Source organism: Phormidesmis priestleyi ULC007, from assembly GCF_003003695.1.
In the GTDB taxonomy this organism is placed as follows: Bacteria; Cyanobacteriota; Cyanobacteriia; order Leptolyngbyales; family Leptolyngbyaceae; genus Phormidesmis_A; species Phormidesmis_A priestleyi_A.
Genome location: NZ_PVWG01000009.1, coordinates 1 through 57,428, shown reverse-complemented (window position 1 = coordinate 57,428; position 57,428 = coordinate 1). Strand labels below are relative to the sequence as shown.

The window sequence follows — 57,428 nt, the reverse complement described above, 5'->3', positions numbered from 1 at the left end:
CGTGGGCGCATTCTCGTGCGGGCCTCTGGCACAGAACCCGTGATTCGGGTGATGGTCGAAGCCGAAACCGACGAGCTAGTTAACCATTGGACAGAGCATTTAGTCGCGATCGTGCAAAAGCATCTGGCATAAAATCGCTGAAAAGTAGCTATTTTTTTCACTTGCTGATTTTGTGGACTTTCGCGATCGCTCAACCTCCTCTAAAATAAGGAGTCTGCTGCAACGATTAAAGGAAGCAATGGCTGAAACCTTATTCTTCAACGCCCTTCGAGAAGCCATTGACGAAGAAATGGCGCGTGACTCCACGGTGATGGTAATGGGCGAGGATGTGGGGCACTATGGCGGCTCCTACAAAGTCACCAAAGATCTCTATAAAAAGTATGGGGATCTGCGGTTGCTAGACACTCCGATCGCCGAAAATAGCTTTACGGGTATGGCAGTCGGAGCCGCGATGACTGGTTTGCGCCCCATTATTGAGGGCATGAATATGGGCTTTCTGCTACTCGCGTTTAACCAGATTGCCAACAACGCAGGTATGTTGCGCTATACCTCTGGTGGCAACTTCAAAATTCCGATGGTGATTCGCGGCCCCGGTGGAGTCGGTCGGCAACTGGGTGCAGAACACTCGCAGCGTCTAGAGGCTTACTTTCAAGCCGTCCCTGGACTGAAGATTGTCGCCTGTTCCACTCCCTACAACGCGAAGGGACTGCTCAAAGCCGCCATTCGTGACGACAATCCGGTGCTGTTTTTTGAACACGTTCTGCTCTATAACCTCAAAGAAAATTTGCCAGAAGGCGAATATATATTGCCGCTCGACAAAGCAGAAGTGGTTCGCAAAGGCGAAGACGTGACGATTTTGACCTACTCTCGAATGCGTCACCACGTCATGCAAGCGGTCAAGACGCTAGAAAAAGAAGGCTACGATCCAGAAGTGATCGATCTGCTATCCCTCAAGCCCTTGGACTTTGAGACGATCGGGGCCTCAATCCGCAAAACCCATCGCGTCATGGTCGTCGAAGAATGTATGAGAACAGGCGGAATCGGTGCCGAAATCGTCGCCTCGATCAACGATCGGCTGTTTGATGAATTAGACGCGCCAGTGATGCGTTTATCGTCTCAAGATATTCCGACCCCTTATAACGGGGCGCTAGAAAATCTGACGATCGTCCAACCTCAGCAGATCATCGAAGCGGTCAGAAAAATGGCAGCCCTCAAAGTTTAGCCATAACACAAATCGGCGTAGGGGCATGGCACTGCCGTGCCCATTAGCATCTTAAGGTTTTTGACCTGCCTTATCGATGCGAAATAACCAAATCATCAAAGCAATCACCCCAATCTGAATCGCCAAGTTTGGGAGAGCCGCCTCGACCTCACGACCTGCTAAAATCTGCGCCAAGAAAACAACCGCCCCGATCGCCCCTGATGCGCCAAAGGCTCCATAGACAAATTTCCTCAACCCTCGATAGGGCGCTCTTGCTTCGGCTCTCAGGTGAGCATATTTTTCGGGATCGGTTTGTTTGAGGCTAAGACGCTTTGGTTTTGAGTCGGTCATTGATTTAGGTGCATTGAGTCTAAAATTATCGTGACATGAGTTTGCAGCGATCGGGTTAGACAGAAAAATTTAGCAGTCCACGACAAAAATCAGCCCACGACAATCATAAACCCTGTTATACTTGCTAATCGTACATCTGCCGATGTGGCTCAGTGGTAGAGCACTCGATTCGTAATCGAGCGGTCGCGAGTTCAAATCTCGCCATCGGCTTTTAGTAAATCGCTGGTTTCCAAGATTGGATGGGGTCATGACTCCGCAGGCATTGTTTGAAACCAAATCTTGTCCCAAACTGTTGGATGATCCTCGTACCTGACAAACTTTTGTCAGGTTAAGTCATTAGACTTACAAAAAATCTGCTTTTCAGTCCTCACCTGCAATCTGAAGCCCAGTTACTCGATCGGAGCGCAGCAATTTACAAACGGATGTCCCGATGCAACACAAGAAGCATGCGTTAGTCATTGGCGGTAGTTTGGCAGGACTGTTAGTGGGTCGATCCCTGGCAAACCATTTCGAGCGCGTCACCATTGTGGAACGTGACATTTATCCCGATCAGCCTGCACCTCGCAAAGGTGTGCCTCACTCTCGCTTTCCGCATAGCCTCATGCTGCGGGGACAACAAATTTTAGAACAGTTCTTCCCAGGACTCCGAGCAGAACTCGTTGCAGAGGGTGCGATCGAGGTAGACAGTATGAAAGACATGGCATTTTTGACCTCCGCAGGATGGACGACTCGGTGTTCCTCAGATTTGCGGCTGTTTACCTGTAGCCGAGACTTATTGGATTGGCGGATTCGTCATCGATTAGCGACATTTCCCAACGTGCAATTTCTGCAAGGAGCCAGCGTTACCGGATTGCTAACGGATGCAGAACACACGAAAATTGTTGGGGTATCGCTGCACCGACGTGCGAGTTCTACTCCCCAATCAACCGAGGAACTCTACGCCGACCTGATTGTGGATGCGAGTGGAAAAGCGTCCCACGCGCCGCAGTGGTTGAGCGCATTGGGATATGATCCACCCCCCGAAACAGAAGTCAATGCGTTTGTGGGCTATGTTGCCCGCATCTACCAACCTCCAGCAGACCTATCGGTAGATTGGAAACTGTTGTTTGTGCCAACCGCTCCACCCCAGCGACAACGCGGTGGGGCAATTTTGCCGATCGAGGGCGATTTCTCCGAAGGGGAAACTGCTTCGCAATGCTCCGATCCCCGTAACACTCGTTGGATTGTGAGTTTAGTTGGGGGCAATCGCGATTATCCTCCCACCGACGAGGCTGGCTTTTTAGCTTTTGCTCGCAGTCTACCTACCCCAATCTTGGCAGAGGTGATTGAACAAGCTACCCCGCTCACGCCGATTTATGCTTATTACGGCAACGAAAATCGCTTGCGCCATTATGACCAACTCTCGGATTCACCCGCCCATTTTATTGCGGTTGGTCATGCGGCTTGCTTGCTGAATCCCACCTATGGACAAGCTATGACGGTTGCTGCACTTGAAGCCATGACTTTAGATCAATTTTTCCAGCACCATGCGATCGACGATCTCAACCACCATACCCGCCACCTTCGACAACAATTGGCGAAAGCACATCGAGAAGCTTGGTTAGTTGCAACGGGTGTAGATTACCGTTACCGCAACACGCCGGGCAAACCGATTAGCGCGGCTACTCGATTTGTGAGTTGGTATTGGGACCAACTGATGGAATTAATGGTCGATCAAGCCAGGGTCTATCGTACTTTTATGGAAGTGCTGCACCTGCTTAAGCCCTCGATCGCGTTGTTTCAACCCTACATTTTGAGTCAGGTAGTGTGGCATCGATTCAACAAGCGTTTGAGAAGGTTAAGGATTGGATTAGACTAACTCAATCCGCGAGTCCAGTCATCTTCAGTTTTCATCCTTGGGCATCATAATGGGATACTCACACCTCATAAAAACATTAGCGCACCTATACTCCGTTTAAAATCTATCTTAAAGCATAATCCTTAATCTAGCTTTCCCCTTACAACAGAGTGAGGTTAAATAGATTAGGTGTGAGTGATGTCAGACAAACTGGATCAGGAGCGTGTTGAGGAAGATGTCTTTATCTTTCCAGCCTCGTTTGCTCAACAGCGCTTGTGGTTTATCGAACAACTGCTTCCTGGAGACTCTCTATACGTTATTCCACTTGTATTTCAGCTCACAGGTTCGCTACAGCGATCGAAATTTCATCAGAGTCTTCAAGCGATCGTTCATCGCCACGAAAGCCTCCGAACCACGTTTGATGTGGTAGATGGGCAATTAGTTCAGGTGGTTGCTCATGAGTTCCCAGTGCCGCTAAGGTTGACTGATTTACGGGCATTACCCACTAGCACTCGCGAAGACGCTGCACTGAGTCAGATCTGGCAGAAAATCCAGCAGCCTTTTCACCTAGTCAAAGAACCCTTGTTGCGAGTACAGCTATGGCGATTGCATGACACCGAACATCTGCTGCTGCTCGCATTGCATCACATTATTTTTGATGAGTGGTCAAGCGGTGTTTTGATCCGAGAGTTGGGCGAACTGTATGCGGCGTTAGTTGAAGATAAACCTGCTGCATTGCCGGAATTGCCCATTCAATATGCCGATTTTGCCCACTGGCAGCGAGAGTGGTTGCAGGGAGAGATGCTGAACACTCAGTTACGCTACTGGAGGCAGCAGTTAAAGAATGTCCCTCTTCTAGATTTGCCCGGTGCTGCTGCTCGTTCGTTGAGGCAAAGCCATCGGGGTGCCAGTCAATTACTGGAACTGCCGCAGTGGTTACTGAATGCCCTAGAAGAATTAAGTCAGCAGGCGGGCGTGACGCTGTTTATGACGCTTCTGGCGGCGTTTCAAACGTTACTGCATCGCTACACGGGACAGGAGGATATTGCGATCGGTTCTCCCATTGCCAATCGTCATCGCAGCGAACTAGAAGGGTTAATTGGATTCTTGGTGAACAGCCTGGTGTTGCGAACTAGTCTGGCGGGTGATCCCACCTTTCGCGAGTTGTTAGAGCGGGTGCGGGAGGTCACACTAGCCGCGTATGCTCATCAAGATTTGCCGTTTGAAAAGCTGGTGGAGGAGTTGCAGCCTGTGCGGAGCCTCGGTCAAAATCCGCTATTTCAGGTGGTTTTTGCGTTGCAAAATACGCCGATGGAGCAACTGGTGTTACCGGGATTAGTGCTGAGTCCGGTGCAGTTTGAAACTAAGACTGCGCGCTTTGACCTGGAGCTATATGTCTGGAAATGCACAGATAACTTCAGGAACTTGTGGGGTAAGGGTTGGCAGCAATCTGATGGGTTACGCGGTGTGATAGTCTACAACACCGATTTGTTTGATTCAGCAACAATCGCATCTCTGCGACATCATTTTCAGACGCTGTTAGAGGGTATTGTTGCGAATCCAGATACTCATCTCTCTGCACTACCCTTATTAACCAGTGAAGAACAACGAGAGTTGTTACAGCATTGGCATAGAAGCCCATCCAGCTATCCTATAAATACTTGTATTCATCAACAATTTGAATCGCAGGTCAGTCAAAGACCTACGGCGATCGCGGTCAAATTTGGTAGTCAACAATTCACCTATCAGGCGTTAAATCAGGGCAGCAATCAACTGGCGCGGTATTTGCAGAGGCTAGGGATTAGGGCTGAAATGCCTGTTGGAATTTGTCTAGAGCGCGGAGTTGAGGCGATCGCGGCAATGCTGGCGGTGCTAAAAGCGGGTGGCGCTTACGTTCCTCTTGATCCTAGTTATCCAATGGAGCGACTACACTTTGTGTTGAAGGATGCCGAAATCGCGGTGGTATTGACCCAGAAAGACTGGGCAGATTCACTTCAAACCAACAAAACGACGGTCATTTGTCTGGAACAGGAATGGGACAAGATCGCCCAGGAGTCGGATGAGAATCTGTCTACGCCTTGTACAGCAGAGCAGCTTGCCTATGTGATTTATACCTCTGGTTCAACCGGAACACCCAAAGGAGTCTCGGTGCCGCATCGGGCTGTGAATCGCTTAGTATGCGAGACTAACTATGTTCACATAGAACCGGGCGATCGTGTTGCACAGGTGGCAAACCTCGCCTTTGATGCAGCAACCTTTGAAGTGTGGGGCGCATTACTAAATGGTGCTCAACTCATTGGAGTTGAGCGGGAAATAACGCTTTCGCCCCTTGGTTTTGTTACTGAATTGCAGCAGCAGCAAATTAGTATCTTGTTCTTGACAACGGCATTATTCAACCAAACAGTTAGTCAAATTCCCGATGCCTTTCGATCGCTCAAATATCTGCTGTTTGGCGGTGAGAGGGTGAGTGTCGATCGGGTACGCTCTGTGCTGCAACAGGGCAAACCCCAGCATCTAATTCATGTATATGGGCCCACCGAAAATACGACATTTTCCACCTGGCATGAAGTACAGGACGTTCCAGAGAACGCTACGACGATTCCCATTGGTCAGGCGATCGCCAATACTCAGGTTTACTTGTTGGATGCAAATATGAATCCGGTTCCACCGGGCGTTAATGGTGAAATTTATTTGGGCGGCGCTGGACTAGCACGGGGGTATTTGAATTGTCCAAAATTGACAGCGGAAAAGTTTATTAGTGCTGAGTTCGCAGTACTTTATAAAACAGGCGATCGCGCCCTTTACCGTTCCGATGGTAATCTTGAGTTTTTGGGACGAACAGATTTTCAAATCAAGATTCGAGGGTTTCGGGTAGAATTAGGCGAGATTGAAGCGATTTTTGCTCAACATCCGATGGTACAAACGGCAGTAGTCGTTGTGCGTGAGATGGAAAGCGACTCTCCTGCGGAGACGCTACGCGAGCGTCAGTTGGTTGCCTATATTGTCCCTAAATCAGCGATACCAACTGAGCGTGAACTGCGATCGTTTCTCAAAACAAAATTACCTACCTACATGCTGCCTGCTGCATTCGTGGTGTTGGACACGCTTCCCCTCACTGTCAATGGCAAGGTAGATCAGAAGGCACTGCCACCTCCTAACCTCACCGTTGCGAGGGAGATAAGTCCGACCATTGCACCCACAACCTCTCTGGAAGCGTCTCTGGAAGAACTTTGGACTCAGCTATTAGGACGGAAACAGGTGAGCATTCACGACAATTTCTTTGAACTGGGCGGACATTCCCTGCTGGCAACTCAGCTTGTCTCGCGCATTCGCGATCGGTTTCAGATAGAATTGCCACTCCGAAGCGTATTTGAAACTCCTACGATCGCAGAACTAGCACAAAAGATTGAAGCGTTGAGATGGGCAACTCAGACAGATAGCATTACAGTTAATAACGGCAAAGCATCAGGATTGCAACGACGTGAGGAAGTAGAACTATGACGAACAGTACAATCGTTGAATTCGTTTCCTATCTAAAAAGCCTGGATGTGCAAGTATTTGTTGAAGGCGATCGAGATGCGTCCCTAAATGAGATTCGTTTGCGCTGTACTGCTCCAGAAGGAACACTGACCACCGAATTGCGCCAAGAATTAGCCGATCGCAAAGCTGAACTAGTTTCATACCTGCATGATCTGCGATCGCATTCGACTCAGCCAAATTCGATGATTCAACCCACTGTTCCGGGCAGGGTATTTCCCCTGTCTTTTGCTCAACAGCGATTGTGGTTTTTGTATCAACTCACACCCGATAACCCTTTCTATAATGTCCCTGCTGCTATTCGCTTAACAGGAACACTGGATCAAAATGCATTGCAGCGATCATTCCATGAAATTGTGCGTCGTCATGCTGCCCTTCGCGCTACATTTACGATTCTTGATGGGTCACCTGTTCAGGTCATTGAACCCGATGTCAAAGTTGAATTATCGGTTGTGAATCTGCAAACGGTTGCACTGAGCGATCGCGATCGCTTCAGCCAACAGTTAGCCACCGCTGAAGCACAACGCCCGTTTAATCTGACAACCGATCGGCTGTTGCGAGTGACATTGCTGCAATTTGATTCAACTGAGTCGGTTTTGTTGCTGACGATGCATCATATCGTTGCCGACGGTTGGTCATTAGGAGTCCTGATCCGGGAACTGGCTTGTTGCTATACAGCATTTGTTGAAAACCAAACGCCCATATTGCCACCATTACAGATTCAATACACTGATTTTTCCTGCTGGCAGCGTAACTGGTTACAGGGAGAAGTTTTAGAGGAACAACTAGCTTACTGGCGAGAGCAATTACGAGATTTGTCCGTGCTATGTCTGCCCAGCGATCGTCCCCGTCCTGCCGTTCAAACTTATCAGGGTGCAACCTACCTGCTACAAATTCCGCCTACTCTCACGCAGGCGCTAGAAGTCTTGAGCCAGCAAACAGGAGCATCGTTATTTATGACCCTAATTGCTGCCTTTCAAACGTTGCTTTATCGCTATACGGGACAGGAGGATATTGCGATCGGTTCTCCCATCGCTAATCGTCATCGAAGTGAGTTGGAAGGGCTGATCGGCTTTTTTGTGAACAGTTTGGTAATGCGATCGAATCTCTCTGATCATCCTACCTTTCGCGAATTGCTGGAGCGTGTTCGAGATGTTGCCTTGGAAGCATATAGGCATCAGGACTTACCGTTTGAGAAGTTGGTAGAAGAATTAGACCCAGAGCGGGATCTCAATCGTAATCCCCTGTTTCAAGTTGCCTTTGCCCTACAAAATGCCCCCATGCAGCCATTAAAACTGCCGGGATTGATGCTAGAACCTGCACCCTTAGAATCAGGCAGCACTCGGTTTGATCTGGAGGTTCACCTGTGGGAACCAGCGCACGGACTGCGGAGTTTATGGACATCTCAGGAAGGGTTGAGTGGCTTTATTTCCTATAGTACAGATTTGTTCGATCGCGACAGAATCAAGCGCCTAGTCGGACATTTCCAGACCTTACTAGAAGGCATTGTTACTAATCCCGATACTCGACTGTCAAACCTGCCTCTGCTCACAGCCGCAGAACAGCAGCAGATTTTTGCCGAATGGAACCCGATCGACACAGAATGCACGAACAATCATTGTTTCCACCAAATCTTTGAAGCACAGGTGCATGATACTCCAGAGGCGATCGCAATTGTGTCAGAACAGGGATCGCTCACCTATAGAGAACTCAACCAGCAAGCCGATCGTCTGGCGCAAACATTGAGACAGATGGGAGTCCGAGCCGATGATCTGGTGGGGCTGTGTGTCGATCGTGCCGACATAGTGATCGGGATTCTGGGAATTCTCAAAGCCGGGGGAGCCTATGTGCCACTCGACCCCAATTATCCGAGCGATCGACTGCACTTCATGTTGACCGACACGCAGGTTTCAATTCTGCTAACGCAATCTTGGTTAGTTGAATCCTTGCCAGTATCGCAAGCGAAGATACTTTGTCTAGATCAACCATTACCGCTGAACCTGGAACCTTGTGAGGTAGTTCCCTTAACTCCTGAGCATCTTGCCTATGTCATCTATACCTCTGGCTCCACAGGTACACCTAAAGGAGTTCTTCTGTCGCATCGCGGTTTGTGTAACATTGTTGAGGCACAGCAGCACGTCTTTCACTCGTCCCGCAACAGTCGTATTCTTCAATTCAGTTCTCTGAGTTTTGATGCCTCCATTTTCGAGATTGCGCTGGCATTTGGCTCCGGTGGTACGTTGTATATTTCCCCCAAAGCCGCCCAGCTACCAGGAATGTCACTGGTGCAATTTCTAAAAGATAACGCGATTACCCATGCTCTGCTAACTCCGGCAGTGTTGGCTGTGCTGCCATTTGCGGAACTACCTGCCCTTCAAGTGCTGATTACAGGCGGAGAAGCTTGCTCTAGTCAAGTGGTCGATCGCTGGGCAGCAAATCGGCACTTCTTCAATGCCTATGGGCCCACAGAAACTACCATCTGGGCAACCGTTGCCGAACTCTATCCCGGTAACAATCCACTGAAGATCGGTCGTCCTATCCTGAATACTCAGGTGTATATTCTAGATGCTAACTTGAATCTTGTTCCCGTAGGCATCCCAGGCGAGTTATATATCGGCGGACAAGGACTAGCTCGGGGCTATCTCAATCGTCCAGAGTTGACGGCCGAGAGATTTATTGATCTAGGATTGCCGAACTCTAAAACTCAAACTCTAAAAACAACTCGCCTTTACAAGACTGGCGATCGCGCCTGCTACTGCACCGATGGCACAATTGAGTTTCTGGGTCGAGTCGATCACCAAATTAAAATCCGGGGTTTCCGGGTAGAATTGGGCGAAATCGAAGCGACATTAGAACGTCATTCAGCAATCCGAGATGCGGTTGTGATCACTTCAGGAGAGACATCTAGCGAGATGCGTCTGATCGCTTACTTCAGCCTCGATCGCCAGCATTTTCAGCAAACTGTTCTACAATCGCTGCAAACCCAACAACTTCAACACTGGCAAACTCTTTACAACCAAACCTATCAGTCCCCGCTTCCGACTCCCCAATTCAATATCATCGGTTGGAACAGTAGCTATACTGGAGAACCCATTCCCCTGGAGCAAATGCAAGCGTGGGTGAGCGATCGCGTCCAGCAAATTCTTGCCCTTAAACCTAAACGCGTGCTGGAAATTGGCTGTGGCACTGGGTTGTTACTCTTTCAAATTGCGACCCACTGTCAGAAGTATTTGGGGACAGACTTCTCAACAGCTTCTTTAGAATCGATTCAGAGTCAATTAGATCCTCTCAATCTACCTCAAGTTGAACTACTGCGCCGAATGGCAACCGATTTTGAAGGCATTGATAGTACATCGTTTGATGTTGTGGTTTTGAACTCGATCGTGCAGTATTTTCCGAGTGTAGATTACTTAATGCAGGTGCTGGAGAGAGCAATTCAGGCAGTGGCTCCGGGTGGTGTTCTGTTTCTGGGCGATGTGCGAAGCCTGCCTTTATTGATGGCTTTTCATACTTGGGTGCAGTTTTGTCAGGCAGATGCAGACATGGAACGCCCTCAACTTCAGCAACAAGTAAATCGATCGCAATTTGAGGAACCTGAACTAGCGATCGATCCCATATTCTTTTATGCATTGCGAACTAAATTTCCTCAGATTCGACAGGTGCAAATCCGTCTCTCGCGGGGTTGCAGTCAGAATGAGATGACGCAGTTTCGCTATAACGTTTTGCTGCATGTAGAAGATAAATTTGCGGATGCTAGTCAATCTTTGTTGCGCTCATTTGATTCAATTCAACAATATAACTGGAGACTTAATCCCATCACGATCGAGGCGGTGCAAAAGGCTCTAATCGAGACTGAGCCAGAGATATTAAGGATTACTAACGTAGTGAACAGTCGGGTAAATGCTGCTGTCAAAACCGTAAACTGGCTACGAAACAAAGAAGCTCCAAAAACAGTTGGGCGGATGCGAGACATATTGCAGGATTCTGCTGAAATGGCGCTCAATCCTCAAGATTGGTGGGATTTAGAAGCGGTGCTGCCTTACGACGTAGAGATTACCTGGTCAACTCATTCTCACACAGGTGACTATGATGTGTTGTTGATTCGGCACGGCGTTGATGCAACAGTTAGTTCCTATATTCCTCAGCAAATTGACCAATCTTGGCATCATTACACAAACAATCCGCTCCAGTCTCAATTTGCTCGTCAACTCATTCCTGAACTCCGTCAAGCTCTAAAACAGATCCTACCTGATTACATGGTGCCGTCTACCTTTGTGCCGCTGGAAACGCTTCCTCTCAGTGCCAATGGCAAAGTAGATCGCCGCGCCCTCCCAATCAGTGAAGATTCAATCCACTCATCAGGCACAACAATTAGCGCCCGCAATTCCGCAGCAACCACGCCATTAACGCAAACAGAATCAACCCTGATTGATATTTGGAGAGAACTCTTGCGACTCAAACAAGTGAATATTCACGATAACTTTTTTGAGTTGGGTGGACATTCCCTGTTAGCAACGCAAATAACCTCTCGTGTCCGCGATGTCTTTGGGCTGGAGTTGCCTTTGAAGAGCGTGTTTGAGGCTCCCACGATCGCCCAACTTGCCCCCATTCTTGAAACCTTGCGTGATACTACTTCAATCATGCAGGTTCCCCCACTTGTTCGGCTGGATCGTTCTGCTTACCGTCACAAGCGCTCGACGTTGCCCAACGGCAATTCTCAAATCCTTCCAGACCTGCACGAAGCATCTCCACTACCCAACAATGATGTAGTCCCTGATCAATCTGTCACAGAGTCTAGATCGCCTCTAGTTCCCTTAACCCTGGGTAACAATAAGCAACCCTTCTTCTGTGTGCATCCCATGTTTGGCGTGGTGTTTCCCTACCTTGAACTGGCGCATTATCTGGGCAGCGATCGCAGCTTCTATGGGCTTCAGCCCTTGGGACTAGACGGACAACATCCGCCCTTAACCCAGATTGAAGCGATCGCAGCCTACTACATTCGGGCAATTCAAACCCTCCAACCCCAAGGCCCTTATTTTCTGGGAGGATGGTCATTTGGTGGGCTAGTTGCCTTTGAGATGGCGCAACAACTGACCCAAGCAGGGCAACAGATTGGGCTTCTGGCAATTCTCGATACTCCTGCACCCTCCAACAAACCGTCTTTCTATCAAAGCCTCAAGTTTCTGTTGGGAACTGCTCTCTGGTCTACTCTGCCCTTTCTGCTGGACTATGGTGCGATCGTCACAAACTTATTTCAGCCCTTGCAACCTTGGAAAGCCTGGGTTTCTCGTTGGCAATGGTCTGCGATCGCCCACCTCATTCCTGAAGAGTCCCGATTGCGGCTTTTAGATGAATCTGCGATCGCTCCCATGCTGCGAATTGTCTATGCTAACGCTCAAGCAGCGTCCCGATATGTGCCGCAGCCATACCCCAACCGCATCACTTTGTTTAGAGCGGCTGAACAATCGGATGCCATTGAACCAGATCCAACTTTAGGTTGGAGTACACTGGCGAGTGATATTCAATTACATCAGGTGCCAGGCAATCATCTATCTTTGCTGAAACAGCCCCATGTTCAAACCCTAGCTCAGCAACTCAGACCCTATCTCTTGTAGAGAAGTCTCGTTCTAACCTTAGAGGGTTACACCCGTTTCGATCTTTCTCGTAATCTCAACTCAGTTTAATTCTCTACTCCAGAAGGTTTAATCCCATTATGTTTATGCCCCTCGATTTTTTGTTGCGGCTACTGTCGAATCTGCTGGTAATTCCCATTCTTGGAGGTGGAGCTTACATTCTCTATCAGTGGTATGAGGGTGAGCTGGTTAGCGATCGCTGGTTATTTCTGGGGGTGGGGCTGCTGTTGTGGTCATTTTTGGGTTTTCTACCCATCTTGTTGCTCCGTCGCCCTGGTCAGGATGAACCTAAACCGCATCGTAGTAGCCGAGTTCATCGCTTGACCCGACCAGATGGCAGCGAAATCCAAGTCGAATTTTATGGATCTGATCTCGCTCCAACCCTGATCCTCACTCACGGTTGGGGCCCCGATAGCACTGCCTGGTATTACGCTAAGAAGCAACTCACCGATCAGTTTCGCGTGATTGTCTGGGATCTACCCGGTTTAGGAAAATCTAAAAAGCCGAATAATCGCGATTATTCCTTGGAGAAATATGCCCGTGACTTGGAAGCAGTAATCACATTGGCAGGAGACCAACCTGTCGTTTTGGTGGGGCACAGCATGGGAGCTATGATTTTGCTGACCTTCTGCCGCTTGTTTCCAGAACATCTAGGGCAACGAGTAGCGGGTTTAATCCTCGTAGACGGTACGTATACGAATCCGCTCAAAACCGCCATTCTCAGTAAGCTGCTGCCGACATTGCAGAAACCCTTGCTGGAACCGTTGCTTCACCTGGCGATCGTCCTTTCTCCCCTGCTGTGGTTCGCAAGTTGGCTCAGCTACTTGAACGGTTCAACGCTGTTAACGACTGAAATTTCTGGATTCACGGGCAGAGAAACACGGGGACAACTCAATTTCTCTAGTTTGGTTGGCATCAAGGCATCACCAGGAGTTCTGGTACAAGGAGTTCTGGCGATGTTCAAGTTCGACGAAACAGCAACGTTGCCTAAAATCTCCGTTCCCACGCTGGTTGTGGTGGGCAAATCTGATATTGCTACACGACCCTTCGCTAGCGAACGCATGAGCCAGGAAGTGCCTCAAGCAGAACTAAGTATATTGTCTCCAGGGGGGCACATGGCACTGATGGAGCGCAATCAACAATTTGCAGAAGTCGTTCGGACATTTAGTCATTCCTGCTTGAGTTTAAGAAGGTGAGTGATTTGGGGCTTTACTCCATCTTATCTCGCCGTCTCGCTGTCTCGCTTCACCGGAATCTCAACCCAAAAAGTGGTTCCTCGCCCGATCGTCGAGTCGCACCAGATCAGTCCTTGATGCTTCTCAACCACAATCTGATAACTAATCGACATCCCCATCCCGGTGCCTTTACCCACAGGCTTTGTGGTGAAGAATGGGTCAAAAATGCGCTGCTGCACTTCCTGTGACATGCCCATCCCATTGTCGGTGATGCAGATCCTCACATGGTCAGCATTGGATTGCTGGGTCGTGATTTGAATGGCAGCATCGCTTTGATCTTCCAGAGCATCCAGAGCATTGCTCAAGATATTCATGAACACTTGATTAAGTTGTCCTGGGTAGCACTCCACCAAAGGCAGATCGCCGTATTTTTTGATGCTTTGCACCTCGGTATGAGCAGTGGCTTTAAAGCGATGTTGCAGAATTAATAAGGTACTGTTGATGCCTTCGTGAATATCAACAGGTTTAACCTCTGCCTGGTCGAGGCGCGAGAAATTTCGCAGAGACAGGACAATCTCACGAATGCGATCGACACCCATTCGCATTGAATCAAAAACCTTGGGTAAGTCTTCTGTCAAAAATTCCATATCGATCGCGGCTGCCTGTTCCCTGATTTCAGAGTGTGGATTGAGAGAATGTTTTTGGTAAAGCTGAAGGAGTTTGAGTAAATCCTGTGTGTATTCATGGGCATGGGTAATATTGCCGAAGATGAAGTTCACGGGATTGTTAATCTCATGGGCAACCCCAGCTACTAGACTTCCTAGAGCAGACATTTTTTCACTTTGAATCAGTCGAAGCTGTGACTGTTGCAGTTGATCTAATGTCGTCGATAGCTTGGCAGTGCGCTCTGAGACTCGCTGTTCTAAAAGTTCATTCGATTTTTTAAGCTGTCCTTGTTCAATTGCCTGCACCTGCCAAAGCACCGCAATCATGGCTGCTGCGAGTCCGGCGATCGCAACGGCAATCAGATCAAGTGCCTGTAATGGTGATTCAAGATTTTCGCGAGGAATCACCAGCGCCACTGACCAATCGGCTTCTGTAAGCGGCAGGTAAGCCACATATTTCCAGGTGCCATCCAGGAACAATAACTCAATTCCCTGTTGCCGATTGATCATTCGTTGGGCGATCGCCGCCAGATTGCGATCGCTCGACTCAACCATTTTGGGAGCTGAGTTTCTCAATGCCAACAACATCGCTGGATTGGGATGGGCGATCGCTTCCCCCGTCGAATTAATCGCAAACGCATAGCTATTGTCACCATACTTGATGCTGTTCACCACTTGCGCGATGCGATCGAGGCGCACTAAGGTGTGAATTTCTCCAATCGGAGAACTGGTCGTGTCAAAGGTCTGCCGAATCGGAGCAGCAATGACAATAGTGGGAATTTTGGTAGCCCGACTGATCAGGGGATCGCTAACGTTGGTGTGTCCTGCCAGTGCCTTTTGAAAGTACGGGCGATCGCTGATATTTGCGGGACTGCCTCCGATGACATTACGCCATCCATCGGACTGGGCGATCGCGAGCGCATAGACATCATTAAAGCGCAACACCTCTGTTTTGAGGTAAGGTTCGGCGATCGCCCAGTTCATCGACTTCACAGTGGCAGTGTTCGCCAAAGTCTCAACATACACCTTAAGAGCTGCAAGCCAGTGTTCGATGTCATCTCCGCCTTGTTGCACTTCTAAGAAAGCATTTTTCTTTAAGCTCTCCAACATCGCATTGCGAACAACCTGATAGCTATAATATGCGCCCAAACTCACGATCAGCGTAGTGCCGCCGATTAAGAGTCGCATCAAAAAATTACGCTGAGATTTAGAAACTTTCTTAAGCAATTGCATAAATGATTCCGCTGACCGCCTATTGAATCGGGCGCTCTCCTGGTAAAAGGGGTTGAGTCGGTAAGTTCTCAAAGGAAATCTTGAGCCATTTTTCTTGAAGGGGCTTCAACTCACCCTGTTCTCGCAGGCTAGTGAGGAAGTGGTTGAGCAAATCGAGTAGGGCTTGATTGCCTTTTTTGACTGCCCACCCTGCGTAAGATTTGCGGCTCACCCGTTTGCCTAGCTCAAAGATGGCGGGCTTTTCATTCACCAATACTGAAAGCGAAACAATGTTGTGTAGCACAGCATCCAGTCGCCCATTCAGTAAGTCTTGATAGGCTTCTGCAAAGCCGCGATATTGCTTGACCTGCCCGATCGCGCCGCCTTGTTGCTTGAGTTTGGCTTCTAGATCAGGAATAGCAGCAAAAGAAACTCCACCCTGTTGGATACCCAAAACTTTGCCTGAGAGGTCGCTGAGAGTTTTGATCGAGGTATCGTCTTTGCGTTTGATGTAGGCGATCGTAGATTCGGCGATCGGCCCTGTAAAGTCGAGCAGTTTAGCCCGTTCATCGGTGATGCCAACTGCGGTCAGCGCCACATCATATTTCCCTTCTGCAACGCCGGGAAGAATGCCCTGCCAGGGCAAAATCTCTTGCCGAATCTCGAAAGGAACTACTTTTCTCAGGCGATCTAACAGTTCATGGTCAAAGCCTGTTGGCTTGCCATTCACCAAAAACTCGAAGGGTGGATAATCATCCTCAGTGGCAACCACTAAATATCCACGTTTTTTAATCTGATTCAGCAGGTCGTTGCTGACACTCAGCGATGAGCGACTTTGGGATGGGTTCGTACAACCATGAACCAGCGAAGTGAGTAGCAGACTCGCTCCAGCCTGAAGAAAAAAACGTCTGTAAATGGACATCGCTTTTGCAAATCGGAAACTCTCTCTAGAAGGTGCCCCGATCGTTAGCGATTTCCTCATCTCTAGAGAACAAGAATAGTAAAAATACCTCAGTTCGACAGAAGTGGTTCACTACGATTGTTAATTCGGGCAGCCCCCTAAATCCCCCATTCTGGGGGACTTCAAGCCAAAATCTCCGGTTCAAAGTCCCCCAAATTGGGGGATTTAGGGGGCAGAAGCCGCTCTTGACGAAGCGAAAAGGCTCATCGAACTGACGTTAAAAATGCCTTTACAGATTAAAACTCTCAAAGGTCACTTAGCTGTTGACCCTTGAGAGTTTTGTTAGTCAATCAGGTTCTAGTCCCTGCGCTTCTTTAGGCGGGCACTTTCTGTTTGCTAGTGCGAGTCCAGAAACGATGTTGGGCGATCGCTTCCACAAACGACTTCGCAACTTTACTCAAGTCAGAAGGTATTTTGGCACTAATCACTCCCTGATCATTCTGGGGAGAACGATCTGAAAGCGTGATGCCTTGAATGCTAGACTCTTTCAGCAACTCGACCCCTTCGCCTGTTGCCGCGATCGCTTTGCAGTGCCGAAACGCCTCATCAATAAAGTGAATGGCATCCCCGTTTGCTTTAAGGGTTGCAATACTCTGAGCGCCGCCAGGAACATAAATCGCATCAAACATGACTGAGGCACTGGTCAAGAAAGTTTTATCGACCTTCAACTCTTTACCTTTTGCGTCTTTGATCGTGCCCATAAATTTCGCCACGATCTGCGCTTGTGCCCCCGCTTCTGTCAGCGCTTGTTTAATGGCGGTGACTTGTTCAGCGTCTACACCATCCGCCGCCAAGATTGCCACCTTGCGACCTTTTGCCGTTTTGACTGCCAATTGTTCTTGACTAACAGCAGGTGAACTTTGTCCATGATTTTCAGTCACGGGCTGAGTCGGTGCCGCGACACCAACCCCGATCGCGACTAGTTTTGCCAGTTCATGATCGACATGGTTTAGGCGATCGACCATCCGTTCACGCACGCCTTGATCTCCGACTTTGCCGATCTCAAAATGGGCTGCTTCAACCAAATGCTCTTTTTCGGCTGCTGATAGGCTATTCCAAAACAAGGTGGCTTGACTGAAATGTTCGCCAAAGCTGGGGCTACGCTCCCTGACTTTGTGCCCTTCAACTCGTTCTGGGTAGTGAACATAGCCTTCCGTTTCAGAAGGGGCAGGTTGTCCTCCACCCAAAGAGTTTGGGAAGTAATTTACCCGACTGGTCTTCACCTCCGCCTGCATCCGTCCATCTTGCTGATTGTTGTGGAACGGGCAAACCGGACGGTTAATCGGCAAACTAGCAAAGTTTGGGCTGCCGAGCCGATGGAGTTGAGTATCGTGATAGGAAAACAGGCGACCTTGCAACAATGGATCGTCGCTGAAATCAATTCCGGGCACCACGTTTGAGGGCTGGAAGGCAACTTGTTCCGTTTCAGCAAAGAAATTGTCAGGGTTGCGATTCAACACCATTTTACCGATCGGACGCACGGGCACGAGTTCTTCAGGAATGATCTTGGTCGAGTCAAGAATATCAAAGTCGAAGCTGTGTTCGTCTTCTTCCTCAATGATCTGAATGCCTAACTCAAACTCTGGATAGTCGCCTTGTTCGATCGACTCCCACAAATCGCGGCGCTGGAAGTCAGGATCTTTCCCTGCTATTTTCTGGGCTTCGTCAAAGGCTAGGGAATGCACTCCTAAAATTGGCTTCCAGTGAAATTTCACGAAGCGAGATTTGCCTTCAGCATTCACGAAGCGATAGGTATGAACGCCAAACCCCTGCATCCGACTAAAGCTGCGGGGTAGGGTGCGATCGCTGAGCAACCACATGATCATATGGGTAGATTCGGGCACGAGCGAAATGAAATCCCAAAAGCTAGGATGCGCCGTAGACGCTTGCGGAATTTCGTTGTCAGGTTCGGGCTTAATTGCATGAACAATGTCTGGAAACTTGATGGCATCTTGAATAAAGAAGACGGGAATATTGTTTCCCACAAAGTCGTAGTTGCCCTCTTGAGTATAGAACTTCACCGAGAAGCCGCGCACATCGCGAACAGAATCGGCTGATCCGCGCGAACCTCCCACTGTTGAAAAGCGAGCAAAGACAGGCGTTTGAATAGCTGGATCTTGTAAAAACTGGGCTTTGGTATATTCTGCCAGTGACTCATAAACTTGGAAGTAGCCATGTGCGCCTGCACCACGAGCATGAACCACCCGTTCGGGGATGCGTTCGCGATCGAAGTGCGTCAGCTTTTCTTGAAAATGGAAATCTTGTTTGAGGGAAGGCCCACGATTACCAGCTTTCAACGAATTGTCTGTGTTGTCTACTACGACTCCTTGATTAGTCGTGAGTTGCTCACCCGCATCAACCTGAAACTGCTCTAAAGATTCAGTTTTTGCCGTTTTTTTGGGCTGAGATTGCTCAGTCATTACTTCGTGACTCCTACGGTTGCAAAGATCAGAAATTCCACAGTCTGTACCTAAATAAATCTGATAATCGTTGATTGGGAGCGATCGAGCAGTTTCAGCTTCCTGACTCGACTGATCAAACCCCCAGCGAATTTATTCCCTGTCGGTAGATTTCTTGATTCTCCTAAACCAGATCAGGCTCTAAAGTAAGCTACAGAAGTATATGAAAAGACAACTAACGCTGCTTCCGCCTTCAGGTAGAGCTGCTATTAATTCAGCAGTATAAGAGTCCATCCAAAAGGTTGAATTTTCATCACTTAACCTAAACATTGCCCGTTAGTCAAAATGATTCACTCTTGATTGCTGAAGGGGCAAAATTGAGTTTTTCAGTCCAATGGCGAAAGTGAGCGACAGAGTAACTCGATCGCTACTCTGAGAAATCCTCTGATTCTGTGCACGCGACTGCATCAAATTTGGGCGCGATCTAGACTTCTCTAGCTAGGATGGAGGCTTGCTACAGGAGACGGCTCCAACGTTTTTTAAGTCGGTCTTCTTGGCTAGCTCCAGCATCAATATGATTAGCTGGCACAATTTTTAACTGCTGACAGGTTTGAACATAGTTACTAGCTACGTTACGTAACCAGCAAGTCGCTAGATTAGGACCAAAACTAATAGTGACCCTATCATCTTCTCAGTAGTACATAACTTCTTCCCCACGAGCAAATCCATGTATTCTATTTGAACTAGTAGCGACATGAACTAGAGGGCAGCGATAGAAGGTGTATAGAATTGCTCCGTACTCGTACTCCTCCGCCAGAGCATAAAGGTCAGGACGAGAACTAAGTTCTGGGCATTCTTGAGATAGTTCAGTCCGTGATATGTCAAGATAACTCCTTGGAAATTCATGAGAATCACTACTAATACGCTTAATAAGAAGTTGATCGGCTAAGTGAGCATCTTGCGGACGACTATTCTTCCAATCTTCTGCAAAACAAATTACGGCTACCTTGCTGACGCGAGAATCGTCAGCAACAAACTGTTTTAGAAATCGAGCTAATCTGATTGATGCTGGAACAGTCCCGCCTAACTCGATCTCCAGTTTCTTTTTGACATCAGGGAAGTCATGCAACCAAATCCCCGCAAGGGCATCAAGAGAGGCTGTAGCCAGAGTATGCGCGTCAACTACATGACCTGATGAGGCCATTTCATCAGCGAGTTGAGCACGTTTGTAAAAGTAATGCTCAAAAGAGTCAGACGATACTGGCTTGAAATTCATTGGTATAGATACGCGTTGAGGTAGCGGGGCATCTGGATAACGGAATCAGAAGTTCAAGGATTCGATCGCGCCCCACCCTTAAGCGCTTCGGTTGCCGACAATCCATCGCCTTGAAAGCCAAAATACCAAAGCACTGCCGCCGCTTCTGCACGAGTCACCGTGCGTTTAGGTTGAAATAGGGTTGTATATCCAAAAGCTCTGCGAATATTCGCCTGATCGCCATTTTGGAAGTCTGCCAACACCGCCCGCAGCGCTTTTGAATCAATGCGAGCCGCGTCTTGAAATCCCCAGGTTTGTTTTACCGCATCGATCGTCGCACTTGGCAGCGTTTGGCGGGTGTCGATCGGCAGTTTCCACAAAATCAAATCTTCACGACTTAGAGGCGCATTAGGACGAAACAAAACCGTGGTGCTGTCTCCTGAAAGCGAACTGGAGATTAACCCCGCTTCTGCCAACCCTTGAATTGCAGGAAAATCAGGATCGGTGCGTGAGACATCTTGAAAAGCAGGCTGGGAAGTCTCTACGCCCAAGCGAATTTGTCGCGCCGGGCGACTGGTGTAGATGCGATTGTTGGCGGCGACGAGCCAGCGCGCATATTCTCGTCGAGTAATTGTTTTATTCGGTTCAAATAAAGTCTTGCTTGTCCCTGATTTGTTGTTAGAAGAAAGCGATAAAACGCCTAGCTGGGTCAAATCTTTGGCGTATTGACTTAACTCTTTAGGCGCTTTGTCCAGGTCGGTGAAGGTTTGCGGCTCAGAGGCAACAGGCGAACTGTTTGAAGTAGGTGCTGCTACTTGAGGCATCGGCCCAATAAACTCAGGACTACCGGGCTGCGGAACGGAAGCACTTGGAGATGCCGATTGTGTCGGTTGAGTGCGGCTGGCTTGAATCGAAAATCCAGCACTGGTTCCGGGCTGACTGTTTGACTGAACGGTGACGATCGCTTGCAGCCCGTCTCGATTGGCTTCAAAGGTGCCTTGAGTTTTATCGATCGGTTGCCCGTCTAGTGTCCAGCCGTTTTTTTGCAATTCTTGCAGATAGAAGGCAACAATTTGATCGCTCTTGTCTTGGCTACTCCAGCGAGTCAGCACCCCTTGATTAGGCTGATTGGCATCGACTTCGAGCAGCGATCGGTTGGGATAGATCGGAATCTCAGCCGGAAAGTTAGCGGGAAGCTGCGCCTGATCGGTTTGTGCAACTGGGCTGGGCTGTGGAGTCTGAGTAGCTCCGATCGCAGACCCATTATCTTTTAATTGCGGGTCAGCCTCAAACGCACCCTGAAACGACTTGCCAACCGGACTGTTTGTGCAGCCAGCGATCGGCAAAATCAGGAATGCAGCTAGACCTAGAGAAGTTGTAAAACGTTTAAGAGCCACAGCACGACGACATAACGATTCTTCCCTTATTCTAATGCTGAGGCTGCGGGATATTGTGTCCTCTTCCAAGCCGACTATTCTTTGTCATCTTCGAGCATTTTCTGAAGACGCATCCCGCTTTGAGTGTGCGCTAATCCTAGTCGGGTGGCTTCTAGCTCTTGAGACTCTTCTGAGAAGACTTCTATCTTTTTAAACCACCAGTCATAGAACGTCGGAAATCTCACCTCTTCCTGAGAGGCTTCTAGTAGCTCTAGTGCTCGCTCTCTCGCAGAAAGCAGACTGGAACCATTTAACTCTGGGTATTGCCTCAAAAGGCGTGCCTGTTCTCGCATTTTTGAGCGAATTTCAGACGGTCTGAGCGCTATGCACTCTGAACAAATATCGCCTTGCAAGAGCTTCGCATCGTTGTGGAGAAGCGTGCGAATTTTGCGAACCTCAAATCTTTGACGACAAACCGTACACGAGAGTTGATGAGGGCAGGTTTCTAGCTTACGTTCGAGTCTAATTCTCATTCTGCGTAACTTGAGTAAAAATTGTTTTTATTCTGAGATCCTTAAGCTAGCGGATTTGGTTGCTCAGGTTGGGGTTTTTTCGCAATTCTCAATATTAAGAAGCGCGCAAGTCGTGATTTAAATCAAGCATCTATCTAAATACATAGACGTAACTTGTTTTACAAAAGTTAATATACGATCTTCTGGGATCAGGTGCCCTGGCAGCTTTGAGCGCGGTGCTTCCATCAAAAACAGTAAGCGAGTCAGTTGCAGGAGGCAAAAGAGGTTAATCCCATAGGAGGAAAGCAGCTACTAATGGTTTAGATAACATGTGAAATATAGGTCAAGAAAAACAACTGGAGCTACTATCATGGAAACTCGCAAAAGCACCGATTTACCTCCTGTCGCGACTGCTTATAACGGCAAAGACCGCAACTCATTCTTGTTTGGTTGGAACCCCCAAGCTGAACTCTGGAATGGTCGGTTTGCAATGATCGGCTTCACCGCATATCTACTGTGGGATTTGGCTGGTTATAGCGTAGTGCGTGATGTTCTACATTTCGTTGGCTACTAGATCATAGTTCGATTCCGCAATCCATTCACTAATTAATTTTGAAAGCCCAGCAACGAATAGTTGCTGGGCTTAACTTTTTGATTGAACAAGGTCTTATTTGTGGAGTGTGATTTGCGCCTTATAGTAAGCTACTGCACTGATCGTATTCACATTAACAGATTTTATTTATACTCACTTCTCATAAGTTTTTGTACTCACAGGATTGGATGCAAAAATACATAACGATATATCGCGACATATCGTATAGTAGAGAAAGTTATTCAAGTGACACTTATGTTTAGACACTTTCATGCTCGATCGTTTGCCCCCGCATGGGCAGGAGCGAACCCAGACGACCGATCGTTTGTGAGCCATCGATTTCAGCACGGCAGACACTCAGCAGGCAGACCGGGAGGCGACGGTTGGGGAGACGGTCGTCGCGCTCGTCGGGGTGACATCAAGTTCATTCTGCTAGAGCTATTGTCTGAGCGCCCCCGGCACGGTTATGACTTGATCCAAGATTTAGAAACTCGCCAGGGAGGGTTTCGTCGTCTCAGCCCTGGGTCGGTCTATCCTACCCTTCAGATGTTGGAGGATGGCGGTTATCTGACGAGTCAGCAAGAGGGCGGCAAGCGCGTTTATACGGTGACAGAGAGCGGGCGATCGCTCCTTGCCGAACGGACTCCATTAGAGCATCCAGGTGCGCCTAGCGAGGCTTTCGCAGAGAAACCACAGACCTTTGCCGAGTTGCGAAATGCAGCCACCGAGTTAGCCGATGTGGTGATGCAAGTCGCCCGAAGCGGCAACCTCGATCGGATGAATCGGGTTCGTGAGTTGCTCGACCAAGTTAAACGAGAAATCTATCTCATGTTGGCTGAGAAATAAGCAGGGGTCAGGCGCTTAATGGGTAGAAATTTCACACAAAGCTTCTGGGATAGGTTAGATTTTGAGCGTTTAAGTCTTGACCTTCTGACCAGAAGTGATGAAATTTTTACCTCGCGTTGCTTTGCCCTTAGCGACTTTCCTGATGTCTGCTCACCTGGCGATGGCTCAGTCAACGCCATCGCCTCAACCAACACTGGCACCGCAGCAACGCGAAGAAGTGCAAAAACTTGTCGATCGGGAGATTGATCAGAGCAACCAGATTAACGATCGCGTGCAGCAATCCGTTAACAACACCTTTGGCTGGACAACAGGATTGCTAAACTCACTGATCGCGGTCTTAGTTGCAATGCCAGTGTTAACCGTAATCGTTGCACTAATATTACGCAACAGCATTCGCAGTCAACTGATTTCTGAAATCAAAAAGCAATTAGAAGAGGAAACTAAAAGAGAGGTAAAAGAGCAATTAAAAGTGCAAGTAACCGAAGAATTGCAGAGACAAGTAGAAGAATTTAAGCAAGATTTAGAATCCTTAAAGTCAGATTTTGTCAGTCAACTACAAGATTTATTTGTAGTAGCGCAGACCGAAAAAGAAGAGATTTTTCAAGAGCTTTCTAAAATTACACCCTCGATTATTCAAGAAGAGTTTGTTGCGCCTGAAGTTCACCAAAAAATACAAGAACTGACGAAACAGCTTGAGTTCCTGACTTCCGTGAATCCTCACTTAGCTTTGACGGCTAACGATTATCTAAAACAAGCAGATGCCCTCTATTTTGAGAATCGATTTGACGATGCCGTAGAGTCCTATGAAAAAGCACTGCAAATTAAACCAGACATGATCGCAGCATGGTTAGGAAAAGCTAAAGTTTTGAGAAGAATGAAGCGCTATGATGAGGCACTTTTTGCTAACAAAAAAGTCTTACAAATTCAACCCGATCACTCTAAAGGCTTATTTGGGTTGGGTTACACGCTGAGAGATATAGGGCTTTATGAAGAAGCGATCGCAATATTCGATCAGTCGCTAAAACTTCAGCCTAATAGTCATCACAACTGGAAACATCGCGGCTATGCGCTGACTAAATTAGGTCGCTATGACGAAGCCTATCGATCTTTTGAAAAGGCATTGAAGCTGAAACCGACTTCTGGAGGAACTTATTATAATCGTGCTTTTTATTACCTTTCTTTGGGCGATATGGACGCTGCGGTCTTAGATTTGCAACAAGCGATCGGGTCATCTTCTTACTATGTGAGTTTGAGAGAGGTTGCAAAAACTGACCCCGATTTTGATGCGCTTCGAGACGACGATCGCTTTAAGCAACTCATGGAAACGAATCTACTAAGTAGCTAGATGGAATTAAATAGAAGACCCTCCTCGCGAAGCCAGGGCTGATCCATTAATCAAAGCAAACTGCAACCGCTCCGCAGCGATCAGATTCAAGAATTCTTACTTTCGAGGAGCGCGATCGTACTAAAGATCACACTGTCAGCGATACTTTTGTCCAATTGTTGCGATCGCGGTAGCTATAAAACGTTGGGTGTCTGAGTCGTTCATCCCAACGTTCAGCACCGCCAAAAGTTGAACAGTGGCATCTTTGCCCCAATTCGGTATGCTGAAGGGAGTGCAAGTTTACGTAACTTAATACCTGCAATCTTCCCCAATTTATGAAATGCATTATCGATCGTCGTGCCCAATTTTCGGCGAGTCATCGCTATTGGCTCCCTGATCTGAGCGAAGCCGAAAACGTTGAGCGGTTTGGTGCCTGCGCCCGTCCGATGGGGCATGGGCACAACTATGTTCTCTATGTCTCAATGCTGGGTGACTTAGACGACTATGGCATGGTACTCAACCTCTCAGATGTCAAGCACGTCATCAAGCAAGAAGTCACCAGTCAGCTTGATTTTTCGTTTCTCAACGAGGCGTGGGCAGACTTTCAGCAGACTCTTCCGACGACCGAAAATATCGCACGGGTGATTTGGCAACGGCTCGAATCTCACTTACCGATCGTCAACATTCGGCTTTATGAACACCCCGAACTCTGGGCTGATTACCAAGGAAACAACATGGAAGCTTTTCTCACCGTCAGTACGCATTTTAGCGCCGCTCACCGTCTTGCCCGCCCTGACCTCAGCTTTGAGAAGAACTGCGAAATCTACGGCAAGTGTGCGCGTCCAAATGGTCACGGTCACAACTACCATTTGGAAGTGACTATCAAGGGCGAAATCGATCCACAAACCGGAATGTTAGCGGATTTAGTGGCGTTTGAGAAAGCGATCGAGGATCACGTCGTAGAACCCTTTGATCACACTTTTTTGAATAAAGACATTCCTTATTTTGAGCAAGTTGTGCCTACAGCAGAGAATATTGCAGTTCACATTCGAGATTTGCTAGAGCAACCAATTCACAACATTGGCGCACAGCTTTATAAAGTCAAACTGATCGAAAGCCCTAACAACTCTTGTGAAATTTATGGGTCAGGCGTGTCAGATGCGATCGCGATGATGATGCGTGAACCCAAAATGGCGATCGCCTAAGAAACCTGTAGGGACGTTCGGCGTTGCAGAGAATGAAATGGCTGTAGGGGTAGCGCCCCCGTGCCTACCCCGGACGGAGGGCAACCAGGGGGGATTGCCCCTACCCAAATCATCTCTCTATTCAACGTCAGTTCGGGTTAATCATTGCCTGCCTAGCGATTGAACCTAGTCTCCTGTGCAGCCTGCGATAGTTTGATCGTCCACTGCCGAGCGTCTCGCCCCCTAAATCCCCTATGCTGGGGGACTTGGAATGGGCACAATTTCTTGAACGCTGTCGATCTTTCTGCTGCAAAGTCCCCCAAGTTTGGGGGATTTAGGGGGCGAAGGGAACTGAAACGGAGCAGTAACTTATCCCGAACTCAGGTTATTCAGCAACGTCGAACATCCACACAAACTAGCTTTTTAGGGAGTGGCTTTAAGGGTGAATTCTTTTTCAAACGATCGGCGCGTCATCGGCTGGTCTAGCATCAAACCTTCGCCGCCCAAAGTTTCTAGAGGTTGACCTCCCACCGAAAGAAAAACAGGCGCACTTGGATCAGTGCTAGTCGCCGTGTAGAGAACCTGACCGACCCGCCCCATCATTGAAGTGCTGCCGCCGCCAGTGGTGAAGGCATCTGACAAATCGATGTGAATGCCGTCGGGCTTGACGGTTAAACTTCTAAGCTGAGTGCCTTTAGGAATCGTGGTTGCTAACGTTTGGGCAGGAGAACCATTGAGTAGGGTCTCGATCGCGCCATTCAAAACGGTTTCTGAGCGATCGTCAGATCTAAGAGATTTCACCTCAACCGGAACGGCTACCAACTCGCCAGAACCCTTTAGCCAATAGACTTGGGCCGTTTTCTCAACGACAGGTGCAACTTTAGGTGTAGAGGGTCGAATCTGCTGAGTCGGAGCGACTGATGCAGACGGTGAGGGTTGAGGCTCGACTTTAGAAATTTCAGGGGGGCGCTCGATCGGTTTAGGCTGAGTTGAAGTGCGCCAAGCCACAAACGCAGTGGTGCTTCCTGCCGTCACCACTAGCGCCGATAACCCGGCAATCATTCCGACGGGAAGGCGACGATTTGTAGGTTGCTCTTGCATTGAGAAATCCCTCCTAATATTGGATCTCGGATTTTAGACAATCTCTGGAGGATGCAACTTGGGTGACTACAACCGCTTCGGGGCTGATTCCGGAAGCTTTCTCAAAGATAGTTTATTTTGGGGCGTTGGGTCTGATTTGCACAAACGCAGCCAGTTGAATCTGAGTTGGATCGACCTGTAATTTGAGAACTCGTACGGTGATACCAGAATTTTCAAGGCGACGTAGATCGAGTTGATTGCTGACTGTTTGCGCGATCGCGCTAGTGATCTGGGCAGGTGCGGGTTTGCCATTCACCAAAAGCGTTGGGTTCACGAGTCTCAGGGTTCGCCCTGACTCAACGCTCAGTTCTGCTTCAGCCACGATCGCCAACTTGTCGGGATAGCCTTGTTCTTGAAGTTCAGCTTGCAGGCGAACTCGACGATTGGGCAAAAATTCGACTTTGGGGTTGAGAAAGTCAAATCGTCCAAGTTGTTGAGCTTCTCGGCGCTGTAAAAACTGAATGCCTAAATTTCGGAGTCGAGTGGTAACAAGCGGCGATCGTAGCCCTTGATTAATATCTTCTGGTTTCAAAACGATTCGCACACCCGCTTGCAAAGGTTGCGCCAATTTGGGCTTTAGACCTTGAAGAACGATCGGGTCGGTTTCTAATTCAAGCACGTCAATGCGAACGTCTTTAATCGGAGACATTCCCCGCCCTGCAATGCGAACGCGATCGATCTTGCCCTTGAGAATTTGATGAACAGGTACGTTATCGATCCGAACTTTTAGCGATTCAACCGAGACAAACCGCGATCGAATCGTGTTCTCAACCACGCGATCGAGCACCAATCCTGATGGCGATATGAGACCGATGAGCGTTGATAGCAGAATAGTGAGCGGTTCCACAACTAAAGCTCAAATAGAGTCAGCGGTGTCATCCTAACGCCTCAGCAATCCATTGTTTTAGAGCCGGAATCACGTCTGCGATCGCCAATTCTTGTACGACTTTGGTTGCCCGTTTCACGACTTCAACTTTGCCGTCTTTGAGCGATTTTCCGGTGACAATTCGGTAAGGAATTCCAATCAAATCGGCATCTTTGAATTTAACGCCAGCCCGTTCGTTGCGATCGTCCAACAAAGTTTCAACACCCGCTTGATTCAATTCACCGTACAGGGTTTCAGCCGCCGCCACTTGATCGGCATCTCCGACATTCGGAATAATCACGATCGCTTGATAAGGGGCGATCGCCACCGGAAAAATAATGCCGTCTTTGTCATAAGATTGCTCAACCGCCGATTGTGCCAGACGAGACACGCCTATGCCATAGCAGCCCATCACGAGCGGCATTTCTTCGCCCTGCTCATTGGTATAAGTTGCGCCCAGTGCTTTTGAATATTTGGTGCCCAGTTGAAAGATGTGCCCGATTTCAATGCCCCGTGCGGTTTGTAGGATTTGGCTGGGATCGTGGATTGCCCGATCGCCCGCTTTTGCCTTTCGTAAATCAACCACCCGGTCTGACTTTTGAAACTGAGTGCCCCAATTTGCCCCGACGAAGTGATAGCCCGACTGATCGGCTCCGGTGACGAAGTTTTGCAGATCTGTGACGGTGCGATCGACCAATCGCACAAATTTAGGTGCAATCTCTTTGGCAGATCGGATGTAGTCATCGCTAATTCCGGGAGACATATAGCCCAAGGGTAGAGGCTTTGATGCCCATTTTTGTTGAGCTTCGGCATCCGGGACGGTCAACGATAAAACTGTTTGAGCGCCATAGTCACCCGCTAATTTGACCAATTCGTTTTGCAACTTAACTTCGTTGACATCTTGATCGCCACGAATGTGAATCAACACGAGAACGGTGATGCCACTGTCATAAACGGCTTGATATAAAACGTTTTTAACGAGTTGAGTGGGAGAGCATTTCAAGAATTTGCAGACTTTCTCGATCGTCTCCGTTCCGGGTGTTTCTCGCTTCTCATAAACTGTAAAAGATGACGGCTCGGAATCGGGTGGCAGTGAAACAGCTTTCTCAACATTGGCAGCATAATTTCCGTCATCGGTGTAGAGGATTTCGTCTTCTCCAGCCTCTGCCAGCACCATAAATTCTTGAGAACCCGACCCTCCGATCGCGCCCGAATCGGCATCCACTGCCCGAAACTTTAACCCGCATCGTCGCAGAATGTTGTGATATGCCTGATTCATTTTCTCGTAGGTCAGCTTCATTGCCGCTTCGTCAGCGTCGAATGAATAGGCATCTTTCATGATGAATTCTCGACCGCGCATCAAGCCAAAACGGGGACGAATTTCGTCGCGAAACTTGGTTTGAATTTGATAGAGAGTTTGGGGCAACTGCCGATAAGAGCGGATCATGTCACGAGCGATCGCCGTAATCACTTCTTCATGAGTCGGCCCTAACCCCAGTTCTCGCTGTTGGCGATCGACCAAAGCAAACATGATTCCTTCAGCTTTGGTGTAGGTGTCCCAGCGTCCCGACTCGCGCCAAAGGTCGGCGGGTTGAAGCTGTGGCAACAAACATTCTTGTGCCCCCGTCGCGTTCATTTCTTCGCGGACAATCTGTGACACTTTTTGCAACACGCGCCACATCAGAGGCAGATAAGCATAGATGCCACTGCCGACGCGACGAATATAGCCAGCCCTCAGCAACAGCTTGTGACTGGGGATTTCTGCCTCCGCAGGGTCTTCCCGCAGTGTGACAAATAGCATCTGAGATAGCCGCATCGTCTGTTCCTTCCGCAAATTCACATTTTAGTCTACGGCATCTGTTGGAGGTTAGCGCGGCGACTTAGCTCCGTGTTGAGGTTTGCAATCTGAAAAACTAGGCTGGAGCAATCCGATCGCGCAAAGATTTTATCGCCGCAATTTCATCTTTTGCCTGTTGTAAAAACTCGTATAGCCATTCTTTAGGAGCGATCGCAAAGGTCGATAGCTTCACTTCACTGCGTGTTCGTTCGAGTTCAAAGCGCGATCATTCGAGTTCAAAGGTCGGTAGGTCTGCTTCACGAAGCGATCGTAACCTATCAAAAATCACAACTTTCAGCTTTAAAAGATAGTCGGTATCCCAGTTTAGTGGCAGCAACGGCAATCCGGCAACGAACGCGTCAATAATCCTATCGTGATTGCAATCGTCTTCACTAACAACGGTTTAAAGACTCGATTGTCAGGTAAAGTAAATCGCTCTTGAGGAACATGAGATCGCACGGCTGGATAGATCACGTCTTGTTCTCACCCTTCCATACGGTCTGCCTCACTTCTCTGGATAGGTTTCCACACCAGACATCTGAGGCACAATCGAACACAATTGAGACTGAAGGCGAGGAAAAAAACTATGAGACTTCCATTTTACGACTGGTATCGCAATCTGATTCGCAACTCGAAATATCGCTGGGTGATTATTGTCGGCACGCTGCTTTATTTGATTAGCCCGATCGACCTATTGCCTGATTTTATTCCCCTGATTGGACAAATTGACGATGCAGTGGTCGTAACGCTGCTGGCTGCCGAATTGTCTGGTCTGTTGCTCGATCGCGTCAAAACTCAGAAAAACAAAAATGTTTCAGCAGACACAACGGTTGCATCGGCTGAAACCGTAGATGTAAATGCAACATCCGTTTAGTAGCTGAACTTGATCGTCGTTTTTTAAAGAGTGGTTTGTGGTCAGAAAAACGTCTGATGACAAACCACTTTTTTAATAGGTGAACAATTAAAAATCAGCCTCGTGCAAATGTTACGGAAAGTTCTATTCATCAGACCGTTATCTAAGTCGTGTGTTAGGCTGAGATTAGCAAAGATTATTTTCGGCTGTGTAATTCGTTCTCACAAGCGTTTCTCCGAATCTAACTCGCTACAACTTCTGATTCTGGAGATATTTTATGTCGATTTACGTGGGCAACCTGTCTTATGAAGTCACTCAGGATGACTTAACACAGACATTTGCAGAATATGGCTCGGTTAAGCGCGTTCAGTTGCCAACCGACCGAGAAACCGGTCGTTTACGCGGGTTTGCCTTTGTCGAAATGGGAACCGACGCAGAAGAAACCGCTGCGATCGAAGCCTTAGACGGCGCTGAGTGGATGGGTCGCGATCTCAAAGTTAACAAAGCAAAACCCCGTGAAGAAAGAGGTTCTTCAGGTGGTGGCGGCGGCGGTGGCTGGTCAAACCAGAATCGCGGTTCTCGATATTAATCTAACCTTGAGAGCATTTGCGCTCTAAAGTCTTGAAGGCAGACAGAGCGTCTGCCTTTTTTATTAGATGATTGAAATCTGCTGTCCCTAACATTCCTCAAACCACATGAATACGAAAGAGTTCTTGAGCCGATATGCGGCAGGGCAGAGAGACTTCAGAAACCTAAATCTGATGGCAGCCAATTTGAGAAACATCAATCTCAGCGGCGTTAATCTGAGTGGCGCTAACTTAACCAAAGCAAATCTGACCCGAACAAACTTAAGCTATGCCAACTTAAGCGACGCAATTTTAACGGGCGCGGTGTTAACGCAAACCAATTTGACCAAAGCAAATTTGCTCAACGCTGACTTGAGCAATACCAGTCTGGCAGAGGCAGAGACTAGTCACGCCAGAGTCAGAAACGCGATCGCCAATGACGCAAATGTTTCGTCGATTCGTCAAACCCCTCTCCCAGACTCAGTTTAGGCGCAAAGCTTGATTGAGATCACCAAAGCAATTCTCGCGCTAGACAAGATCGAGAGGCTTGCGAATGAATCAGCTCCGCTTAATGGTGATCTCAGATGATCCAGTCGCCACCAGCATCGATCGAATGCTGCACACACCTGAAGTGGAGATTGTTGTAGCAGGTTCGGTCAACGAAAGCTTGGAGGCGTTTGGGCTTCGTCAGCCTGACGTTCTGATCTGTGACGTTGATTTGCTAGACGATGAACGCTGCTTGCAAATGCGATCGCTTAGAGCTTTAGAGATTAATCGCGGCTGGAATGCAACACCCGCGATTTTAGTCAGTGGATCGATCAAGGATCTAGACTTTAATCAGGCGATCGCGATGGGCTTCCGAAGATTTTTAGCCCGTCCGATCGAGCGCGATCGTCTCATGTCTGCCATCACCAGTCTGATCAGCTTGTCAAACTAGACATTAAACCTGAACAGCATCACGTCGCCTTCTTGAACCACATACTCTTTGCCTTCACTGCGAACCAAGCCTTTTTCCTTGGCAGCGCCCATCGAACCTGTGGTCGTCAGATCTTTATACGCCACAGTTTCGGCTCGAATGAATCCGCGCTCAAAATCAGTGTGGATCACACCCGCCGCTTGAGGAGCCGTCATCCCAGCCTGGATTGTCCAAGCACGAGTTTCTTTGGGCCCAGTGGTGAAGTAGGTTCGCAGCCCTAAAAGCTCATAGGTAGCGCGGATTAGAGCCTTTAAGCCACCTTCTTCGACCCCTAAAGAAGCTAAGAAGTCTGCTCGATCGTCCTCAGCAAGATCTACTAACTCAGCTTCTACTTGCGCCGAGACAACCACAACTTGAGCTTTTTCCTGCTCTGCCAGGGTTCGCACTTGCTCAACAAATTTGTTTCCGGTTGCCAAGTCATCTTCTGCCACGTTAGCCGCATAGATGATCGGTTTGCGAGTCAGCAGCCCCAAGGGTTTGAGCAAGAGTTCTTCTTCGTCGGTCAAAGTGACTTGACGAGCAGGTTGACCCGCATTCAACACCGGGATCAGTTTTTCTAGGGCAGTGACTTCGACTTGCGCTTCTTTACTGGTGCGAGACTGTTTGCGGGCGCGATCAACCCGTTTTTCAATCTGCCCCAAATCTGCAAGGATCAGTTCTAAATTAATCACCTCGATATCGCTGACGGGATCGATCGCTCCAGAGACGTGAATGATATCGTCATCTTCAAAACAGCGCACTACATGCACGATCGCATCGACTTCGCGAATGTTTGCCAGAAACTGGTTGCCCAACCCTTCGCCCTTGCTGGCACCTTTGACTAACCCGGCGATATCGACAAACTCGACTCGCGCAGGCAAAATGTCAGCAGAGCTAGAAATCGTAGCTAACGCTTTGAGACGCTCGTCGGGCACTGAGACGATGCCCACATTTGGCTCGATCGTGCAAAAGGGAAAGTTGGCGGCAGTCGCCTTGGCATTGGCAACAAGCGCATTAAATAAAGTCGATTTTCCAACGTTGGGAAGTCCAACAATCCCGGCTCTTAGCATGTTGAGTTATAAAGGTAAGCGAGAAAACGGTTATACGGGCCCTGGAATGGTCTGAGGAATCGGGGCAGGAACGGGTGAAGGCACAGGGCTGGGAATTGGCTCAGGAACAGGGCTGGGAATCGGCTCAGGAACGGGACTAGGAATTGGTTGAGGAAATGGCGGTTCGGGAGGTGGGTAGACTATAAGATATCCTAACGAATAATTTGACCTTCCCAACTTAGATGACCCCTTTAGACATTTCATCTTCCCAAATAGCGAGTCCGTTGCTCGACGCTTTACAGCTTTATGCTCAAAGCTCAAATGCTCCTTTCTATACACCCGGACATAAGCGGGGGCAGGGAACTCCGGGGATCTTGACCGATTTGTTTGGGTCGCGAATCTGGCGATCAGATCTCCCTGAACTGCCCGAACTCGATAATCTATTTGCCCCTCAAGGTGCGATCAAAGCCGCTCAAGACCTGGCAGCAAAAGCGTTTGGAGCCGAGCAAACCTGGTTTTTGATCAACGGCTCAACCTGTGGCGTGATCGCTGCAATTTTGGCAACCTGTGAAGCGGGAGACAAGATCATCTTGCCACGCAACGTGCATCAATCGGCGATTTCAGGGCTAATTCTTTCGGGAGCGGTGCCGATCTTCGTCAATCCTGATTATGATGCTGCTCTGGATATTGCCCATAGTGTGACTCCTCAAGCCGTCGAACAGGCGCTCAGGCAGCACCCAGACAGCAAAGCCGTGATGATTGTCTATCCCACTTATTATGGGGTTTGTGGCGATGTGGGGACGATCGCGGCTCTTGCCCATCAGCACAATATTCCTCTGTTGGCCGATGAAGCGCACGGTGCCCATTTTGCGTTTCATCCAGAATTGCCTGATTCGGCGCTGTCTGCGGGCGCTGATTTGACCGTGCAATCGACTCACAAAACTCTCTCTGCTCTGACTCAAGCCGCAATGCTGCACTGCCAAGGAAGCCGAGTCGATCGCGATCGCGTCAGCAAAGCCTTACAGCTAGTGCAATCGACGAGTCCGAGTTATCTGCTGTTGGCATCGCTTGATGCAGCGCGTCAGCAAATGGCAACGCAGGGATCATCCTTGATGGAAGAGACCTTGGGATTAGCGGATCAAGCTCGATCGCGCATTCACCAAATTCCCCACCTCTCGACGCTGAATCCTGAACAAGCGGGTCAGACTTCAGGATTTTGGGCACTCGATCGCACACGCCTCACCGTTACCGTTTCTGAGTTGGGAATTGATGGCTTTAGGGCAGACGAGATTTTGCACCAAACGTTAGGCGTAACGGCTGAGTTTCCATCGTTGCAGCATCTCACCTTCATCATCAGTCTGGGCAACACACAAGCCGACATAGATCGACTTGTGCAAGCGTTTTTCACCCTGGCTACGCTAGAAAAATCGCCCATCCAGAAGACTCCTGCAAGCTTTAAATTTCAAGGCTCAAAGCCCTCCCCGCTCTCTCCGCATCAAGCTTTTTTTGCCCCCAGCGAAACTCTCGCAATCGCGCAAACGGTCGATCGCATCAGCGCCGAGCTAGTTTGTCCTTACCCACCCGGCATTCCGGTTTTGCTGCCTGGAGAACAGATTAGTGAAGCTGCGATCGCCGATCTACAAGAAATTCTGGCATCTGGGGGCATGATTAGCGGATGTGCAGACTCTAGCCTGAAAACCTTACAAGTCGTCAAAGGCGCGTGAAATTTTGTCGAGATTGACTCGATTTTCGTTAACAGCACTACGATCAACTCACTGATTCATCCTGCTGCCCTTCTATGCCCCCTCCCCTCTGGTTTTATGTGACTCCCGGCATTCCTGACGATTGGTTTGAAAGTCTGCCCGGCATTCCGATGAGTCAGCGAGAAGTTCGACTGCTGTTGCTCGCTCATCTGCGGCTGAAGAGCGACTCGGTGCTGTGGGATATTGGCGCAGGCACTGGCACGATTCCTGTTGAGGCAGGGTTATTGTGTCCGGGTGGACGAATTATTGCCGTAGAGCGCGATGGAGAAGTGGCAAGTTTGATTCGCCGCAACTGCGATCGCTTTGGGGTCAAAAATGTCGAAATCATTGAAGGCAGTGCGCCAGAATGTCTGAAAGGATTAGCGCCCCGCCCCGATCGAGTCTGCATTGAAGGCGGACGATCAGTGAAAGCAATTCTCAAAGAAGTCTGGCAACCTCTGAGAACCCAAGGGCGAGTGGTTGCGACGGCTGCAAACTTAGAGACGCTTTATCAAATCTCAGAAAGCCTCGCCGAGCTGCAAGCCCGTAATATTGAAGTCGTGCAATCAGCCGTCAACCGTCTTGAAACACGCGGCACTAACCAAATTTTCGCGGCAGTCGATCCGATTTTTGTACTCAGCGGCGAAAAGTTGTAATAAAAAAGAATCGCCTCTATCCTTCACCCGTTGCTCAATTCTCCGTTAAAGTGTTGCAAAGCAACGCTTAACCTTCACCTCTCTGAGCGAGTGCTGAGGAGTAGACGCAGTTCTGGACAGGTGACCTTCATCGATTAGTGCTATGCCTTGGCCTCGAATCAGTAGTGGAATTGTCGCGATCGTTCTGGCGCTAGGCATGATGGTGCTAGGCGGATGGTATTTTACGGCTGGTTTTTGCCTGATCATCTATTTAGGGCAGTTAGAATATTTTCAGCTTGCCCGCGCTAAAGACATTGCCCCAGCCGTCAAGACAACGCTGGTCGTGAGTCAAATTTTGCTAGTGGTTTCCAACATTTCGCCGCCGATGGCTGATGCCATTTTTCCAGTCGCAGGCACGTTTATCTGTTTCTATCTGCTGTTTCAACCCAAGTTTGCAACGATCGCTGACATTTCGGCTTCGATCATGGGCTTATTTTACGGCGGCTACTTGCCGAGCTATTGGATTCGCCTACGATTTTTGGGTCAAGCTGAGGTTAGCAATCTGCCTCTTAATGGCTTCTGGACAACCTCTTGGCAAGGTTTAGATGCGCTTCCGATCGGGCTGACTAACACCCTGTTAGCGTTTCTCTGCATTTGGGCGGCTGATATTGGAGCTTACACGATCGGGCGCTGGATCGGGCGAACTCGTCTCTCAGATATCAGCCCCAAAAAAACGGTTGAAGGCGCGGTGTTTGGTGTGGCAGCTAGCGTTGCGGTTGCCGTTCTTGGCTCGTGGTATCTCGGTTGGCCAGGGTGGCCGATCGCAGGCGTTGCCCTCGGTCTTCTAATTGGCATTGCGAGTCTGTTGGGCGACTTAACCGAGTCGATGATGAAGCGCGATGCGGGGGTCAAAGATTCTGGACAGTTGATTCCGGGTCATGGAGGAATTCTCGATCGGGCAGACAGTTATGTGTTTACGGCTCCGCTCGTCTACTATTTTGTGACGCTTGTGTTGCCGTTGTTGCCCAAATAATCATTTACGGACTGACCAACAATTTGGCTTGACAGACAATTTGTCCTGCTTCTAACTTTAGTTGCTCAATCTGAGTATCTGCGCCTAAGTCAAACGTGTAACCCTCTAAGTCACTCAAGGGCAAGCCGCGTTTTGCAGTGGCATGAGGCAGCCATTGAGGATTGACTAGCGTTAACTCGTGAGGACTCGCTAACCCAAACCCAGTGCGAATCGCGATCGCGGTTGCATTTCCACTCATCGAAATCAGTGAAGCGCTCAATGTCACTAAATTGGCATCGAGAATAATCTGAAGGTTTTGCAAATTCAGTCGGGGATCAGATTCTAAAGGCACTTCGCCCAGATCGCTGGCACTCAGCAGCGTTAACAAAAATTCCGTTATGCCATTTGCCAACAGGGGTGCCATCAGCGACGCGTTCAAATCGGCTTGCTGTAAGAGCACAGTGCCCTCGACTCGAATCGGCTCTAGCAAACACAAGGGCTTTCCTTTCAAGACTTGCCCTAGATTGATGCGAATATTTTGCCCAGTCAACCGCACTTGACTCAAATGCAAGCCCTGATAAACCGCTTTGCAAGCAGACAACTCCACTTGAGGAATGCAGCCCGAAAGAATTTGGCGATCGCCCGCTTCAACCTCAACTTCTAGATCTTCGATGTGCTCTACCTGCGATCGCAGCCACAGCCCCACCGCCGGGGCCAGCACCTTAGAAATCAAACCCGGTTTCGATGGGCGATTGGGCTGACCTCCAGTGACAGTATCGGTATCCCAAATGTCAGGCTTAGAAGAATCCATAAACAAGCAAAACCAAACTTTACAGCAGTCTACCGGAAATGATCGGACTCTCAGTTATTCGTCCTCTATTCCCTGCTTTTTGTTTCCACATCAAGAAATCCTGACATTTGGATTTCTTTGGGAATCTTTGTACTCTGAAACATTGATGACTCGATCCCCACGCTTAAGTAAATGTCATGATAACTTGACATAACGATCCCCATGTTGCCTATAAATTCGTTGATCCGCACAAATTCAACTGTTTCACCCCTTGACCCGATTAAGTCTTTTCTGCAACATTGGGTGCAGAAAGCGATCCCCGATTTATTAATAAACGTAAACTTATACGTTTTCACTCGTTAGAAAAATTCTGTTTGCATGATTGGAGTTTGTTTTTATGGCAACCGAACGTCCTCCGTTAGACGAAATGACGCTCCGGCAACTGCGCCGAGTCGCCAGCGAATATGGGGTTTCTCGCTATAGTCGAATGCGAAAAGACCAGCTTTTAGCCTCGATCGAAGAGATTCAGCGCAGCCGACTCTCACCCACCCAAAACCCTAAACTTGAGACAAAAGAAGCAGTGGAAGCAGCAAAATTTGATGTTGGACAGAGCGATCTCACAGGTGGCGCACTAGCGGCAGTTGACGCAGATCTGACTGACCTGCCTGAGGGCTATGGTGAAAGTCGCGTTGTGATTATGCCTCGCGATCCTCAATGGGCATACACCTATTGGGATGTGCCCAACGAACACAAAGAAGACCTGCGTCGCAAAGGCGGTCAGCAGTTGGCACTGCGCCTCTACGATGTCACCGATATCAGCGTCGAATATCAAAGTCCCCACAGCGTTCAAGAATATCCCTGCGATGAGCTAGCGCGAGAATGGTATTTGCCGATTCCGGTTAGCGATCGTGAGTATATGGTCGAGATTGGCTATCGGTGTGCAGATAGTCGCTGGCTCGTGTTGGCACGGTCTGCCCCAGTTCGGGTGCCTCCTGTCTACCCCTCTGACTGGATCGAAGATCACTTCGTTACCGTTGGGTGGGATGAAGAACTGCGGGGTCAGACCTTCTTGGAATTGGTTCCTCCTAGCCAGCGTGCGGCATCGACCACGACTGCACCCAACGGCAGCACGACTAGCCCTATCTACGATCGCATCTTTGATTTAGCAGAAAGTGCCGAAGCGCAGCGCATAGCTGGGTCTGTTTATGGCTCAATGCAACAAGCACCGATTCACGAAGAAGCGATTAGCTCCTATGTGTTTCCGTCGGGTGTAGGTCTGTGGGCAGTGCCGACTACTTCTGGCTTAACGATGTCTGGAGTCGGTATGTCAGGCATTGGCTTCGGCGCTTCGGCACCTCCGATCCGTCCGCGTCAGTTTTGGTTGGTGGCAGATGCCGAACTGATTGTCTATGGCGCAACCGAACCCGATGCTACCGTGACGATCGGGGGGCAGCCGATCAAGCTCAACCCTGATGGCACGTTCCGCTTTCAAATGTCGTTCCAAGACGGCGTGATTGACTACCCGATCATGGCGGTTGCGGTCGATGGTGAACAAACTCGCGAGGTGCATATGAAGTTTGAGCGCGAAACGCCTAGCCGCCGCACCAACACCAAAGAAGAAGCCGTTCAAGAGTGGTTGGTCTAACCGTCAAAATCCCTTAATCTCCTTGCCAAATTCCTCGATCGCCTGCCGATCGGGGGATTTTTTTGAGATGGGCTGACGGTGTAGGGTGGAAGAAAGCGACCCTATAGAACTCATGATTCAAGAAGAAATTGCTAAGACACTGACCGACTCATTTGGCGCATCGGTTCAAACGTCAGATGCCAACTCATATCAGGTCGAGACCGATCAGTTTCGGGTGTTGGTGCTGCTTTCAGACGATCAATCGTGGCTGAGAATTTTGGTGCCGATCGTGCCCGCCCAAGATGCCCAACCCTATCTAGCAGAATTGTTAGAAGCAAACTTCGACACGACTCAAGAAGTTCGCTATGCGCTGCATCAAGAAGTGTTGTGGGGAGTCTTTCAGCACAGTTTAGCGGGGTTGACGATCGCTGACTTCACCACCGCAATTCAACGATTGATCGCTCTGCGTGAACTGGGCATCGACACAGGGTTTAGCACCTTTGCCGAAAAGCGAATTCGCCAAATTATTCAAGCCGCAAAACGCCAGGGGCAATCGCTAGAGTTGACGATGAAAACCCTCGATCGCTTCTATCAAGAAGGCATGATGGGCGAAATGGAAATGGGCGCGCGATCGCGAGAAGACGTGTTAGCCGCATGGCAACGCCAGTTAGAGCGGCTCTGGCCAGACGTGGAGCCGTAGAAGTTTAGGAATTGCCCTCACCCCCAACCCTCTCCCGCAGGAAAGGGGAGCTAGAAATCTTGTTCCCTCTCCTGCGGGAGAGGGCTAGGGTGAGGGCGAATTCATACCCGGATTCAGCAGTGCCTAGAAAATAACTCGGCGGTTTGACCTCTGAAGTTCAAACTTAAGGCTCAGAGCTTGAACGATGGAGCAAATTGCTCGACGCTCCGAGTTCAGAACCTCAACAATCCGAGTTCAGAAGGTCACCGATCAACTAAAAAGCTTGACGCTCCGAGTTCAGAACCTCAACGATCGAGCTTGAAGCTTGACGCTCCGGTTCAGAACGTCAACGATCGAGCTTGAAGCTCGATCGGTAGGGTTAAGGTGGGAACACTGAGCGCTAACTCTGTGTTTATCGATCGCTCTTTTCCTTTGCTCCCCCACCGAACTCCCCCCATGCCAGCCACACCCGCAAGCCTCCAAAAATTTGTCCAATATTGCCAGCAGCATCTTAAAGGTGACGAGAAAGGCGAGTCGCAAAACTTTCTCGATCGCTTCTTTCAGGCGTTTGGGCATGAAGGCGCGATCGAAGCGGGGGCAACGCTGGAGCAACGGGTAAAAAAGGGCAGCAAAAAAGGGAATACGGGCTTTGCCGATCTTGCCTGGAAGCCCCATTTGCTGATTGAGATGAAGAAGCGGGGCGAAGACCTCAATAAACATTACGCGCAAGCCGTCACTTATTGGATGCATTTGCAGTGTCCTAGCTATGTGATGCTGTGCAACTTCGATGAGTTTTGGATCTACGACTTTAAAAAACAGTCAGAGGAGCCGATCGAGAAGATTTCGTTAGAGCGGCTGCCCGAACGGGTCGGGGCGTTCACGTTTATGAATCCAGAGTTGGATCGGGTGCCTGTTTTCAACAATAATCTGGTGTCGGTGACAGAGAAAGCGGCGGGACGCATGGGCGAATTGCTGACGATGCTGATCAAACGATCGCGGGATGCCGTTGATCCTCAGACTGCCCAGCGGTTTGTGCTGCAATGCGTGTTGGCAATGTTTGCAGAAGATCGAAAACTGTTGCCAGAGGATCTGTTTATTAGCCTGGTGCGCGAGTGTTTGGAGCGATCGCGCCAGGGCAAACCATCGAACACCTACGATATTTTAGGCAACTTGTTTCAGGAGATGAATCGACCGGGCATTGCTCCGGCGGGGCGCTATCAGGGCGTGGATTATTTTAACGGGGGCTTGTTTCGGGAGGTGCATCTGCTAGAGCTAGTCGAGAAAGAATTGCAACTGTTGGAGGCGGCAGCTTCACAAGACTGGAAAGCGGTGCGTCCGTCGATTTTTGGCAATATCTTTGAGTCGGCGATCGGCAAAAGCAACAGCACCGAACGCCATGCCCACGGCATTCATTTCACGTCTGAAGAAGACATTCTCAAGATTGTGCGCCCGACGATCACGCGCTATTGGGAAGACAATATCGCGCAGGCAACTACATTGGCTGAACTCTTCACTTTGCAGACGGAGTTGCGCCAATATAAGGTGCTTGATCCGGCGTGTGGGTCGGGCAATTTCCTCTACATGGCGTATCTGGAGCTAAAACGGCTGGAGCGTGTGCTGCAAGACAAGATCGATGCCCGTCGCAGGTCGGAAAGTGGGCAGGGGCAGATGAGCATTGGCTTTGTTACGCCGCAGCAGTTTTACGGCATGGACACGAATGCGTTTGCGGTGGAGTTGGCGCGAGTGACGCTGATGATTGCCCGCAAAGTGGCGATCGACCTTTGCGATATTCATGATCAGCCCGCTCTGCCGTTGGATACGCTGGATGAAAATATTGTCTGCAAGGATGCGCTGTTTACGGAGTGGGTGAAGGCAGACGCGATTATTGGCAATCCGCCGTTCTTGGGTGGCAAGCATTTGCGGATGAATCTGGGGGATGAGTATATCGATCGTGTTTTTAAGCGCTTCCCTAATGTCAAAGATTCAGTTGACTTTTGTGCTTACTGGTTTCGATTAGCTCACGACCAAATTGACGAAAACGGTCGAGCAGGATTAGTTGGCACTAACTCAATTAGTCAAGGTAAAAGCCGAATTGCCGCATTGGATTATGTGGTGCAGAACGGCGGCGTGATTTATGATGCGGTCTCGACTCAGGTGTGGTCGGGTGAGGCAAATGTTCATGTGAGTATTGTGAATTGGGTTAAAGAACCCTCACCCCTAGCCCCTCTCCCTGGGGGAGAGGGGGACAAGACAATCCGGCTCCCTTCTCCCCCAGGGAGAAGGGTTGGGGATGAGGGCAAATCCACAAACACACCGCCAACCATGCTTTGCTACCTCGACAATCAACCCGTCCCCTACATCAATTCATCCTTGAAATCGACCGTTGATGTTTCGCAAGCTGTTCGCTTGAAAGCAAATCTCAACCAATGCTTTCAAGGTGTGATTCCAGTTGGCAAAGGCTTCATCATTACAGAAAAGCAGGTAAATGATTGGGTCAAAACTGATCATAAAAATAGGGAAGTACTTAAGCTTTTTTCAATGGGCGCAAACTTGGCACAGGAAGTAAATGGAAAGCCTGAGCGATGGATTATTGACTTCAACGATATGCCGCTCGAAGACGCGAGTGATTATAAACTTCCTTTCACTCATGTGAAAACCAACGTTAAGCCAGAACGTGATAAAAACCGTAGAGAAGCAACTAAGCTCAACTGGTGGAAATATGGCGAGAAAAGACCCGCGATGAGAAAAGCGATCGCTTCCTTGTCCCATTGTTTTGCAATACCCAGAGTCTCAAAATGGGCAGTTTTCATTCCCTTTCCATCTGGATGGCTACCTGGCGATCTAAACATAATTCTTGCATCCGAAGACTTCTACATTCTTGGAATTCTCACCTCAAACGTTCATCGAACCTGGGTAAAATCACAAAGTTCCACGCTGAAGGGCGATACTCGCTACACTCACAACACCTGTTTTGAAACCTTCCCCTTCCCCCAAACCCCAGCCCTCGACCTGATCACCACCATCCGCGCGATCGCTCAAGAACTCCACGACTACCGCAGCGCCCAAATGGAGAAAAAACAGTGGGGCATCACCAAACTCTACAACGAATATTTTCACGAACCCACCAGCCAACTCTTCAAACTCCACGCCCAACTCGATGCGATCGTCCTTCAAGCTTACGGCTTCAAACCAGACGATGACCTGCTCGAAAAACTGCTGACGTTAAACTTAGAATTAGCAGAAAAAGAGAAAAATGGGGAAGCGATCGTCGGGCCTTGGGCACCCACACAATAAACTTGGTGAACCCACTGTTTTAGTTAAAGCACACCCGGAGTAACCGTTATGGAACCCACTATCTCGCTCGATGCACAAGCCCTCAAAGCTCTGATCAAAGAAAGCGTTCGTGAAGTCATGCGCGAAGAGTGGTTCAAATTCTTCGACCTGCTGACTCCCCACGTAGACAACGAAGAGCAAGCCGCGATCGAAGCCTCATTCTCCCCAACTGATCACCCAGATACCGACTTCGTTGACATCACAAACTAGTTTGGCTTCTCGCCTACAATTGTGGCAGACACAATTTAATTTAAGCGGGCATCTCCGCTTGCAAGCCTCACTATGGATCTACGCAAAACCATCACAGCCGTTGTCCATCCTGGCGAACAGCGCGGCTACATTGCTGAATGCTTAGAGATTGCCGTCATCACTCAGGGAAATACCCTAGACGAATTGGTAGACAATCTACGAGAAGCGGTTGCTCTGCATTTAGAAGACGAGGATACTGCGCTGCTTGGATTTATTGAACATCCTGTCCTCATCGTCACATTTGAGCTACTGCCAGCCTATGCCTAAACCCAAAAGGCTTTCAGGGGCTGAGGTGATCGAAATTCTCAGCCAGTTTGGCTTTACCGTCTATAGCCAAAAAGGAAGCCACGTCAAGTTGCGTCGTGTCGGTATGAACGGCAATGAAACTCTGACGATTCCAAATCATCGCGAGTTAGACACAGGCACCTGCAAAGCTATCTTTCGACAAGCAAGCCAGTATATTGCTGAAGCAGAACTGCATCCTTACTTTTACAGCTAAGGGCGTTGCTTTTGGCACAGCAAAGCTGCCCGATAGAATGAATCAACAGCTTGAACGACTGGGAGTTAACTTGCAATGATTTCTCAAACAGAAAAAAATTACACCCTCGAAGAGTATCTGGAACTCGAAGCCAACTCCGAGGAGCGGCATGAATACATGGATGGAGAAACAATTCTAATGCCTGGTGGACTGCCAAATCATAATCGGATTGCTGGTAATTTCTATGCAGCCCTAAACTTTGCCTTGAAGCGGCAACCTTACGATGTATTCATCACCGATCAACGATTGTGGATTCCTCGCAAGCGCATCTACACTTACCCTGATGTCATGATCATTCAAGGAGAACTGCAACTTCAGGAAGGACGAAGAGATACCCTAACCAACCCGATAATGATTGCCGAAGTGCTGTCAAACTCAACGGAGGCTTATGATCGTAGCGGCAAGTTTGCAGCCTATCGCACCATTCCATCTTTTCAGGAGTATGTCTTAATCGATCAATACGATCGCCACGTTGAGCAATACTACAAAACCGAACCCCGCAAATGGATTTTTTCTGAGTATGACGGCGCAGAAGCCATCCTCTCGCTCAATTCCGTCCCTTTTGAAATCGCCCTTGCGGATCTCTACGACAAAGTAGATTTTGAGGCAGAATAACATCGCCCTTCTACGATCGCCTTAGTCAATCCAGGCGATGATGTAAATACATCACGCAAAATCCGTTTCTGCTTCTGGCACCCCTTAGGATAGTTACCAATGCGATTACTTTGTCTTAGCAATGGGCATGGAGAAGACGCGATCGCCGTTCGCATTTTGCAAGCCCTTGAGCAAGAAGGCTTTTCGCAGATTGAAGCACTGCCGATCGTGGGAGAAGGACACGCCTACGCCAAACTTGACATCCCGGTGATTGGCACTGTCAAAACGATGCCCTCCGGCGGCTTTATTTATATGGATGGACAGCAACTCGCACGAGACATTCAAGGCGGTTTAGTGCAGCTAACGTGGGCGCAGATTAAAGCAGTGCAGGCTTGGGCGAGAGAAGGCGATAGATTTATTCTCGCAGTCGGAGACATTGTGCCTTTGCTGTTTGCGTGGCTCAGTGGCGCACCTTATGCATTTGTGGCAACCGCAAAATCAGAATATTATTTACGTGACGAGAAGGGCTGGCTGCCGCGCAAATCGTGGTGGGACGATCGCTTAGAGCGCTGGACAGACTGCATCTTTCAACCTTGGGAACGCTGGCTGATGCGTCGCCCTCAATGCAAAGCGGTTTTCCCTCGCGATCGCATCACTGCCAATATCCTCAAGCGCTTCGACGTTCCAGCCTTTGATCTCGGCAACCCAATGATGGATGGATTGGCATGGCAGAACAATACAACCGATCCTTCAGTGTTGACGATCGCGCTGATTCCCGGCTCCCGTCCGCCCGAAGTCTATGACAACTGGGAAATCATTCTACGATCGCTAGATGGATTGCTAGAACACTTTAGAAAGCCATTGCAACTTATAACCGCCGTTGCACCTGGATTAGACTCCGAAAAATTGCATCAAATCCTAATATCTTATCGCTGGAAACGATGTGAAATCAATCACTATAAAATCGGTTTTGGTGAAAAACAAGCAACGCTAGAGTTAGCACCCAATCGATTTGCAGAATGTTTGCAGCGATCGCAGGTCGCGATCGCAATGGCAGGCACCGCAACCGAACAGTTTATCGGGCTTGGCAAACCCGCGATCATTATTCCAGGCAACGGCCCTCAATTTACCTCAGCGTTTGCAGAAGCCCAAACCCGCCTGCTAGGAGCCTCTGTGACTCTGGTCGAGCAGCCCAATCAAGTAGCAGGTGCGCTGCAATCTTTGTTGAGTGACCCCGATCGACTTCAGACGATCGCCGAAAATGGTCACCGCCGCATGGGAGAACCCGGAGCCGCCCATCGCATCGCTACCTGCCTGCTTGAAAAAATGGGCAGCTAGACTCTTAAAGTGCATCGCGCCTCACAAATCTTCAGGATCGACTCCTAATTCGCGTAACTTTTCGGCTAGACGCTGCGATCGCTGCCGTTCTTCGTTTGCCCGCTGCCGTTCTTCGTCTGCCTGCTCAGATCCCCACAGCAGTAACTCTCCTGATTCAGTCCACCAGCATAACCAATTTCCCGTCCGATCTTGCCTTGTGCCTTGCCAAACTCCTAAAAATAGTTGCACTTCAGGAACCCAGTAGCGCTGTTCGGAGTTGGGAAACTGTGGCTCATATAAGCCTGCACGATCGAGGTGATAGACTTCCAACGCGGCAGATTCTGGCTCGAAGATCACATAGCTAGGAACGCGAAGGACTCGTTCATAGAAGAACCATTTCCCTGGCGGGTAGCTGGGTTTGCTCGAATATTCGGTGCCTGGAGTCTCGGATAGAAATTCCATGACGATGGCAAGTTCATCTCCGTCAAGTCGTGGCGTGTAGCTGCGTTCTACTTGTTGAAGCGGGACACGAATCGCCGGGATCAGACTCCAGTCGGGAGCTTTGACGACCATTTTGCTGTCGATCGTGGCGCAAATTGCATAGTTGGTTGTAGTCGCGGCAGTGCCAAGTCGATCGTTGGCGGCGAGGCTTTCTGTGAGAGCGGCGGCGAGGGCGGGTTGAGTCCGATTATCCACAGGGTCGTCAGGTAGGGGATAGTCATCGGGAAGCTTTTCCCAAGTGACCACGAAGGAGGTTGACTGAGCTATCGTCATGGAAATTTCCTCATGAACGAGCGTTATTTTTCATTTTACGAGCTTGATGGTGCGATCGCTCTGCAAGCTCGCAAGAAGCGCGTTCAGTCTTCTCATATGGCTGACTCTCAAGCGGCGATAGGTTCGCAAATCGTCCCAATCCCTAAAAACAAGCGACAATAGAAGCGACAACGGTCACGGAGACACATCATGAGTCAAACCGTCCCAGAAAAAGTCCGGTGGACGACCTCCGATCTCGAACTGCTCTCCAACGACGAGTGGAAGCGCTACGAAATTATTGATGGAGAACTGTTTGTGACGAGAGCGCCGCACTTCAGACACCAATCCGTGATTCGGAACATCTGCACCGAACTCCAAGATTGGTCAGAAGAGACTGGACTAGGAGAAGCCATTCCCGCTCCTGGACTAATCTTTACCGAAGCCGATAACGTGATCCCAGATCTAATCTGGATTAGTGTCAATCGGCTCGATCGCTTCATGGATGCTGCCGGACACCTTACAGGCGCACCCGAACTGATCATCGAAGTTTTGTCTCCAGGCGCAACCAATGAGCGACGAGACCGAGAAGCCAAACTAAAACTCTATTCCATACAAGGCGTTGAAGAATATTGGATCGTCAACCGAGAACTTCAAGAAGTCGAAGTCTATCGTCAACAAAATCGCATCCTCAAACAGGTAACGATTCAATCTGCTCAAGATGAAATCACCTCTCCGCTCCTGCCCGGATTTCGATGTTTGGTGCAAAGGTTCTTCCGACAGATTGGGAGAGCGTGAGAAATTACCGCAATTCAGGCGAAGCGTTTCCTACAGAATTGCGCTGCCCGATCGTAGTAAGTCTCCATCTGATTAGCGGTTCCTGACCAACACGCCAATTTCGCGCTGAATCGGCAAGACATCCAGCACGTCAGTTTGGGCGCAGTATTTGAGATCGTCGTGGCAATCGAGACGCAGCAATCGCTTACCGTGACTCGCGAGATGAAAGAGTCCCAGCAAATTATCTTTCCACTGCTCATAAAGAGCGACGGCTGCGGCCAATTCATCATTTCCGGCAAGTTCTTCCAAAGTGCAGTTTAAGCCTGCTAAAAGACTGTGAGCGATCGCACCCGCACACACCGTATCTTCAAGCGCAAACGATCCTTCCCAGCCTGCACCAACAATCCAAACCGTTTCAGGACGCTGGCTCAACACATAATCTACGACAGCCCGGCGATTAATTAGCGCTGCCGCCAACACACTCGGAGATGCCTGAACGATTTCTAACGCGCGAGTGCCATTGGTCGTGCTCATAAATAAGCGCCGATCGTGCATTCGTTCTGAAGTGCAGTCTAACGGCGAATTGCCCAGGTCATAGCCTGCCACTTTACCGCCGCCTCGCTCTCCAGCTCTGAGCCGCTTTTCGGGTGCCCACGCTGCACTTTCTTGCATCAGCTTGTCAAGATCACTAAACACCTGAACCGCTTCTGCACCCACTGATAGCGCCTTCACGATCGTAGTCGTTGCCCTCAGCACGTCAATGGCGATCGCGCAATCGGCAACATTCTGAACAGGCGTTAACTCAGGCGTGTGATAGAGAAAAATTTTCATAGGGGGATGACTTGCAAGCGGCTGGTGTAGCGATCGGGATAACAACTCTTGACGTTGAGCAGAGACCCTGAGCGGGTTAATTCAGCCCTAATAGAGTCGCTAAGATATCAGAATAGCGGATGCTTGTGTTTGAAAGATCACGATTTCTTTAGGTCTTCTATAGAGTTAAAGCAATGGAGAGAACACAGACTGGCGTATTGCAATGATTCGTCAGACCGTCTTAGATTTCAACGCTCACCTGAGTATAGGGACATAGAGCTTACGACGATTTGCTAACTAACATTGCTTCCCCTGACATTCCTCCCTAAAATTAGACCAGCGCTGGTCGTTGAACTGGTTTAAAAATCTGCACGGGAGGACTTCATGACGCAACGCCCCATCATTCTTGGCATTGTTGGCGATAGCGCAGCAGGAAAGACCACCTTGACAAAAGGAATTGCCCAGGTGTTGGGGGAAGAAAACGTCACCGTAATCTGCACCGATGATTATCACCGCTACGATCGCACTCAACGGGCAGAGTTAGGCATCACTGCCTTGCACCCCGACTGCAATCATCTCGACATCATGCAGCAGCACCTGTCCCTACTCAGAACGGGGCAGCCAATTCTCAAACCAGTTTACAGTCACAAAACAGGCACCTTCGAGGCACCGAAATATATTAAGCCGAGCCAGTTTTTGATCGTTGAAGGGCTGTTGGGCTACTCAACGCGTGGCGTGCGAGATTGCTATGATGTCAAGGTTTATCTGGCACCGCCTGAGCCACTGCGAACTCAGTGGAAAGTCAAACGCGATACGCAAAAGCGGGGCTATAGTGCCGAACAGGTTCTCGCAGAGTTGCAGAAGCGCGAACCCGATTCGGATCAATATATTCGACCGCAGCGATCGTGGGCAGATATAGTAGTCAGCTTTTATCCACCCGATGATCAGTTGCAGGAAATGAATGGACACTTAAATGTGCGCTTGGTTTTGCGTCCGACGATCCCGCATCCTGACTTAAGCCAAGTCATTACGCCGTCTAATCCAAATCCGCCTCCCGCGATTCGATTAGGGCTTGAGCGAGATATGGGCAAACCCGTCGATGTGTTAGAGATTGACGGACACGCCACCAACGAGCAGGTGCGAGAGCTAGAAAAGTTTATCTGTAGCGAAGCGCCGCACTTATTAAACGTCTGCAATCGAGAGATGAACCCAGAGATCGGCAGAGTTGCCGGAACGACGGGAGAAATTATTCAAAGCTATCCGTTGGCGCTGACGCAGCTCTTGATTGTCTACCACATGCTCAAAGCAACGACGCACTAATGGCAAGGTATTCTCGTTCAGTGCAAATTCCTTGCAAGGGCTGATCCCAGGGATCGATCGCGAACTCAGAAACGACTGCAAACTCAAAGACGACTCCGATCGTGCGTTTGCCCTGCCACTCTGGGGCGCTGAGGAGACGATCGTAAAATCCGCCTCCATAGCCCAAACGATAACCTCGTCGATCGCAGGCCACGCAGGGAACCAAAATCAAATCAACGCGATCGGGTTCCACAATTGGACTGTCACAATGCGGTTCAACGATGCCATAAGCGCCAATCTGTGGCGGAACCGATAGAGTATGCCACGACAAAGACGACCCGACACAGCGCGGAAAGCCCCAGGTTTTATCGAGCGAAAAGAGTGCCCTGAGATCAGGTTCCTGTCTAAAGCTAAAGTAAGCCAGAATTGTATTTGATTGCTGAACGATCGATAAAGCGTTTAAATGGTGACAAAGCTGCTGACTCTTTTGCTGCCATTCTTTGAGTGAAAGCGATCGCCGTTTTGCTAAGAGCGATCGGCGCAATTCTGGCTTCGCCATTCCACCCATTTAACTTTCTTCCTTCAGCACGTATTGCGAATCATAATTCAATCTGTATGATCGCTCATATCCCATCTTATGCGGGAGATAGTCGGCATGAACACGCTCAATCTAGAGGCTCCGATCGCGAAATTTCAGCATCTTCAAGACGAATTGCGCGATCGCTGGCGCAAATCAGACGAGTTTGACATTAGCGATGCTGATATTGTCGTCATTCCCTCGATCAGCATCGACCAGCGAGAACTCCTGAAGATTGAGGGCTTTTCACACTATGAAGAACGGCTGCTGTTTTCTCTGATTCGGTTGAGAAACCCTCGGACGCGGCTGATCTATATCACGTCACAGCCGCTTCACCCCAGCGTGATCGATTATTATCTGCAACTCCTACCCGGAATTCCTTTTTCTCATGCCCGCGATCGTCTGTTGTTGCTCTCGACCTACGACAGTTCGACCAAGCCTTTGAGTCAGAAAATTCTTGAGCGTCCTCGACTCATAGAGCGAATTCGTCAGGCAATCGATCGCGATCGGGCTTACATGATTTGCTATAACTCCACGACTCTGGAGCGAGATTTATCAGTCGAGCTAGACATTCCATTATTTGCCCTTGATCCCGGTTTGCTGGAGTGGGGCACTAAAAGCGGCAGTCGCCAAATTTTTACCGAAAGTAGAGTTCCTCATCCCGATGGCAGTCTTCTCGTCCACAACGTTAAAGATCTGGCGATCGCCACCGCCGAACTCTGGGAACGGCAACCCGATTTAAAGCGCGTCGTCATTAAACTAAATGAAGGATTTTCGGGAGAAGGCAACGCCCTGCTAGATCTGCGTCCGCTTGCAGAAATTGCCCCCGGCTCGGCAACTCATAGCCAGCGCGTGACGACCATTCTCGACCAATTTCAGGCGCTTCACTTCGAGTCAAAAGCTGAAACCTGGGAAAATTATGGCAGTCGCATTCCAGAATTGGGCGCGATCGCAGAGGCGTTTATTGAAGGAGACGAAAAGCGATCGCCCAGTGTTCAGGGGCGGGTCAATCCCCTGGGAGAAGTCGAAATTCTCTCAACCCATGACCAAATTCTCGGCGGCCCCAATGGTCAAATCTACCTTGGTTGTTGCTTTCCCGCAGATGAAGCCTATCGATTGCGGCTCCAAGACTTAGGCTTGCGAGTCGGCAAAAAGCTAGCAGAGAAGGGCGTGTTAGAACGGTTTGGGTTAGATTTTGTCGCTGCTCGTCACCCCGATAGTGGGGAATGGGAGTTTCAAGCGATCGAGATCAACCTCCGCAAAGGGGGCACCACTCACCCATTTATGACGCTAAAATTTCTCACTAACGGGCGCTATGATCTCGCCAGTGGGCTATTTTATAGCCAGCAGGGGCGCGCCAAATATTACAAAGCAACCGACAACCTGCAAAGAGAGCATTATCGAGGCTTATTACCTAACGACTTGATGGACATCATCGCCTATCATCAGCTTCACTTTGACACCAGCACCGAGACGGGCACAGTCTTTCATTTGATGGGGTGCCTGTCAGAATTTGGCAAACTCGGCTTAACCAGCATTGGCAACTCACCCCAGCAAGCCGAAGAGATTTATCGGCGAGTGGTGCGGGCGATCGACGAAGAAACCAAACCCGACCACTCAGCCCACAACCTGGCAATGCACTGGAACAGTGGCTACTAAAAATCTGCCTCGTGCGGCAAATCGCAACTGATTCTTAAGTTACGGTCGATACCCAGAGAGAGGATGATAAAATTCGCAACAGGATCGGTGATCTCGTTCACCCCAATTGATTAAAAAATTCTTGTGCCCCTCGTCGCTTGTGCAATCCCCAAAAGCCCACAAGATCGAATTAAATAGCGATTATCCCTGTCCTTGTCGTCGTCGCGGACGCTTGACCCCGATTACCCTGACCGAAGCGTTTGGCTGTAGTCGCTGTCAGCAGATTTTTGTGGTCGAAGAAGGGGGCTACGTCATTGAGCAGCTTGCGACCACTTATCCCTATAAACGATCGTGGCGCTGGACTGGGCACCAGTGGAATGTGGTTCATCCCGGTCTAGGCGATAGCTATTTGCCTCTAGCCTTGGGCATTCTGCTCGTTTTGTTAAGCATTTGGCTACCTGTGGCGCTCAATTCTGGCACGGGTGGCAGCATCATCCTTTGGGCGATCGTGGCGCTGCTTTTGGCAGTGTTGCCTGCGCTCATGGTCTGGTTAGCTTATCGCCGTTAGCGCCATGACCCCCCAACCTTCTAGCCCTCCACTCGACCCTCTGATCGCCGTTCGCAATGCCTACCAATCGTCCTTAGAGATCTCAACGGCTAAGGGCACAGTTCGCAGTCGGGCAGTGCAGGCGATGGCAAAAGCTTTAAAAAGCCATCAAGACGACATTCTAGAAGCCAACACCCTAGATCTAGAAATGAGCCGCGAAATGGCGGTTCCAGAACTGCTGCTCGAATGGCTCAAACTAACGCCAGAACGAATTCAAAACACGATTCAGATTTTGCAGCATCTCAGCGAGTTGCCCGACCCGATCGGGCGTGTGATGACCGCAAACTTTCAGGTAGACCAGTGCCAAACTTATTCTCAGTTGATGCCTTTAGGCGTGATTGCGCTGGTCTATGAAGCGTTTCCAGATTTGGGCGCGATCGCCGCAGGTCTGTGCATTAAGACAGGCAATAGTTTGATTCTCAAAGGCGGAAGTGAGGCAAGTCACTCAAATGCAGCCGTTGCCCAAGCGCTTCAGTTTGCCATTGAAGATGCCGGATTGCCGCTGGACTGTTTACAGTCACTTCCTGCCGATCAAGGGGCATCGATTCGAGATTTGATCACTCAAGACCGCCACTTAAATCTGGTCATCCCTTATGGGCGACCAAGCTTGATTCAACAGGTGGTGCGCCAGTCTACGGCACCTGTGTTGAAGTCTGCGATGGGTAACTGCTATCTGTCTTGGTCACCTTCTGGCAGTTTAGAGATGGTTCGCTGGATGGTTCTTGACAGTCACATGAGTGAGCCTGATCCAGTCAACGCGATCGAGAAGGTCTTGATTCACCCTCAGCAAAATCCCTCCTCTCTGAGGATGCTCTGGGGCAGTTTAAGAGAGAAGGGATTTGAAATTCGGGGCGATGCTCGTCTAGTGGCTGAGTTCCCAGAATTACGCCTCGCTGAAGACTCTGAATGGAACCAGGCCTATCTCGATCGCATTGTCGCGTTTAGAACAGCCGACGACCAGAGCGCTGCCATTGACTGGATTAATCACTACAGCAGCGGTCACGCCGATTGTTTAGCCACCGAGTCTTATCAAGAAAGTCGAGAATTCGCTTTGGGGGTCAATAGCGCTTCGACCTATATCAATGCGTCTCCCCGTTTTTATCGCAACCCCAAACGAGGCGATGCCATCTTTTTAGGAATGTCCAATCAAAAAGGGCATCGTAGAGGGCTAATCAGTCTGGAAACGCTCACCACAACTAAGCACATCGTTCAGGGAACCGGACCGTTTTAAACAAGTTGACTATCAACGATGCAAGCAACCCTTGAGCAATTGACGGCGATCGCGATCTTTGCCAATCTGAAATCGATCGAATTAGCACGATTGCAGCCTTGTACCGAGGTGCGGCACTACCAGCCGGGAGAGACTGTAATGGGCGAAGGCGATCGCTTACCTGCAAAACTCTACGCGCTATCGGAAGGTGTGCTGCAAATTGCCAAAACAGCAACGACAGGCAAAGAAACCATCCTTCGCACCCTGTCGGCTGGCAATTTTTTTGCGGCTCCTGCCTTACTGGGCAATGGCATCGCTCCTGCAACCGTGACGGCTAAAAGCAATTGTTGGGTTTTGACCCTTGAGCGAGCGCCACTGCTAGAAGCGATTCAACACCATCCAGACATCGCGCTGCAAATGATGCAAGTGTTAAACCAGCGAATTCAACAACTCCACGAAACGGTTCACGGTCTGGTGTCAGAACGGGCGATTGTGCGGCTGGCGCAATTCATTCAACGTTCTGCCTTGCAGTTTGGAACGATACCCAGTGCATCAGGTCAGCAGTTAAAGGCAAAGCTCCCTTACTATCAAATCGCTCGCAGCATTGGCATTACTTACGAAGAGTGTGTCCGACTGTTCAAAAGCATCGGTGCGATCGTGACTTATCAGCGCGGCAAGCTGACCATTTTGGACGAGGAGGCATTAGGCGCAGTGGCTTCAGGGATAGAAGTTCTGCTTGATTCACAGAAGGGCAGTTAAGCGGGCTGGCAAAACTGAAAGGGCAACAATCGCCAAGAAACTCAGCGCACTCAACGTTTCTATTAGAGCAACCGTCTGAATTGGAGCCGTGCGATACCACGCTTGCTGCCAAACAATTAGCCCAAACTTGAGCAAGACGACACTCACCGCCAAGGCACTCAGCAGAGGCAAAATACCAAAGCCATAAAGTCCGCTAACCATTAGCAACGCGATCGCGTGATACACTCCTCCCGGTATGAGAGAACTAGTCTTCGATTTTCGCAATTTTACGGTGAAAATCGCGCTGCCAAAAAACAAGGTGTTGAGTGCCCACAAGCCAAAAACCAGGCTAGAAAGAGTTCCCGTAGTTGCAGCATAGGCAAAAGGTGCAGAGAGACAGACTGCCGCAAAGGTGACTAATTCGTTGACGATCGATTTCTGTTCGCGATAGAAAACAGCGGTGGCATCGATCAAAAAGGCAGCGATCGCACCCAAGTAAAGCCAAAGCAAAATTGGATGCTGAAGATAGAGAGCGATCGCGATCGCCAGTGCAACACTCAAATACAACCCGCCCCACACTAGGAACCGAGGTTTGAGACTGCGGCGCTGCTTAATCTGCAACACTAGGGGATGTTCTGCCTGAAATCCACAGAAAGCACAGACCAGCGCTAACGTGGTTGCCCCCGTCCAAGTTTGAGCGGCGGCGGCTCCGGTCAAAAAGGAAACCATCAGCACCACATAAACCCCATGCTCAGGAGAAAATGTGGGGTGATACCACTGCGATCGCACAGAACTAGATGCTTTCGCTGCGATCGCGGTTGAAGTTGTCGAGGTTGAGTCAGTCATCGGTTGATTGGGTCGCTAAATTCACCACTTGCTGTGCAAAAATGCCAGCGTTGAATTCGTCGTCTGTAAGGCATGGGGTGCATTGGCAGGCATGATGATAAAGACTCCCGGCTGTAAACGAATCTCGCGTCCCTCTAAGGTCAGAGTTCCTTGCCCTGCCACAACCATTACGGTGACATTGCGCGGTGATGTGTGTTCTGCGATCGTCGTTCCTGCTGCCAGACACATGAGGCTATGCTGGGTCTGCTCATCTTTGTGTAAGGGTTTGTTCCGCACTCCTGTTTCAGGATAGTCAGCCTGTTCATTGAGATCAGTTACGAGAGAAGTGATAGGTGTTGTAGGATTCATGATTGTTATTAAAAAATTACGTGAAGTGTTCTTTGCTAGTGAGCGATTACCCCTTCGGGGAACTGCAAAGCAACCGCGCAGAGGACGATGTAGCCCAAGTCTTGCTGGTATTGCTGAAAGACGCGACGCATTGCCAGCACTCGTTTTCGCAAGGGCGGCTGAGTCAAGATGTTCCACAAAATTTTCGCGGTGCCGATCGTGCCTTCATCCTGCAACATCCGCCGGGGATTTAACAAATTCATTGCGCCCATGTGGTGCTGCTGCACCGTCAGTCCAGCAGTTTCACAAGCAGCCATCCAATTCGCTTCTGAGAGGGGTGTCGAATTGACGCGAATCGCCTCGGCTAAAGCGCGATGAATTTCGGCTTCTCGGTCGTGAACCGCTAACTCGTGAGAAAGAAATTTTCCACCCGGCTTGAGGCGATCGTGAACACCCGTCAGAATTTTTGCTTTCCCACTCGGTGACTGCATCGTCAGAATGGCTTCTGCTAATACATAATCAAACTGTTCACTCAAACGATCAAGGTGAAAGATATCGCCTTCGATGATTTGAATCTGATTGCTTAACCCAGCCGCCGCAACATTGGCGCGGGCACGGACAACACTGTCAGGATTCTTCTCGATTCCAACGACCCGCAGGTTGTAGCGTTGAGCGATCGCGATCGCGCTATCGCCAAAGCTAGAAGCCAACTCTAGAACCGTTTCGCCCGGCTGAAAGCCTGCCCATTGAAACAGTTGCTCAGTGGCAACTCGTCCGCCCGGTCGCAATGTTTTCTTACCCGCAGCCGCTAAAAGCTGATGTCCTGACGCAGTTTCAAAATTGAGCTTTGTCTGAGTCATGGTCTTGACCTCACTGGTGAAACGAGCTGGTCTTGGGTCGAATGCAGTCAGAAAAGAGGATGGTCGCTCAGGGTTAGCCCCTTGCCGAACTCCCAGACCTCGGTTTGACTACTTCTTCACATTGACATGCTCTAGACCTGAGTACTATGAGGTAGCTCATACTCACCCCAGCAAATTTCTGGCAAAGTCGAAGTATCGACAGTTTCAAAAGAGAAGGACAGTGTTAGACATCGATGAAATGGGACAACGAGAAATTCAAGGCTTCCTGCAACAGGTAGGATACGGTCATCTTGGATGCATCCACAAAGGAAAACCCTACGTAATGCCAATGCATTATTATTTTGACGACCCAGCCATCTACCTATTTACGACCGAAGGCATGAAGACTCATGACATCGACACGAATCCAGAAGTCTGCCTACAGATTGAAGAAATCCACGATCCGCTTCATTGGCGCAGCGTGATTGTAAACGGTCGAGCCGATCGCCTCACCGAGCAGCAGGATATCGATCGGGCAATGCAATTCATCAAGGAGCGCAATCCAACCCAGATCAAACCGTAGCATGTGCCATCTTGCGCTGGTCAACACCCTGATTGATGGGCAAACGATCACGGAAACACGGTTTTCGCTTCAGGTGCGTGTCCTAGCTTAATGTAAGCCGCTGCTCTAAGAACAATTTGCGAGTAGAGAATCTTTTGAATCTCTAAGCTGGGCACACGACTCGCAGCTACCTTGTAAGCTGTGATTTCTCCTTCTAGACTCCAATCACTTTGGGTAATGTAGTGGTCATAGTCGTGCATCACCAGAAACGCAAACCCATAAAACGGGTTGGGATAGATCGAATTGTCATACCCCTCTTCGGCAGAAACCCAAAGATGACCTTGCTCAATATCAGCAAACATCTCAGCAGCATTTTTGTAGCGCAGGTCATCAGAAAATTGAGGATTGAGGGGAGTTTGCCGAAACTCTTGCATTAGCCAGTTGCATAGTTCTTGCTGAGTTGAGTCAGAAATCTGAACAGACTCACTGTCTAAATAGAGTTTGGCAAGGTTCTCAATTTTAGAAGTTGTTTGGGGTGCGACCTCTACTTGATTTAATCATTCAATCATGATATTACCTCAGTGATGCAACCAAGAGGGGTGAGTATGAG

53 protein-coding genes and 1 tRNA gene (1 of these 54 running past the window's edge) are annotated in these 57,428 nt (G+C 49.3%); 34 read left to right on the top strand and 20 right to left on the bottom strand.

Features of this window, described 5'->3' with window-relative positions; genetic code table 11:
• Both glmM and C7B65_RS10300 read left to right on the top strand, forming a co-directional pair.
• Positions 1–132: the 3' portion of a phosphoglucosamine mutase gene (glmM, locus tag C7B65_RS10305; protein WP_073071722.1), read on the top strand. 1,311 nt of this gene lie to the left of the window's left edge; 132 of the gene's 1,443 nt are visible here — the last part of the coding sequence; its start codon lies off the left edge, out of view; its stop codon occupies positions 130–132.
• Positions 133–238: 106 nt separating this feature from the next.
• Positions 239–1,222: an alpha-ketoacid dehydrogenase subunit beta gene (locus C7B65_RS10300; RefSeq protein WP_073071724.1), complete on the top strand. Its 984-nt coding sequence runs from the start codon at positions 239–241 to the stop codon at positions 1,220–1,222.
• 51 nt (positions 1,223–1,273) lie between these two features.
• Here C7B65_RS10300 and C7B65_RS10295 read toward each other — a convergent pair whose 3' ends face one another.
• Positions 1,274–1,552: a DUF3493 domain-containing protein gene (locus C7B65_RS10295; RefSeq protein ID WP_073071725.1), complete on the bottom strand. Its 279-nt coding sequence runs from the start codon at positions 1,550–1,552 to the stop codon at positions 1,274–1,276.
• A 138-nt stretch (positions 1,553–1,690) separates the two neighbouring features.
• Between C7B65_RS10295 and C7B65_RS10290 the strand changes: the two genes are divergently transcribed.
• The 5 genes from C7B65_RS10290 to C7B65_RS10270 all read left to right on the top strand — a co-directional run bounded on the left by C7B65_RS10290 (position 1,691) and on the right by C7B65_RS10270 (position 13,755).
• A tRNA-Thr gene (locus C7B65_RS10290) sits at positions 1,691–1,762 on the top strand.
• Positions 1,763–1,982: 220 nt separating this feature from the next.
• Entirely contained in the window at positions 1,983–3,410 is a 1,428-nt protein-coding gene (locus C7B65_RS10285; RefSeq protein WP_073071727.1) for an FAD-dependent oxidoreductase, read from the top strand.
• A 177-nt stretch (positions 3,411–3,587) separates the two neighbouring features.
• Positions 3,588–6,890, top strand: a complete 3,303-nt coding sequence (locus C7B65_RS10280; RefSeq protein ID WP_073071729.1) for a non-ribosomal peptide synthetase — start codon at positions 3,588–3,590, stop codon at positions 6,888–6,890.
• Positions 6,887–12,541 carry a non-ribosomal peptide synthetase gene (locus C7B65_RS10275; protein WP_073071731.1) on the top strand — a complete coding sequence of 1,885 codons (5,655 nt, stop codon included), beginning with the start codon at positions 6,887–6,889 and terminating at the stop codon, positions 12,539–12,541. Before C7B65_RS10280 ends, C7B65_RS10275 begins: the two co-directional genes overlap by 4 nt.
• Positions 12,542–12,645: 104 nt before the next feature.
• Positions 12,646–13,755: an alpha/beta fold hydrolase gene (locus C7B65_RS10270; RefSeq protein WP_073071812.1), complete on the top strand. Its 1,110-nt coding sequence runs from the start codon at positions 12,646–12,648 to the stop codon at positions 13,753–13,755.
• Positions 13,756–13,778: 23 nt separating this feature from the next.
• Here the strand turns inward: C7B65_RS10270 and C7B65_RS28750 are convergent, their stop codons facing one another.
• The 6 genes from C7B65_RS28750 to C7B65_RS10240 form a co-directional block, all read right to left on the bottom strand.
• Complete coding sequence (locus C7B65_RS28750; protein ID WP_073071733.1) at positions 13,779–15,632, bottom strand: sensor histidine kinase; 1,854 nt, start codon at positions 15,630–15,632, stop codon at positions 13,779–13,781.
• Between the two features lie 19 nt (positions 15,633–15,651).
• The gene (locus tag C7B65_RS10260; protein ID WP_223257372.1) at positions 15,652–16,593 is read right to left on the bottom strand and encodes a transporter substrate-binding domain-containing protein; all 942 of its coding nucleotides are present in this window, start codon (positions 16,591–16,593) and stop codon (positions 15,652–15,654) included.
• 293 nt (positions 16,594–16,886) lie between these two features.
• Complete coding sequence (locus tag C7B65_RS10255; RefSeq protein WP_073071734.1) at positions 16,887–18,992, bottom strand: catalase; 2,106 nt, start codon at positions 18,990–18,992, stop codon at positions 16,887–16,889.
• A gap of 670 nt (positions 18,993–19,662) precedes the next feature.
• Entirely contained in the window at positions 19,663–20,247 is a 585-nt protein-coding gene (locus tag C7B65_RS10250; protein ID WP_073071736.1) for a hypothetical protein, read from the bottom strand.
• 53 nt (positions 20,248–20,300) lie between these two features.
• The gene (locus C7B65_RS10245) at positions 20,301–21,623 is read right to left on the bottom strand and encodes an S-layer homology domain-containing protein (RefSeq protein WP_073071738.1); all 1,323 of its coding nucleotides are present in this window, start codon (positions 21,621–21,623) and stop codon (positions 20,301–20,303) included.
• A 74-nt stretch (positions 21,624–21,697) separates the two neighbouring features.
• Entirely contained in the window at positions 21,698–22,135 is a 438-nt protein-coding gene (locus C7B65_RS10240) for a hypothetical protein (protein ID WP_073071740.1), read from the bottom strand.
• 349 nt (positions 22,136–22,484) lie between these two features.
• On the opposite strand from C7B65_RS10240, the gene C7B65_RS10235 reads away from it, so the two are divergent.
• The 4 genes from C7B65_RS10235 to C7B65_RS10220 all read left to right on the top strand — a co-directional run bounded on the left by C7B65_RS10235 (position 22,485) and on the right by C7B65_RS10220 (position 26,081).
• Positions 22,485–22,688: a chlorophyll a/b-binding protein gene (locus tag C7B65_RS10235; protein WP_073071741.1), complete on the top strand. Its 204-nt coding sequence runs from the start codon at positions 22,485–22,487 to the stop codon at positions 22,686–22,688.
• Positions 22,689–22,961: 273 nt separating this feature from the next.
• Positions 22,962–23,552, top strand: a complete 591-nt coding sequence (locus C7B65_RS10230) for a PadR family transcriptional regulator (protein ID WP_073071743.1) — start codon at positions 22,962–22,964, stop codon at positions 23,550–23,552.
• Positions 23,553–23,649: 97 nt separating this feature from the next.
• The gene (locus C7B65_RS10225; protein ID WP_073071745.1) at positions 23,650–24,897 is read left to right on the top strand and encodes a tetratricopeptide repeat protein; all 1,248 of its coding nucleotides are present in this window, start codon (positions 23,650–23,652) and stop codon (positions 24,895–24,897) included.
• Positions 24,898–25,211: 314 nt separating this feature from the next.
• A complete protein-coding gene (locus C7B65_RS10220) occupies positions 25,212–26,081 on the top strand; it encodes a 6-carboxytetrahydropterin synthase (protein WP_073071746.1) in 870 nt (289 codons plus the stop codon).
• A gap of 402 nt (positions 26,082–26,483) precedes the next feature.
• Here C7B65_RS10220 and C7B65_RS10215 read toward each other — a convergent pair whose 3' ends face one another.
• The 3 genes from C7B65_RS10215 to proS all read right to left on the bottom strand — a co-directional run bounded on the left by C7B65_RS10215 (position 26,484) and on the right by proS (position 29,881).
• The gene (locus tag C7B65_RS10215) at positions 26,484–27,161 is read right to left on the bottom strand and encodes a GerMN domain-containing protein (protein ID WP_073071748.1); all 678 of its coding nucleotides are present in this window, start codon (positions 27,159–27,161) and stop codon (positions 26,484–26,486) included.
• A 112-nt stretch (positions 27,162–27,273) separates the two neighbouring features.
• The gene (locus C7B65_RS10210) at positions 27,274–28,047 is read right to left on the bottom strand and encodes an LmeA family phospholipid-binding protein (protein ID WP_073071750.1); all 774 of its coding nucleotides are present in this window, start codon (positions 28,045–28,047) and stop codon (positions 27,274–27,276) included.
• A 28-nt stretch (positions 28,048–28,075) separates the two neighbouring features.
• The gene (gene proS, locus C7B65_RS10205; protein ID WP_073071752.1) at positions 28,076–29,881 is read right to left on the bottom strand and encodes a proline--tRNA ligase; all 1,806 of its coding nucleotides are present in this window, start codon (positions 29,879–29,881) and stop codon (positions 28,076–28,078) included.
• A 607-nt stretch (positions 29,882–30,488) separates the two neighbouring features.
• On the opposite strand from proS, the gene C7B65_RS10200 reads away from it, so the two are divergent.
• From C7B65_RS10200 to C7B65_RS10185, 4 genes are all read left to right on the top strand, one after another.
• Positions 30,489–30,776 carry a YkvA family protein gene (locus tag C7B65_RS10200; RefSeq protein ID WP_073071754.1) on the top strand — a complete coding sequence of 96 codons (288 nt, stop codon included), beginning with the start codon at positions 30,489–30,491 and terminating at the stop codon, positions 30,774–30,776.
• A 256-nt stretch (positions 30,777–31,032) separates the two neighbouring features.
• Positions 31,033–31,344, top strand: coding sequence for an RNA recognition motif domain-containing protein (locus C7B65_RS10195; protein ID WP_073071755.1), 312 nt, complete (start codon positions 31,033–31,035; stop codon positions 31,342–31,344).
• Between the two features lie 106 nt (positions 31,345–31,450).
• On the top strand, positions 31,451–31,810 hold the full coding sequence (locus tag C7B65_RS10190; protein ID WP_073071757.1) for a pentapeptide repeat-containing protein: 360 nt from the start codon (positions 31,451–31,453) through the stop codon (positions 31,808–31,810).
• Positions 31,811–31,874: 64 nt separating this feature from the next.
• Positions 31,875–32,258, top strand: coding sequence for a response regulator (locus tag C7B65_RS10185; protein WP_073071759.1), 384 nt, complete (start codon positions 31,875–31,877; stop codon positions 32,256–32,258).
• Here the strand turns inward: C7B65_RS10185 and ychF are convergent.
• Both ychF and C7B65_RS10175 read right to left on the bottom strand, forming a co-directional pair.
• A complete protein-coding gene (gene ychF, locus C7B65_RS10180) occupies positions 32,255–33,346 on the bottom strand; it encodes a redox-regulated ATPase YchF (RefSeq protein ID WP_073071761.1) in 1,092 nt (363 codons plus the stop codon). The two genes, C7B65_RS10185 and ychF, sit on opposite strands and share 4 nt — an antisense overlap.
• A gap of 30 nt (positions 33,347–33,376) precedes the next feature.
• Positions 33,377–33,562: a hypothetical protein gene (locus tag C7B65_RS10175; RefSeq protein WP_073071762.1), complete on the bottom strand. Its 186-nt coding sequence runs from the start codon at positions 33,560–33,562 to the stop codon at positions 33,377–33,379.
• A 5-nt stretch (positions 33,563–33,567) separates the two neighbouring features.
• Here C7B65_RS10175 and C7B65_RS10170 point away from each other — a divergent pair, with 5 nt between their 5' ends.
• The 3 genes from C7B65_RS10170 (at position 33,568) to C7B65_RS10160 (ending at position 36,735) form a co-directional block, all read left to right on the top strand.
• A complete protein-coding gene (locus C7B65_RS10170; protein WP_073071764.1) occupies positions 33,568–35,049 on the top strand; it encodes an aminotransferase class I/II-fold pyridoxal phosphate-dependent enzyme in 1,482 nt (493 codons plus the stop codon).
• A gap of 74 nt (positions 35,050–35,123) precedes the next feature.
• Positions 35,124–35,723, top strand: coding sequence for a precorrin-6Y C5,15-methyltransferase subunit CbiT (gene cbiT / locus C7B65_RS10165; protein WP_073071765.1), 600 nt, complete (start codon positions 35,124–35,126; stop codon positions 35,721–35,723).
• A gap of 142 nt (positions 35,724–35,865) precedes the next feature.
• Positions 35,866–36,735 (top strand): phosphatidate cytidylyltransferase, encoded by an 870-nt coding sequence (locus C7B65_RS10160; protein ID WP_073071767.1) that lies wholly within the window; start codon positions 35,866–35,868, stop codon positions 36,733–36,735.
• A gap of 4 nt (positions 36,736–36,739) precedes the next feature.
• On the opposite strand, the gene C7B65_RS10155 is transcribed toward C7B65_RS10160, so the two are convergent.
• Positions 36,740–37,525: an LmeA family phospholipid-binding protein gene (locus tag C7B65_RS10155; RefSeq protein WP_083582904.1), complete on the bottom strand. Its 786-nt coding sequence runs from the start codon at positions 37,523–37,525 to the stop codon at positions 36,740–36,742.
• 376 nt (positions 37,526–37,901) lie between these two features.
• On the opposite strand from C7B65_RS10155, the gene C7B65_RS10145 reads away from it, so the two are divergent.
• The 8 genes from C7B65_RS10145 to C7B65_RS10105 all read left to right on the top strand — a co-directional run bounded on the left by C7B65_RS10145 (position 37,902) and on the right by C7B65_RS10105 (position 45,859).
• Positions 37,902–39,149: a DUF4912 domain-containing protein gene (locus tag C7B65_RS10145; RefSeq protein WP_073071770.1), complete on the top strand. Its 1,248-nt coding sequence runs from the start codon at positions 37,902–37,904 to the stop codon at positions 39,147–39,149.
• A gap of 112 nt (positions 39,150–39,261) precedes the next feature.
• Positions 39,262–39,828: a CesT family type III secretion system chaperone gene (locus tag C7B65_RS10140; RefSeq protein WP_073071772.1), complete on the top strand. Its 567-nt coding sequence runs from the start codon at positions 39,262–39,264 to the stop codon at positions 39,826–39,828.
• A gap of 435 nt (positions 39,829–40,263) precedes the next feature.
• Positions 40,264–43,101, top strand: coding sequence for a DNA methyltransferase (locus tag C7B65_RS28745; protein WP_223257373.1), 2,838 nt, complete (start codon positions 40,264–40,266; stop codon positions 43,099–43,101).
• Between the two features lie 48 nt (positions 43,102–43,149).
• Complete coding sequence (locus C7B65_RS10125) at positions 43,150–43,350, top strand: hypothetical protein (RefSeq protein WP_073071773.1); 201 nt, start codon at positions 43,150–43,152, stop codon at positions 43,348–43,350.
• A 72-nt stretch (positions 43,351–43,422) separates the two neighbouring features.
• Positions 43,423–43,656 (top strand): type II toxin-antitoxin system HicB family antitoxin, encoded by a 234-nt coding sequence (locus C7B65_RS10120; protein WP_073071774.1) that lies wholly within the window; start codon positions 43,423–43,425, stop codon positions 43,654–43,656.
• Positions 43,649–43,888, top strand: coding sequence for a type II toxin-antitoxin system HicA family toxin (locus C7B65_RS10115; protein WP_073071775.1), 240 nt, complete (start codon positions 43,649–43,651; stop codon positions 43,886–43,888). Before C7B65_RS10120 ends, C7B65_RS10115 begins: the two co-directional genes overlap by 8 nt.
• Positions 43,889–43,963: 75 nt before the next feature.
• Positions 43,964–44,542 carry a Uma2 family endonuclease gene (locus C7B65_RS10110; RefSeq protein ID WP_073071776.1) on the top strand — a complete coding sequence of 193 codons (579 nt, stop codon included), beginning with the start codon at positions 43,964–43,966 and terminating at the stop codon, positions 44,540–44,542.
• A 99-nt stretch (positions 44,543–44,641) separates the two neighbouring features.
• Entirely contained in the window at positions 44,642–45,859 is a 1,218-nt protein-coding gene (locus C7B65_RS10105) for a lipid-A-disaccharide synthase-related protein (RefSeq protein WP_073071777.1), read from the top strand.
• Positions 45,860–45,880: 21 nt separating this feature from the next.
• Here the strand turns inward: C7B65_RS10105 and C7B65_RS10100 are convergent, their stop codons facing one another.
• Positions 45,881–46,612: a Uma2 family endonuclease gene (locus C7B65_RS10100; protein ID WP_073071779.1), complete on the bottom strand. Its 732-nt coding sequence runs from the start codon at positions 46,610–46,612 to the stop codon at positions 45,881–45,883.
• Between the two features lie 12 nt (positions 46,613–46,624).
• On the opposite strand from C7B65_RS10100, the gene C7B65_RS27780 reads away from it, so the two are divergent.
• Together C7B65_RS27780 and C7B65_RS10095 are read left to right on the top strand one after the other, a co-directional pair.
• Positions 46,625–46,774: a hypothetical protein gene (locus C7B65_RS27780; protein ID WP_181314379.1), complete on the top strand. Its 150-nt coding sequence runs from the start codon at positions 46,625–46,627 to the stop codon at positions 46,772–46,774.
• A 27-nt stretch (positions 46,775–46,801) separates the two neighbouring features.
• On the top strand, positions 46,802–47,386 hold the full coding sequence (locus C7B65_RS10095; protein ID WP_073071781.1) for a Uma2 family endonuclease: 585 nt from the start codon (positions 46,802–46,804) through the stop codon (positions 47,384–47,386).
• Between the two features lie 72 nt (positions 47,387–47,458).
• On the opposite strand, the gene C7B65_RS10090 is transcribed toward C7B65_RS10095, so the two are convergent.
• Positions 47,459–48,196 (bottom strand): 2-phosphosulfolactate phosphatase family protein, encoded by a 738-nt coding sequence (locus C7B65_RS10090; RefSeq protein WP_073071783.1) that lies wholly within the window; start codon positions 48,194–48,196, stop codon positions 47,459–47,461.
• A gap of 363 nt (positions 48,197–48,559) precedes the next feature.
• On the opposite strand from C7B65_RS10090, the gene C7B65_RS10085 reads away from it, so the two are divergent.
• A complete protein-coding gene (locus C7B65_RS10085) occupies positions 48,560–49,495 on the top strand; it encodes a phosphoribulokinase (protein ID WP_073071785.1) in 936 nt (311 codons plus the stop codon).
• Here C7B65_RS10085 and C7B65_RS10080 read toward each other — a convergent pair.
• Positions 49,476–50,042, bottom strand: a complete 567-nt coding sequence (locus C7B65_RS10080; RefSeq protein WP_280523177.1) for a 5-formyltetrahydrofolate cyclo-ligase — start codon at positions 50,040–50,042, stop codon at positions 49,476–49,478. The genes C7B65_RS10085 and C7B65_RS10080 overlap by 20 nt on opposite strands.
• 87 nt (positions 50,043–50,129) lie before the next feature.
• Here C7B65_RS10080 and C7B65_RS10075 point away from each other — a divergent pair, with 87 nt between their 5' ends.
• The 4 genes from C7B65_RS10075 to C7B65_RS10060 all read left to right on the top strand — a co-directional run bounded on the left by C7B65_RS10075 (position 50,130) and on the right by C7B65_RS10060 (position 54,265).
• Positions 50,130–51,710, top strand: coding sequence for a peptide ligase PGM1-related protein (locus C7B65_RS10075; RefSeq protein WP_073071788.1), 1,581 nt, complete (start codon positions 50,130–50,132; stop codon positions 51,708–51,710).
• A gap of 139 nt (positions 51,711–51,849) precedes the next feature.
• Positions 51,850–52,257, top strand: coding sequence for a hypothetical protein (locus C7B65_RS10070; protein ID WP_073071790.1), 408 nt, complete (start codon positions 51,850–51,852; stop codon positions 52,255–52,257).
• A 4-nt stretch (positions 52,258–52,261) separates the two neighbouring features.
• Positions 52,262–53,527, top strand: coding sequence for a glutamate-5-semialdehyde dehydrogenase (locus tag C7B65_RS10065; protein ID WP_073071792.1), 1,266 nt, complete (start codon positions 52,262–52,264; stop codon positions 53,525–53,527).
• 18 nt (positions 53,528–53,545) lie between these two features.
• Positions 53,546–54,265 (top strand): Crp/Fnr family transcriptional regulator, encoded by a 720-nt coding sequence (locus C7B65_RS10060; protein WP_073071794.1) that lies wholly within the window; start codon positions 53,546–53,548, stop codon positions 54,263–54,265.
• Here the strand turns inward: C7B65_RS10060 and C7B65_RS10055 are convergent.
• Genes C7B65_RS10055 through C7B65_RS10045 form a run of 3 tightly spaced genes read right to left on the bottom strand, consistent with a single transcriptional unit; the run spans position 54,248 to position 56,277 of the window.
• On the bottom strand, positions 54,248–55,090 hold the full coding sequence (locus tag C7B65_RS10055; protein ID WP_083582907.1) for a YwiC-like family protein: 843 nt from the start codon (positions 55,088–55,090) through the stop codon (positions 54,248–54,250). The genes C7B65_RS10060 and C7B65_RS10055 overlap by 18 nt on opposite strands.
• A gap of 21 nt (positions 55,091–55,111) precedes the next feature.
• Positions 55,112–55,438 carry a cupin domain-containing protein gene (locus C7B65_RS10050; RefSeq protein ID WP_073071796.1) on the bottom strand — a complete coding sequence of 109 codons (327 nt, stop codon included), beginning with the start codon at positions 55,436–55,438 and terminating at the stop codon, positions 55,112–55,114.
• 35 nt (positions 55,439–55,473) lie between these two features.
• Complete coding sequence (locus C7B65_RS10045; protein WP_073071797.1) at positions 55,474–56,277, bottom strand: SAM-dependent methyltransferase; 804 nt, start codon at positions 56,275–56,277, stop codon at positions 55,474–55,476.
• Between the two features lie 220 nt (positions 56,278–56,497).
• On the opposite strand from C7B65_RS10045, the gene C7B65_RS10040 reads away from it, so the two are divergent.
• Positions 56,498–56,839: a pyridoxamine 5'-phosphate oxidase family protein gene (locus tag C7B65_RS10040; RefSeq protein ID WP_083582909.1), complete on the top strand. Its 342-nt coding sequence runs from the start codon at positions 56,498–56,500 to the stop codon at positions 56,837–56,839.
• A gap of 47 nt (positions 56,840–56,886) precedes the next feature.
• Here C7B65_RS10040 and C7B65_RS10035 read toward each other — a convergent pair whose 3' ends face one another.
• Positions 56,887–57,252, bottom strand: a complete 366-nt coding sequence (locus C7B65_RS10035) for a hypothetical protein (RefSeq protein WP_219898471.1) — start codon at positions 57,250–57,252, stop codon at positions 56,887–56,889.
• Between the last annotated feature and the right edge of the window lie 176 nt (positions 57,253–57,428).

What these genes read in the sequence shown, in the direction of transcription:
- C7B65_RS10300 (WP_073071724.1), top strand. Translation starts at nt 239, where the DNA reads ATGGCTGAAACCTTATTCTTCAACGCCCTTCGAGAAGCCATTGACGAA.
- C7B65_RS10295 (WP_073071725.1), bottom strand. Translation starts at nt 1,552, where the DNA reads ATGACCGACTCAAAACCAAAGCGTCTTAGCCTCAAACAAACCGATCCC.
- C7B65_RS10285 (WP_073071727.1), top strand. Translation starts at nt 1,983, where the DNA reads ATGCAACACAAGAAGCATGCGTTAGTCATTGGCGGTAGTTTGGCAGGA.
- C7B65_RS10280 (WP_073071729.1), top strand. Translation starts at nt 3,588, where the DNA reads ATGTCAGACAAACTGGATCAGGAGCGTGTTGAGGAAGATGTCTTTATC.
- C7B65_RS10275 (WP_073071731.1), top strand. Translation starts at nt 6,887, where the DNA reads ATGACGAACAGTACAATCGTTGAATTCGTTTCCTATCTAAAAAGCCTG.
- C7B65_RS10270 (WP_073071812.1), top strand. Translation starts at nt 12,646, where the DNA reads ATGCCCCTCGATTTTTTGTTGCGGCTACTGTCGAATCTGCTGGTAATT.
- C7B65_RS28750 (WP_073071733.1), bottom strand. Translation starts at nt 15,632, where the DNA reads ATGCAATTGCTTAAGAAAGTTTCTAAATCTCAGCGTAATTTTTTGATG.
- C7B65_RS10260 (WP_223257372.1), bottom strand. Translation starts at nt 16,593, where the DNA reads ATGAGGAAATCGCTAACGATCGGGGCACCTTCTAGAGAGAGTTTCCGA.
- C7B65_RS10255 (WP_073071734.1), bottom strand. Translation starts at nt 18,992, where the DNA reads ATGACTGAGCAATCTCAGCCCAAAAAAACGGCAAAAACTGAATCTTTA.
- C7B65_RS10250 (WP_073071736.1), bottom strand. Translation starts at nt 20,247, where the DNA reads ATGAATTTCAAGCCAGTATCGTCTGACTCTTTTGAGCATTACTTTTAC.
- C7B65_RS10240 (WP_073071740.1), bottom strand. Translation starts at nt 22,135, where the DNA reads ATGAGAATTAGACTCGAACGTAAGCTAGAAACCTGCCCTCATCAACTC.
- C7B65_RS10235 (WP_073071741.1), top strand. Translation starts at nt 22,485, where the DNA reads ATGGAAACTCGCAAAAGCACCGATTTACCTCCTGTCGCGACTGCTTAT.
- C7B65_RS10230 (WP_073071743.1), top strand. Translation starts at nt 22,962, where the DNA reads ATGTTTAGACACTTTCATGCTCGATCGTTTGCCCCCGCATGGGCAGGA.
- C7B65_RS10225 (WP_073071745.1), top strand. Translation starts at nt 23,650, where the DNA reads ATGAAATTTTTACCTCGCGTTGCTTTGCCCTTAGCGACTTTCCTGATG.
- C7B65_RS10220 (WP_073071746.1), top strand. Translation starts at nt 25,212, where the DNA reads ATGAAATGCATTATCGATCGTCGTGCCCAATTTTCGGCGAGTCATCGC.
- C7B65_RS10215 (WP_073071748.1), bottom strand. Translation starts at nt 27,161, where the DNA reads ATGCAAGAGCAACCTACAAATCGTCGCCTTCCCGTCGGAATGATTGCC.
- proS (WP_073071752.1), bottom strand. Translation starts at nt 29,881, where the DNA reads ATGCGGCTATCTCAGATGCTATTTGTCACACTGCGGGAAGACCCTGCG.
- C7B65_RS10200 (WP_073071754.1), top strand. Translation starts at nt 30,489, where the DNA reads ATGAGACTTCCATTTTACGACTGGTATCGCAATCTGATTCGCAACTCG.
- C7B65_RS10195 (WP_073071755.1), top strand. Translation starts at nt 31,033, where the DNA reads ATGTCGATTTACGTGGGCAACCTGTCTTATGAAGTCACTCAGGATGAC.
- C7B65_RS10190 (WP_073071757.1), top strand. Translation starts at nt 31,451, where the DNA reads ATGAATACGAAAGAGTTCTTGAGCCGATATGCGGCAGGGCAGAGAGAC.
- C7B65_RS10185 (WP_073071759.1), top strand. Translation starts at nt 31,875, where the DNA reads ATGAATCAGCTCCGCTTAATGGTGATCTCAGATGATCCAGTCGCCACC.
- ychF (WP_073071761.1), bottom strand. Translation starts at nt 33,346, where the DNA reads ATGCTAAGAGCCGGGATTGTTGGACTTCCCAACGTTGGAAAATCGACT.
- C7B65_RS10170 (WP_073071764.1), top strand. Translation starts at nt 33,568, where the DNA reads ATGACCCCTTTAGACATTTCATCTTCCCAAATAGCGAGTCCGTTGCTC.
- cbiT (WP_073071765.1), top strand. Translation starts at nt 35,124, where the DNA reads ATGCCCCCTCCCCTCTGGTTTTATGTGACTCCCGGCATTCCTGACGAT.
- C7B65_RS10160 (WP_073071767.1), top strand. Translation starts at nt 35,866, where the DNA reads ATGCCTTGGCCTCGAATCAGTAGTGGAATTGTCGCGATCGTTCTGGCG.
- C7B65_RS10155 (WP_083582904.1), bottom strand. Translation starts at nt 37,525, where the DNA reads ATGGATTCTTCTAAGCCTGACATTTGGGATACCGATACTGTCACTGGA.
- C7B65_RS10145 (WP_073071770.1), top strand. Translation starts at nt 37,902, where the DNA reads ATGGCAACCGAACGTCCTCCGTTAGACGAAATGACGCTCCGGCAACTG.
- C7B65_RS10140 (WP_073071772.1), top strand. Translation starts at nt 39,262, where the DNA reads ATGATTCAAGAAGAAATTGCTAAGACACTGACCGACTCATTTGGCGCA.
- C7B65_RS28745 (WP_223257373.1), top strand. Translation starts at nt 40,264, where the DNA reads ATGCCAGCCACACCCGCAAGCCTCCAAAAATTTGTCCAATATTGCCAG.
- C7B65_RS10125 (WP_073071773.1), top strand. Translation starts at nt 43,150, where the DNA reads ATGGAACCCACTATCTCGCTCGATGCACAAGCCCTCAAAGCTCTGATC.
- C7B65_RS10120 (WP_073071774.1), top strand. Translation starts at nt 43,423, where the DNA reads ATGGATCTACGCAAAACCATCACAGCCGTTGTCCATCCTGGCGAACAG.
- C7B65_RS10115 (WP_073071775.1), top strand. Translation starts at nt 43,649, where the DNA reads ATGCCTAAACCCAAAAGGCTTTCAGGGGCTGAGGTGATCGAAATTCTC.
- C7B65_RS10110 (WP_073071776.1), top strand. Translation starts at nt 43,964, where the DNA reads ATGATTTCTCAAACAGAAAAAAATTACACCCTCGAAGAGTATCTGGAA.
- C7B65_RS10105 (WP_073071777.1), top strand. Translation starts at nt 44,642, where the DNA reads ATGCGATTACTTTGTCTTAGCAATGGGCATGGAGAAGACGCGATCGCC.
- C7B65_RS10100 (WP_073071779.1), bottom strand. Translation starts at nt 46,612, where the DNA reads ATGACGATAGCTCAGTCAACCTCCTTCGTGGTCACTTGGGAAAAGCTT.
- C7B65_RS27780 (WP_181314379.1), top strand. Translation starts at nt 46,625, where the DNA reads ATGAACGAGCGTTATTTTTCATTTTACGAGCTTGATGGTGCGATCGCT.
- C7B65_RS10095 (WP_073071781.1), top strand. Translation starts at nt 46,802, where the DNA reads ATGAGTCAAACCGTCCCAGAAAAAGTCCGGTGGACGACCTCCGATCTC.
- C7B65_RS10090 (WP_073071783.1), bottom strand. Translation starts at nt 48,196, where the DNA reads ATGAAAATTTTTCTCTATCACACGCCTGAGTTAACGCCTGTTCAGAAT.
- C7B65_RS10085 (WP_073071785.1), top strand. Translation starts at nt 48,560, where the DNA reads ATGACGCAACGCCCCATCATTCTTGGCATTGTTGGCGATAGCGCAGCA.
- C7B65_RS10080 (WP_280523177.1), bottom strand. Translation starts at nt 50,042, where the DNA reads ATGGGTGGAATGGCGAAGCCAGAATTGCGCCGATCGCTCTTAGCAAAA.
- C7B65_RS10075 (WP_073071788.1), top strand. Translation starts at nt 50,130, where the DNA reads ATGAACACGCTCAATCTAGAGGCTCCGATCGCGAAATTTCAGCATCTT.
- C7B65_RS10065 (WP_073071792.1), top strand. Translation starts at nt 52,262, where the DNA reads ATGACCCCCCAACCTTCTAGCCCTCCACTCGACCCTCTGATCGCCGTT.
- C7B65_RS10060 (WP_073071794.1), top strand. Translation starts at nt 53,546, where the DNA reads ATGCAAGCAACCCTTGAGCAATTGACGGCGATCGCGATCTTTGCCAAT.
- C7B65_RS10055 (WP_083582907.1), bottom strand. Translation starts at nt 55,090, where the DNA reads ATGACTGACTCAACCTCGACAACTTCAACCGCGATCGCAGCGAAAGCA.
- C7B65_RS10050 (WP_073071796.1), bottom strand. Translation starts at nt 55,438, where the DNA reads ATGAATCCTACAACACCTATCACTTCTCTCGTAACTGATCTCAATGAA.
- C7B65_RS10045 (WP_073071797.1), bottom strand. Translation starts at nt 56,277, where the DNA reads ATGACTCAGACAAAGCTCAATTTTGAAACTGCGTCAGGACATCAGCTT.
- C7B65_RS10035 (WP_219898471.1), bottom strand. Translation starts at nt 57,252, where the DNA reads ATGCAAGAGTTTCGGCAAACTCCCCTCAATCCTCAATTTTCTGATGAC.